This is a genomic window from Ectopseudomonas alcaliphila (genome assembly GCF_900101755.1).
In the GTDB taxonomy this organism is placed as follows: domain Bacteria; phylum Pseudomonadota; class Gammaproteobacteria; order Pseudomonadales; family Pseudomonadaceae; genus Aquipseudomonas; species Aquipseudomonas alcaliphila.
This window is the reverse complement of record NZ_FNAE01000005.1, coordinates 283,610-334,663: the sequence shown is the minus strand read 5'-3', so window position 1 is coordinate 334,663 and position 51,054 is coordinate 283,610. Positions and strand designations below refer to the sequence as shown.

General features: G+C 63.6%; 51 protein-coding genes, 2 tRNA genes and 1 pseudogene (1 of these 54 running past the window's edge). 25 read left to right on the top strand and 29 right to left on the bottom strand.

Annotated elements, in window-relative coordinates:
* The 19 genes and pseudogenes from dctM to BLR77_RS17650 all read right to left on the bottom strand — a co-directional run.
* Positions 1–474, bottom strand: a pseudogene (gene dctM, locus BLR77_RS17740) (C4-dicarboxylate TRAP transporter large permease protein DctM); the annotation flags it as partial.
* A complete protein-coding gene (locus BLR77_RS17735) occupies positions 471–1,100 on the bottom strand; it encodes a TRAP transporter small permease (RefSeq protein ID WP_074680256.1) in 630 nt (209 codons plus the stop codon). The gene BLR77_RS17735 and the pseudogene dctM, both read right to left, overlap by 4 nt.
* A 139-nt stretch (positions 1,101–1,239) precedes the next feature.
* The gene (gene dctP, locus BLR77_RS17730) at positions 1,240–2,232 is read right to left on the bottom strand and encodes a C4-dicarboxylate TRAP substrate-binding protein DctP (protein WP_074680253.1); all 993 of its coding nucleotides are present in this window, start codon (positions 2,230–2,232) and stop codon (positions 1,240–1,242) included.
* A gap of 305 nt (positions 2,233–2,537) precedes the next feature.
* On the bottom strand, positions 2,538–3,923 hold the full coding sequence (locus BLR77_RS17725) for a sigma-54-dependent transcriptional regulator (RefSeq protein WP_074680250.1): 1,386 nt from the start codon (positions 3,921–3,923) through the stop codon (positions 2,538–2,540).
* Positions 3,920–5,734 carry a sensor histidine kinase gene (locus tag BLR77_RS17720; protein ID WP_074680247.1) on the bottom strand — a complete coding sequence of 605 codons (1,815 nt, stop codon included), beginning with the start codon at positions 5,732–5,734 and terminating at the stop codon, positions 3,920–3,922. Before BLR77_RS17720 ends, BLR77_RS17725 begins: the two co-directional genes overlap by 4 nt.
* A gap of 90 nt (positions 5,735–5,824) precedes the next feature.
* The gene (gene rfbD, locus BLR77_RS17715; RefSeq protein WP_074680245.1) at positions 5,825–6,688 is read right to left on the bottom strand and encodes a dTDP-4-dehydrorhamnose reductase; all 864 of its coding nucleotides are present in this window, start codon (positions 6,686–6,688) and stop codon (positions 5,825–5,827) included.
* Complete coding sequence (gene rfbC / locus BLR77_RS17710; protein ID WP_074680242.1) at positions 6,685–7,233, bottom strand: dTDP-4-dehydrorhamnose 3,5-epimerase; 549 nt, start codon at positions 7,231–7,233, stop codon at positions 6,685–6,687. Before rfbC ends, rfbD begins: the two co-directional genes overlap by 4 nt.
* Complete coding sequence (gene rfbA / locus BLR77_RS17705) at positions 7,230–8,102, bottom strand: glucose-1-phosphate thymidylyltransferase RfbA (protein WP_074680239.1); 873 nt, start codon at positions 8,100–8,102, stop codon at positions 7,230–7,232. Before rfbA ends, rfbC begins: the two co-directional genes overlap by 4 nt.
* Positions 8,103–8,114: 12 nt before the next feature.
* Positions 8,115–9,176 (bottom strand): dTDP-glucose 4,6-dehydratase, encoded by a 1,062-nt coding sequence (gene rfbB, locus BLR77_RS17700; RefSeq protein ID WP_074680237.1) that lies wholly within the window; start codon positions 9,174–9,176, stop codon positions 8,115–8,117.
* A gap of 133 nt (positions 9,177–9,309) precedes the next feature.
* Positions 9,310–9,385, bottom strand: a tRNA-Thr gene (locus BLR77_RS17695).
* 294 nt (positions 9,386–9,679) lie between these two features.
* On the bottom strand, positions 9,680–10,894 hold the full coding sequence (locus BLR77_RS17690) for a methyltransferase (protein WP_074680234.1): 1,215 nt from the start codon (positions 10,892–10,894) through the stop codon (positions 9,680–9,682).
* A 51-nt stretch (positions 10,895–10,945) separates the two neighbouring features.
* Positions 10,946–11,635, bottom strand: coding sequence for an ABC transporter permease (locus BLR77_RS17685; protein ID WP_074680231.1), 690 nt, complete (start codon positions 11,633–11,635; stop codon positions 10,946–10,948).
* Positions 11,632–12,327 (bottom strand): ABC transporter permease, encoded by a 696-nt coding sequence (locus tag BLR77_RS17680; protein ID WP_074680228.1) that lies wholly within the window; start codon positions 12,325–12,327, stop codon positions 11,632–11,634. Before BLR77_RS17680 ends, BLR77_RS17685 begins: the two co-directional genes overlap by 4 nt.
* Positions 12,328–12,381: 54 nt before the next feature.
* Complete coding sequence (locus tag BLR77_RS17675; protein WP_074680225.1) at positions 12,382–13,134, bottom strand: ABC transporter substrate-binding protein; 753 nt, start codon at positions 13,132–13,134, stop codon at positions 12,382–12,384.
* 15 nt (positions 13,135–13,149) lie between these two features.
* Positions 13,150–13,923, bottom strand: coding sequence for an ABC transporter ATP-binding protein (locus tag BLR77_RS17670; protein ID WP_072424824.1), 774 nt, complete (start codon positions 13,921–13,923; stop codon positions 13,150–13,152).
* A 246-nt stretch (positions 13,924–14,169) separates the two neighbouring features.
* Positions 14,170–14,245 (bottom strand) — tRNA-Phe (locus BLR77_RS17665).
* Between the two features lie 172 nt (positions 14,246–14,417).
* Positions 14,418–14,690: an oxidative damage protection protein gene (locus BLR77_RS17660; RefSeq protein WP_021490485.1), complete on the bottom strand. Its 273-nt coding sequence runs from the start codon at positions 14,688–14,690 to the stop codon at positions 14,418–14,420.
* Entirely contained in the window at positions 14,687–15,754 is a 1,068-nt protein-coding gene (mutY, locus tag BLR77_RS17655; RefSeq protein ID WP_074680223.1) for an A/G-specific adenine glycosylase, read from the bottom strand. Before mutY ends, BLR77_RS17660 begins: the two co-directional genes overlap by 4 nt.
* A complete protein-coding gene (locus BLR77_RS17650; protein ID WP_074680220.1) occupies positions 15,751–17,976 on the bottom strand; it encodes an AsmA family protein in 2,226 nt (741 codons plus the stop codon). Before BLR77_RS17650 ends, mutY begins: the two co-directional genes overlap by 4 nt.
* A 376-nt stretch (positions 17,977–18,352) precedes the next feature.
* Between BLR77_RS17650 and BLR77_RS17645 the strand changes: the two genes are divergently transcribed.
* The 9 genes from BLR77_RS17645 (at position 18,353) to BLR77_RS17605 (ending at position 25,917) form a co-directional block, all read left to right on the top strand.
* Positions 18,353–20,011, top strand: a complete 1,659-nt coding sequence (locus BLR77_RS17645) for an OFA family MFS transporter (RefSeq protein WP_074680218.1) — start codon at positions 18,353–18,355, stop codon at positions 20,009–20,011.
* Positions 20,012–20,157: 146 nt separating this feature from the next.
* The gene (gene hisB, locus BLR77_RS17640; RefSeq protein WP_074680216.1) at positions 20,158–20,751 is read left to right on the top strand and encodes an imidazoleglycerol-phosphate dehydratase HisB; all 594 of its coding nucleotides are present in this window, start codon (positions 20,158–20,160) and stop codon (positions 20,749–20,751) included.
* The gene (hisH, locus tag BLR77_RS17635) at positions 20,752–21,390 is read left to right on the top strand and encodes an imidazole glycerol phosphate synthase subunit HisH (RefSeq protein WP_074680213.1); all 639 of its coding nucleotides are present in this window, start codon (positions 20,752–20,754) and stop codon (positions 21,388–21,390) included. It begins immediately after the preceding gene.
* On the top strand, positions 21,390–21,644 hold the full coding sequence (locus tag BLR77_RS17630; RefSeq protein WP_072424828.1) for a DUF2164 domain-containing protein: 255 nt from the start codon (positions 21,390–21,392) through the stop codon (positions 21,642–21,644). Before hisH ends, BLR77_RS17630 begins: the two co-directional genes overlap by 1 nt.
* 40 nt (positions 21,645–21,684) lie before the next feature.
* Positions 21,685–22,422 carry a 1-(5-phosphoribosyl)-5-[(5-phosphoribosylamino)methylideneamino]imidazole-4-carboxamide isomerase gene (gene hisA / locus BLR77_RS17625; RefSeq protein ID WP_074680210.1) on the top strand — a complete coding sequence of 246 codons (738 nt, stop codon included), beginning with the start codon at positions 21,685–21,687 and terminating at the stop codon, positions 22,420–22,422.
* 72 nt (positions 22,423–22,494) lie between these two features.
* On the top strand, positions 22,495–23,265 hold the full coding sequence (gene hisF / locus BLR77_RS17620; RefSeq protein WP_017675945.1) for an imidazole glycerol phosphate synthase subunit HisF: 771 nt from the start codon (positions 22,495–22,497) through the stop codon (positions 23,263–23,265).
* A gap of 188 nt (positions 23,266–23,453) precedes the next feature.
* Positions 23,454–24,188, top strand: coding sequence for a substrate-binding periplasmic protein (locus BLR77_RS17615; RefSeq protein ID WP_074680207.1), 735 nt, complete (start codon positions 23,454–23,456; stop codon positions 24,186–24,188).
* An 84-nt stretch (positions 24,189–24,272) separates the two neighbouring features.
* A complete protein-coding gene (locus BLR77_RS17610) occupies positions 24,273–25,028 on the top strand; it encodes a substrate-binding periplasmic protein (protein ID WP_074680205.1) in 756 nt (251 codons plus the stop codon).
* 133 nt (positions 25,029–25,161) lie between these two features.
* Positions 25,162–25,917: a substrate-binding periplasmic protein gene (locus tag BLR77_RS17605; protein ID WP_074680203.1), complete on the top strand. Its 756-nt coding sequence runs from the start codon at positions 25,162–25,164 to the stop codon at positions 25,915–25,917.
* Positions 25,918–26,075: 158 nt separating this feature from the next.
* Here the strand turns inward: BLR77_RS17605 and BLR77_RS17600 are convergent, their stop codons facing one another.
* The 3 genes from BLR77_RS17600 to gpmI form a co-directional block, all read right to left on the bottom strand.
* Positions 26,076–27,392, bottom strand: a complete 1,317-nt coding sequence (locus tag BLR77_RS17600) for a S41 family peptidase (RefSeq protein WP_074680200.1) — start codon at positions 27,390–27,392, stop codon at positions 26,076–26,078.
* Positions 27,393–27,438: 46 nt separating this feature from the next.
* Positions 27,439–28,689 (bottom strand): murein hydrolase activator EnvC family protein, encoded by a 1,251-nt coding sequence (locus BLR77_RS17595; RefSeq protein WP_074680197.1) that lies wholly within the window; start codon positions 28,687–28,689, stop codon positions 27,439–27,441.
* 167 nt (positions 28,690–28,856) lie between these two features.
* Complete coding sequence (gene gpmI, locus BLR77_RS17590) at positions 28,857–30,389, bottom strand: 2,3-bisphosphoglycerate-independent phosphoglycerate mutase (RefSeq protein ID WP_074680195.1); 1,533 nt, start codon at positions 30,387–30,389, stop codon at positions 28,857–28,859.
* A 147-nt stretch (positions 30,390–30,536) separates the two neighbouring features.
* Between gpmI and BLR77_RS17585 the strand changes: the two genes are divergently transcribed.
* The 3 genes from BLR77_RS17585 to secB are packed head-to-tail and all read left to right on the top strand — an operon-like array spanning position 30,537 to position 31,726.
* Positions 30,537–30,950, top strand: coding sequence for a rhodanese-like domain-containing protein (locus BLR77_RS17585; RefSeq protein ID WP_074680192.1), 414 nt, complete (start codon positions 30,537–30,539; stop codon positions 30,948–30,950).
* A 1-nt stretch (position 30,951) separates the two neighbouring features.
* Positions 30,952–31,212, top strand: a complete 261-nt coding sequence (gene grxC / locus BLR77_RS17580; protein ID WP_074680189.1) for a glutaredoxin 3 — start codon at positions 30,952–30,954, stop codon at positions 31,210–31,212.
* A 28-nt stretch (positions 31,213–31,240) separates the two neighbouring features.
* The gene (gene secB, locus BLR77_RS17575; RefSeq protein ID WP_074680186.1) at positions 31,241–31,726 is read left to right on the top strand and encodes a protein-export chaperone SecB; all 486 of its coding nucleotides are present in this window, start codon (positions 31,241–31,243) and stop codon (positions 31,724–31,726) included.
* Positions 31,727–31,788: 62 nt separating this feature from the next.
* Here secB and trmL read toward each other — a convergent pair whose 3' ends face one another.
* Positions 31,789–32,253 (bottom strand): tRNA (uridine(34)/cytosine(34)/5-carboxymethylaminomethyluridine(34)-2'-O)-methyltransferase TrmL, encoded by a 465-nt coding sequence (gene trmL / locus BLR77_RS17570; RefSeq protein WP_074680183.1) that lies wholly within the window; start codon positions 32,251–32,253, stop codon positions 31,789–31,791.
* Here trmL and BLR77_RS17565 point away from each other — a divergent pair.
* Positions 32,252–32,695 carry a hypothetical protein gene (locus BLR77_RS17565; protein WP_074680181.1) on the top strand — a complete coding sequence of 148 codons (444 nt, stop codon included), beginning with the start codon at positions 32,252–32,254 and terminating at the stop codon, positions 32,693–32,695. The genes trmL and BLR77_RS17565 overlap by 2 nt on opposite strands.
* A gap of 332 nt (positions 32,696–33,027) precedes the next feature.
* Here BLR77_RS17565 and BLR77_RS17560 read toward each other — a convergent pair whose 3' ends face one another.
* Positions 33,028–35,406, bottom strand: a complete 2,379-nt coding sequence (locus BLR77_RS17560; protein ID WP_074680178.1) for a penicillin acylase family protein — start codon at positions 35,404–35,406, stop codon at positions 33,028–33,030.
* Between the two features lie 120 nt (positions 35,407–35,526).
* Here BLR77_RS17560 and BLR77_RS17555 point away from each other — a divergent pair, with 120 nt between their 5' ends.
* Positions 35,527–36,558: an AraC family transcriptional regulator gene (locus BLR77_RS17555; protein WP_074680275.1), complete on the top strand. Its 1,032-nt coding sequence runs from the start codon at positions 35,527–35,529 to the stop codon at positions 36,556–36,558.
* A gap of 187 nt (positions 36,559–36,745) precedes the next feature.
* On the opposite strand, the gene BLR77_RS17550 is transcribed toward BLR77_RS17555, so the two are convergent.
* Positions 36,746–37,327 (bottom strand): DUF6436 domain-containing protein, encoded by a 582-nt coding sequence (locus tag BLR77_RS17550; protein WP_074680175.1) that lies wholly within the window; start codon positions 37,325–37,327, stop codon positions 36,746–36,748.
* Between the two features lie 125 nt (positions 37,328–37,452).
* Between BLR77_RS17550 and BLR77_RS17545 the strand changes: the two genes are divergently transcribed.
* On the top strand, positions 37,453–38,394 hold the full coding sequence (locus BLR77_RS17545) for a phospholipase BipL (protein ID WP_074680172.1): 942 nt from the start codon (positions 37,453–37,455) through the stop codon (positions 38,392–38,394).
* Between the two features lie 2 nt (positions 38,395–38,396).
* On the opposite strand, the gene BLR77_RS17540 is transcribed toward BLR77_RS17545, so the two are convergent.
* Positions 38,397–39,164 (bottom strand): hypothetical protein, encoded by a 768-nt coding sequence (locus BLR77_RS17540; protein WP_074680169.1) that lies wholly within the window; start codon positions 39,162–39,164, stop codon positions 38,397–38,399.
* Between the two features lie 113 nt (positions 39,165–39,277).
* Here BLR77_RS17540 and BLR77_RS17535 point away from each other — a divergent pair, with 113 nt between their 5' ends.
* Together BLR77_RS17535 and BLR77_RS17530 are read left to right on the top strand one after the other, a co-directional pair.
* Complete coding sequence (locus BLR77_RS17535; RefSeq protein ID WP_074680167.1) at positions 39,278–39,901, top strand: 2OG-Fe(II) oxygenase; 624 nt, start codon at positions 39,278–39,280, stop codon at positions 39,899–39,901.
* Between the two features lie 39 nt (positions 39,902–39,940).
* Positions 39,941–40,432 carry a 2-thiouracil desulfurase family protein gene (locus tag BLR77_RS17530; protein ID WP_074680164.1) on the top strand — a complete coding sequence of 164 codons (492 nt, stop codon included), beginning with the start codon at positions 39,941–39,943 and terminating at the stop codon, positions 40,430–40,432.
* Between the two features lie 224 nt (positions 40,433–40,656).
* Here BLR77_RS17530 and serA read toward each other — a convergent pair whose 3' ends face one another.
* Positions 40,657–41,886, bottom strand: a complete 1,230-nt coding sequence (gene serA, locus BLR77_RS17525) for a phosphoglycerate dehydrogenase (protein WP_074680162.1) — start codon at positions 41,884–41,886, stop codon at positions 40,657–40,659.
* 181 nt (positions 41,887–42,067) lie between these two features.
* Here serA and BLR77_RS17520 point away from each other — a divergent pair, with 181 nt between their 5' ends.
* The 5 genes from BLR77_RS17520 (at position 42,068) to BLR77_RS17500 (ending at position 46,821) form a co-directional block, all read left to right on the top strand.
* Positions 42,068–43,459, top strand: a complete 1,392-nt coding sequence (locus BLR77_RS17520; protein WP_074680160.1) for an FAD-binding oxidoreductase — start codon at positions 42,068–42,070, stop codon at positions 43,457–43,459.
* 125 nt (positions 43,460–43,584) lie between these two features.
* Positions 43,585–44,250: a fumarylacetoacetate hydrolase family protein gene (locus BLR77_RS17515; RefSeq protein ID WP_074680156.1), complete on the top strand. Its 666-nt coding sequence runs from the start codon at positions 43,585–43,587 to the stop codon at positions 44,248–44,250.
* 221 nt (positions 44,251–44,471) lie between these two features.
* Positions 44,472–45,389, top strand: a complete 918-nt coding sequence (locus BLR77_RS17510) for an SdiA-regulated domain-containing protein (RefSeq protein ID WP_074680154.1) — start codon at positions 44,472–44,474, stop codon at positions 45,387–45,389.
* Between the two features lie 101 nt (positions 45,390–45,490).
* Positions 45,491–45,838, top strand: a complete 348-nt coding sequence (locus tag BLR77_RS17505; protein ID WP_074680151.1) for a NirD/YgiW/YdeI family stress tolerance protein — start codon at positions 45,491–45,493, stop codon at positions 45,836–45,838.
* A gap of 71 nt (positions 45,839–45,909) precedes the next feature.
* Positions 45,910–46,821, top strand: a complete 912-nt coding sequence (locus BLR77_RS17500; protein ID WP_074680148.1) for an SdiA-regulated domain-containing protein — start codon at positions 45,910–45,912, stop codon at positions 46,819–46,821.
* Positions 46,822–46,830: 9 nt separating this feature from the next.
* On the opposite strand, the gene cadR is transcribed toward BLR77_RS17500, so the two are convergent.
* Entirely contained in the window at positions 46,831–47,283 is a 453-nt protein-coding gene (gene cadR, locus BLR77_RS17495) for a Cd(II)/Pb(II)-responsive transcriptional regulator (RefSeq protein ID WP_074680145.1), read from the bottom strand.
* Positions 47,284–47,362: 79 nt separating this feature from the next.
* On the opposite strand from cadR, the gene BLR77_RS17490 reads away from it, so the two are divergent.
* Positions 47,363–49,582, top strand: coding sequence for a heavy metal translocating P-type ATPase (locus BLR77_RS17490; protein ID WP_074680142.1), 2,220 nt, complete (start codon positions 47,363–47,365; stop codon positions 49,580–49,582).
* A gap of 11 nt (positions 49,583–49,593) precedes the next feature.
* On the top strand, positions 49,594–49,929 hold the full coding sequence (locus tag BLR77_RS17485; protein ID WP_074680139.1) for a DUF3703 domain-containing protein: 336 nt from the start codon (positions 49,594–49,596) through the stop codon (positions 49,927–49,929).
* Positions 49,930–50,031: 102 nt separating this feature from the next.
* Here the strand turns inward: BLR77_RS17485 and rpiA are convergent, their stop codons facing one another.
* Positions 50,032–50,703 carry a ribose-5-phosphate isomerase RpiA gene (gene rpiA / locus BLR77_RS17480; RefSeq protein ID WP_074680136.1) on the bottom strand — a complete coding sequence of 224 codons (672 nt, stop codon included), beginning with the start codon at positions 50,701–50,703 and terminating at the stop codon, positions 50,032–50,034.
* 191 nt (positions 50,704–50,894) lie between these two features.
* Between rpiA and ilvA the strand changes: the two genes are divergently transcribed.
* On the top strand, positions 50,895–51,054 hold the beginning of the coding sequence (ilvA, locus tag BLR77_RS17475) for a threonine ammonia-lyase, biosynthetic (RefSeq protein ID WP_139203020.1). Its footprint extends 1,355 nt past the window's final position; only the first 160 of its 1,515 coding nucleotides appear in the window; the start codon lies at positions 50,895–50,897; its stop codon lies beyond the right edge, outside the window.

Genomic DNA, 51,054 nt, shown 5'->3' with positions numbered 1-51,054 from the left:
CACCACCATCACGATCGACGGCGGAATCAGGATGCCCAGGGTACCGGCGTTACAGACGATGCCGGCGCCGAACGCCTGCGGATAACCGGAGCGCACCATGCCGGCGATGGCGATGGAGCCGACTGCCGCTACGGTGGCTGGCGAGGAGCCAGACAGCGCGGCGAACAGCATGCACGCCAGCACCGCGCCGATGGCCAGGCCGCCACGGATGTGGCCGACGCAGGCGTTGGCGAAGTCGATCAGACGCTTGGCCACGCCGCCGGTGGTCATGAAGGCACCGGACAAGAGGAAGAACGGAATCGCCAGCAGGGTGTAATGCTCGCTGGTCTCGAACAGCTTGATCGCCAGCGAGCGCACCGAGTCGGGGCTGAACAGCATGATTGTGATCGAACCGGCCAGGCCGAGCGACGCGGCGATTGGCACGCCGATGAACATCAGCAAGAACAGCAGCAGGAAGAGGAACAGGACGGTCATTGCTTGGGCTCCTCGTGCTCATTGACCTTCAGGGCATCGGCCGCTTCGTCGGCCAGACCGAGGCCGGTCTGCTCGTTGCGCAGGATACGGACGAGGATTTCCAGGAAGCGGACGAACACCATGGCGTAGCCGAAGGGCACGATCATGCCGATATGCCATTGCTGGATGCCGTAGTGACCGAGGTCTTCGGCGCCGATACCGGCGGTGAACAGGGTGTGCACCCAGTCGAAGCTGCCAACGGCGATCAGGCCGGCATAGCCCAGGCAGGCCGAGCAGGCGATCACACCGATGATGCGCTGGATGCCGCGCGGGGCGAGTTTGACCAGGGCGTCGACGCCGATGTGGCCGGCGGTGCGCACACCGTAGGCCAGGCCGAAGAAGATCAGCCAGCCGAACAGGGCCTTGGTCAGGGCATTGCTCCAGGTCATCGCCTGGGCCATGTCGAGAATGGAGTCGCCGATAGCGAGCAGGGTCTCGTTACCGCCGAAATAGTCACCCAGCCAGTAGAACAGGGTGTAGAAGTTGTTGAGGATCACGTAGACGAAAGTGATCAGCGTCATGGTCGCCAGGAGGAAAGCGATAAAGCCTTCCTCGAAGTGCTCCCAGCCGCGCCGCAAGGCGTTCATGGTCGGTTCTCCCGAATGGAAAGGGCGTAGGGTGGGGCGGTACGAATGCGGCCGACCCACCAGTTGCAGCATGTCGGCGTCGTTGACGCCGCGGTGGGTCAGTATCTGGCGATACTGCCCACCCTACGGCTCTCCGGCCTTACTGCTGGTTGGCGGCTTGGGCTGCCTTGATCAGGTCGGCACCGATTTCGCCTTCGAACTTGCTCCACACCGGCTGCATGGCTTCGCGCCACTGGTTACGCTGCTCCGGAGTCAGAGTCAGGATCTCGGTGCTGCCTGCCTCGACGATGCGCTGCTTGTCGCCTTCGTTGAGGGCGTCAGCCTGCTTGTTCACCTCGACGGTGACCTCGGCGATGATCTTGTTCAGCTCGTCGCGTACGTCAGCCGGCAGACCGTCCCAGAACTTGGTGTTGGTGATCAGCATGTAGTCCAGCAGGCCATGGTTGGACTCGGTGATGTACTTCTGCACTTCGTGCATCTTCTGGCTGTAGATGTTCGAGTAGGGGTTCTCGGCACCGTTGACCACGCCAGTCTGCAGGCCCTGGTAAACCTCGGCGAAGCTCATCTTGCGCGGGTTGGCGCGCACGGCCTTGAACTGCTCTTCCAGTACGGCGGAAGCCTGTACGCGGAATTTCAGGCCACGGGCGTCTTTGGGCTCCAGCAGCGCCTTGTTGGCCGACAGCTGCTTCAGGCCGTTGTGCCAGTAGGCCAGGCCGGTGATGCCCTTGTCGGTCATGGAGGTCAGCAGTTTCTGGCCTTCAGCGCTCTTCTGGAAGCGATCGACTGCAGCCATGTCGTCGAACAGGAACGGCAGATCGAATACCTGCAGTTGCTTGGTGTAATGCTCGAACTTGGCCAGGGACGGGGCGATCATCTGGACGTCGCCGAGCAGCAGCGCTTCCATTTCCTTGCCATCGCCGAACAGCGAGGAGTTCGGATAGACCTCGACCTTGACCTTGTCGCCCAGGCGCTCTTCTGCCAGTTGCTTGAACAGCACGGCACCCTGACCTTTCGGGGTGTGCTCGGCAACCACGTGGGAGAACTTGATGACGATCGGGTCGGCAGCGTGAACCACGCCAGCGATGGACAGGGACAGGGCGCAAGCCAGCGCCTTGGCAGTCAGTTTGAACATGCGGATGCTTCCTCTTGTTGTGTTTATCGCATTTGCGCCGGGGCGCTGCTGGCGAACGGACAAGAGCAAGTCTAGGCGGCTTGGGGAAAAACGCCGGTGGCATCAGCGAGGCCTGGACTTGTACTTGTGGGTTCGCTTGAGGTTAGCCTAGAGCAACCCTTGTGCCAGTCTGCTATGCGCCAACCTTGCGTGCCGTGCAAAGGCCCATGGCTGTGGGCTTTGATGGCTCTTTGCCGAAAGTCGGGCGGGCGTATGAGGCCGCCCGCGACAGAACGGCAGGGAGGGAACTGGCGGTTTGTCGCCAGTCAGTCGAAGTCCTCTGGCGAGCTTCCGCCAGCGCCGGAGAAATTCAGCCCATGTTTGCGCAGTTTGTCGTGCAGGGTCTTGCGCGGCACGCCCAGAGCTTCGGCCAGGCTGCGCAGCGAGCCGTGCGGGCGGCTCAGTTCGGCGGCAATCAGGGCGCGTTCGAAAGCTTCGACCTGCTCGCTGAGCCCGCCGTTGACCGGTGGCAGGTTCGGCGCGTTGCTGTCGAGTGCCAGTTCCAGGCCCAGGGCGAAGCGCTCGGCGGCGTTCTGCAATTCGCGCACGTTGCCCGGCCATGGGTGACGCAGCAGCAGCGCGCGCTGCCCCGGCTGCAGCTCGCGCGGCGCCAGGGCGTGGCGGGCGGCCGCCCCATCGGCGAAGTGCTGGAACAGCAGCAGGGCATCCTCGCCGCGTTCGCGCAGCGGTGGAATGGACAGCGGCGCGACGTTAAGACGGTAGTAGAGGTCGGCGCGGAAGCGCCCGGCATCGGCGGCCTGGCGCAGATCCTCCTTGGTCGCGGCGATGACGCGGATATCCAGCGGGATCAGCTGATTACCACCAAGGCGCTCGACCACGCGCTCCTGCAGCAGGCGCAGCAGTTTGACCTGCACATCCATGCTCATGCTCTCGATCTCGTCGAGGAACAGGGTGCCGCCGTTGGCGAATTCGAACTTGCCGATGCGTCGTTTCTGCGCGCCGGTGAAGGCGCCGGCCTCATGGCCGAACAGCTCGCTTTCCACCACCGACTCGGCCAGGGCCCCGGCGTTGATGGCGACGAAAGGCCCTTCGCGGCGATTGGACAGGTCGTGCAGGGCGCGCGCCACCACCTCTTTGCCGGCGCCAGTCTCGCCGAGAATCAGCACGTCGGTGGCGATGCCGGCCAGGGCGCCGATCTGTTCGCGCAGGCGCTGCATGGCGGGTGACTGGCCAACCAGACGGCTGGACAGTTGCTGGCGGTCATTGAGCGCCATGCGCAGGCTGCGGTTGTCCAGCACCAGGCGGCGTAGCTCCAGAGCGCGGCGTACGCTGTCGAGCAGGTCGTCATTGGCGAAAGGCTTTTCCAGGAAGTCGTAGGCGCCAGCGCGCATCGCCTGGACGGCCAGCGGCACGTCACCGTGACCGGTGATCAGCAGCACCGGCAGCTCGGCATCGCGCTCGCGCAATTGCTGCAGCAGTTGCAGGCCATCGATGCCCGGCATGCGAATGTCGCTGACCACCACGCCCGGCCAGCCGACGGGAATACGTGCGGGCAGGCCCTGCGCGTCGCCCAGGCTGAGGACCTTGAGCCCGGCCAGGTCGAGCGTCTGGCTGAGCGCCTGGCGCAGGTGGGCGTCGTCGTCGATCAGCAGTACCTGAATGCGGCTGTCGATGGCGCTGTCGCTGGTCATGGCGAAGGGTCCTCTGAAGGTTGCAGGTTGACGCCTGGGCTGGCCAGGCGCAGGCGCAGGGTGATCAGCGCGCCGCCGGCCGGATGATTGGCCAGCAGCAGTTCGCCGTCCAGCGCGCGGACCAGACTATCGCAGATGGCCAGCCCCAGCCCCAGGCCCTGGGCGCTGGTCTTGGTGGTGAAGAAGGGCTCGCGCGCGCGCGCCAGGGACTCGGTCGAGAATCCTGGGCCATTGTCGCGCAGCAACAGATGAAGGTGCTCGGCCTGATGCTCGATGCTGATCCAGATACGGCGTGGCGGTGCCTTGTCGACCAAGGCATCGAGCGCATTGCCGAGCAGATTGCCCAGCACCTGGCGCAGCCGCGTCTCGCCGGCCTGGACCCAGAGGGTGGCGTCCGGCAGGTCGCGGATCAGTTCCACGTCCATCGCTCTGCGGCGTTTGGCAAGCAGGGAGAGGGCGTCGTCCAGCGCTGGCTGCAGTGCGACCCGCTCCGGTGCGTGGCGGTCGCGGCGGGCGAAGGCGCGCAAGTGGGCGATGATCGAGGCCATGCGCTCGGTCAGTTCGCTGATCAGCTTGAGGTTGGCGCGGGCATCGTCGCTGCGCTGGTGATCGAGCAGGGTGCTGGCGTTCTCCGCGTAGCTGCGGATGGCCCCCAGCGGCTGGTTGAGTTCATGGCTGATGCTCGCGCTCATGGTGCCGAGCGCCGAGAGTTTGCCGGCCTGGACCAGCTCGTCCTGAGCGCGCACCAGTTCCTGTTGGGCCTGTTCACGCTCGAGCACTTCCTGCTTGAGGCGGCTGTTGAGCAGTTCCAGATCCTGCGTGCGCTCGGCCACGCGCTGTTCCAGCTCGGCCTTGGCGCGGGCGTCGAGGGCAATGCGTTCCAGGTAATGACGGCGGCGCAGTATCAACAGGCCCAGCAGCAACAGCAGCGCCAGCAGGGCGGCTGCACCGACGGCCACGGCGCTGCGTACGGGGCGGTCGAGGAGTATGCGCGGGGCGAGGATGCTCACCGTCCAGCCGGTTTCTTCCAGGGCGCGGCTCTGTGTCAGCCAGGCGTTCGGGTCGATATCGAGCAGGGGCGGTGCCTGGGTCGGGTAGGGCTGGTTGGCGGCGATCGCCGATTGCTCGACACGGTCCAGCGGGCGGCTGGCGTGAAAGCGCCAGTCCGGCCGCGAAGTGAGGATGACCACGCCATTGGTGTCGGTGACCAGCAGTTGTTCCGGGGTGTTGCCCCACAGCGTTTCGGTGTGGTCGAGGTCGACTTTGACCACCAGTGCGCCGATATTGTGGTCGTCCTCGCGCACCGGATAGGCGAAGTAGTAACCGCGCTTGCCCGAGGTCGTGCCGAGGCCGAAGAAGCGGCCCAGACGACCGGCCAGCGCTTCGCGAAAGTAGGGGCGGAAGGCGAAGTTGCCGGCGACGAAGCTGTCGGGTTTATCCCAGTTAGAGGCGGCCAGGGTGACGCCGCGCGGGTTCATCAGGTAGATCACGTCGGCGCCGGTCTGGCTCTTGATGCGGGCCAGCAGGCGGTTGGCGTTGTCCAGCGCGGCGGGGTCTTCGGGTGCATGCAGCGCGGCGCGCAGGCCGGGCAGGTCACCGAGAATCTGCGGCAGGACCTCGTAACGACGCAGCGTGCCGAGCAGGTTGGCGACGTACAGATCCAGCGTTTGCCGGTTCTGCTCGATCAGCACCTCACGGTAATAACGCTCGGCCAGGTAATGCACCGGCCACAGCAGCGGAGCGAGCAGCAGCGCCAGCAGCACAAGGCTGCGCCAGCGCAGGCGGCGGGGAGTGGCGGTGTTCGTGCTCATGGCAAACCGAGTCGAAATGATCGGCGCATTATGCACGTTAAGCGTGCGGCCGGTGACGTGCGCCGGGCGCCGCTGATGAAACGCAGGGCGTCAGCTCATGCGCTGCAGGCAGGCATCCAGTGCCGTGCGCCAGTCCGGCAGGCGAACCTGCCAGTCCTGCTCCAGGCGCTCGCCATCCAGGCGCGAATTGAGTGGGCGCTGCGCCGGTGTCGGGTACTCGCTGCTGGGGATGGGGCGCAGCCTGGCGCAGGGCTTGCCGGCAGCACGCAGACGCTCGGCGATGGCGCTGGCGAAGCCGAACCAGCTGGTCTCGCCCTGGCAGGTCAGGTGGTAGGTGCCCCAGTGATGGCGCCCCTGCTGCCACTTGTCGATCAGCTCGGCGGTGGCGCTGGCGATACTGCCGGCCCAGGTCGGCGCGCCGATCTGGTCGTCGACCACGCTGAGCTCCTCGCGCTCCTGCAGCAGGCGCTGCATGGTCAGCAGGAAATTGCGCCCGTGCTGCGAGTAGACCCAGCTGGTGCGCAGGATCAGGTGGTCGCAGCCGCTGATGCGCAGCGCCTGTTCGCCTGCCACCTTGCTGGCACCGTAGACGCCCAGCGGGCGTGGCGTATCGGCCTCACGGTAGGCGGTGGCCTTGCTGCCGTCGAAGACGTAGTCGGTGGAGTAGTGGATCAGCGGGATGTCCAGCTCGAAGCAGGCATCGGCCATGGCGCCCGGCGCTTCGGCATTGATGGTGAAGACGAGTTCACGCTCCTGTTCGGCCTGATCGACGGCGGTGTACGCGGCGGCATTGATCACTAGCGCGGGACGCTCGCGCAGCATGGTTTCGCGCAGGCTGTCCGGGCGCGACAGGTCGAATGCCTGCCGGCCGAGGCTGATCAGTTCGTGCTCGCGCAAGGCCAGTTGCAGTTCACGGGCGACCTGGCCGGTGTGGCCGCTGATAAGAATCTTCATGCGAAGGTCTCGGCTTCGGTCAGGCTCATACCCTGCTGGTCCTTGGCCGAGAGTTGCAGCGTCAGACCGTCGAGCGGCCAGTCGATGGCCAGTTGTGGATCATCCCAGCGGATGCAGCGCTCGTGGGCCGGGGCATAGTAGTCGGTGGTCTTGTAGAGGAACTCGGCGTATTCGCTGAGCACTAGGAAGCCATGCGCGAAGCCTTCCGGCACCCACAGCTGGCGCTTGTTCTCGGCGGACAGATGTACGCCGACCCACTTGCCGAAATTCGCCGAGCTGCGGCGTACGTCGACCGCGACGTCATAGACCTCGCCGGCACTGACACGCACCAGCTTGCCCTGGGCCTGCTGCAGTTGATAGTGCAGGCCGCGCAGCACGCCGCGGGCGGAGCGCGAATGGTTGTCCTGGACGAATTCGCGGGTTACCCCGGTGGCTTCGGCAAAGCGCCGTGCGTTGAAGCTCTCGTAGAAGAAGCCACGCTCGTCACCGAATACCTGGGGTTCGAGAATCAGCACTTCCGGCAGTGCGGTTGCGATCACTTTCACAGCGACTCCTCCGCCAGTTTGTACAGGTACTGGCCGTAGCCGGTCTTGCCCAGCGCCTTGGCGCACGCGAGCAGTTGGTCGCGGTCGATCCAGCCCTGCTGATAGGCGATCTCTTCGAGGCAGGCGACCTTCAGACCCTGGCGCTTTTCCACGGTCTGCACGTATTGCGAGGCGTCGATCAGGCTGTCGTGGGTGCCGGTGTCGAGCCAGGCGAAGCCGCGGCCGAAACGCTCCACGCGCAGGTCGCCGCGGGCCAGATAGGCGTTGTTGACGTCAGTGATTTCCAGCTCGCCGCGTGGCGAGGGTTTCACCGCCTTGGCGATCTGCACCACGTCGTTGTCGTAGAAATACAGACCGGTCACGGCAAAGCTGGACTTGGGTTTTGCCGGCTTTTCCTCGATCGACAGCGCGTTGCCGGCGGCGTCGAATTCGACCACCCCAAACCGCTCGGGATCGCTGACCCAGTAGCCGAAGACGGTGGCACCGCTGTCATGACTGGCTGCGCGCAGCAGTTTCTCGGTGAAATGCTGGCCGTGGAAAATGTTGTCGCCGAGGATCAGGCACACCGAGTCGTTGCCAATGAACGGCTCGCCGATCAGGAAGGCCTGGGCCAGACCATCAGGAGAGGGTTGCTCGGCATACTGCAGTTCGATACCGAACTGGCTGCCGTCACCGAGCATCTTCTGGAAGTTGGGCAAATCCTCGGGGGTTGAGATGATCAGGATCTCGCGAATGCCGGCCAGCATCAGCACCGACAACGGGTAGTAGATCATCGGCTTGTCATAGATCGGCAGCAGCTGCTTGGACACGCCGAGGGTAATGGGGTGCAGTCGGGTGCCAGAACCTCCGGCGAGGATGATGCCTTTCATTATTCCTGCTCCTTAGAGTGCGCCGAGTCGCTGACCCTGATAGCTACCATCCTGCACGCGGCGGTACCAGTCGAGATTGTCCAGATACCACTGTACGGTCTTGCGCAGACCGGTTTCGAACGTTTCCTGCGGTACCCAGCCCAGCTGGCGTTCGATCTTGCCCGCGTCGATGGCGTAGCGCAGATCGTGACCCGGGCGATCCTGCACGTAGGTGATCAGGTCTTCATAGCGCGCGATACCGGTGGGCTTCTGTGGTGCCAGCTCCTCCAGCAGCGCGCAGATGGCGCGTACCACGTCGAGGTTCTTCTGCTCGTTGTGTCCGCCGATGTTGTAGGTCTCGCCGACCTGCCCTTCGCTGACCACCTTGAGCAAGGCGCGCGCGTGGTCCTCCACGTACAGCCAGTCGCGTACCTGCTGACCGTTGCCGTACACCGGCAGCGGTTTGCCCACCAGGGCGTTGAGGATCATCAGCGGAATCAGTTTCTCGGGGAAATGGTAGGGGCCGTAGTTGTTCGAGCAGTTGGTGATCAGCACCGGCAGGCCATAGGTGCGTTGCCAGGCGCGCACCAGATGGTCGGACGCCGCCTTGCTCGCCGAATAAGGCGAGCTGGGCGCGTAGGGGGTGGTTTCGGTGAAGAGATCGTCGACGCCATGCAGGTCGCCATACACCTCGTCGGTGGAAATGTGATGAAAGCGAAAGGCTGCCTTGCGCTCAGCACTCAGGCCAAGCCAATAGGCGCGGGTGTTTTCCAGCAGGCTGTAGGTGCCGACGATATTGGTCTGGATGAACGCAGCCGGGCCATCGATGGAGCGGTCGACATGAGACTCGGCCGCCAGGTGCATGATGGCGTCGGGCTGGAACTCGGCCAGCGTTGCCGCGACGCATTCGCTGTCGCCAATGTCGCCCTGGACGAAGCGGTAGCGCGGGTTGTCATCGATGGGTGTGAGCGACTCCAGGTTGCCGGCATAGGTCAACTTGTCGAGGTTGAGTACTTCATGCTCGGTACTTTGGATCAGATGGCGAATCAGGGCCGAACCGATGAAGCCGGCGCCGCCGGTAACAAGAATGCGCATCTGCTCATAACCTCGCTATGTAACTTTTCGCCATACCCACGGGCCGAGTGCGGTAAGTGCAATGAACAAGCGACGGATGTGGGCAGGAGCAAAAACAAAAAAGGCCTGCATGAAAGCAGGCCCTGATATTAGATGGTGCCGGCACCAGGAGTCGAACCCGGGACCTACTGATTACAAGTCAGTTGCTCTACCAGCTGAGCTATACCGGCACTGAAGGGCCGCCATTATATCCATTCATCGGCCTGAGTAAAGCCACCTTCGAGTCAGGTTTTTCCGGACTCGGCTATCAGCAGCTTCTGGCTTATGCACAAAGAGAAGGCGCGAGCGACGGTGGCGCACCGGCTCTGTGCATTCGATCACGACTTTTCGCAAGTTATTGTTTTTGCTAGGGCTTCGAAGACTGTTCGAAAAGTGATCAGATGTCTACGAGGCAATTCCCAAGTGGCTTTGCAGCATGTGCCCAGAAAGGATCAACAGAGTTATCCACAGCTTCTGTGCGCAACTCAGACGCGCTCTGCCAGCAGTAGCAGGTTGCGTGGGCTCAGGCGGTATTCGCAGAAGGTGCCCAGCTTCACGCTGTATCCCTGTTCCTGCAGATACAGGGCGCGGTCGAGCAGCAACCAGAGTTCCAGTGGCCGGCGGAACAGGTTGCGCAGCAGTTCCAGATTGCGCACTTCGGCCAGACGTTGCCAGCCGCGAGCTTCCAATGCTGGCCAGTCCTGCTCACCAGGCGCTGGCACGTCACGCAGCGCGGCGAGGTCGTGGCAGAAGTGGGCGAAGGGTTTGCTGAGCCAGTCGCTGGGCAGCGAGGGGGTTGGCAGGTATGCATCGATGCCACGTAGCTGGCGCTGTAGCAGGTCGAAGGCCAGGCGCCAGGCCATCGATTGGTCGCGTTGCCGGCGTACGCGCGCGCCGGCGGTGACGGTTTCGCTCAGCGGCAGGCCGAGGTCGTCGCGTGATAGCAGCAGGTCCGAGCCCTGCGCGGCCGTCGACAGCGGCTGGTAGTGCATGGCGGCGATGCGGTTGTAGCAGCAGGGCGCGACCGCCAGTTGTGAGCATCCCTTGCGGCTGGCCAGTTGCAGCAGGCGTACATGCAGGTCGCCGCAGGCGTGCAAGGCCACCGGGGTATGTTCTTTCGTCAGCCGCTGGTTGCAATCATCGGCCAGCACATCCTGCTGTATGTGTGCGGCGTCCAGTCCCAGGCGTTTGCTCAGTGCGCTACCAGATTCGATCAGCGCCGGATCGTACTCCAGGCAGGTCAGGCGCTGGTCATCCTGGGTCAGCCAGCGGCCCAGGTGGCCCTTGCCGGAGCACCAGTCGAGCCAGTGCGTGGGGTGCTGGCGAAACGGTAGGTGACTGGCGAAGGCCCGTATCTGCGCCAGCTTTCTACCGGGCACATCGACGCTGAGGGTGTGTGCACGCGGCGAACTGTCCAGGCTCGGAATCTCGCCCAACTGGCTAAGCGTTTGCGCTTGGCGGGCCAGGTCGGGAAAGGGGGCAGGTGCAGGGAGTGCGAAGGGGCTGTTGTCGCTGGCTTCAGCCTGTTCCAGGGAGCGGCTGCGCAGCCAGGTAGCCAGTTCCGCCAGCTCTGCTTCCCAGGGCAGTTGCAGGTAATGAAACGGCCGTGGGCGCCACAGAGCCTGGTGCTGCAGAAGAAAGCTGTCCAGGGCCTGGAAACGGGCGAGCAGATCGCCTGAGGTAAGAATGGGCTCGGACATGGCGCTCATGCGTCTGGTTGAGCCGGGCCGCCAAGTGGCTGCCCGGTTGGCTTAGCGACCCTGGCAGGCGTCGACGCGCAGCCAGCGCTCCAGCAGGCGGAAGGCGCGCACCAGAACGAAGGCGATGACCAGGTAGAACAGGCCGGCAGCGAAGAAAATCTCCACCGGCAGATAGGTGCGCGCGATGATGGTGCGCGCCATGCCGGTCAGTTCCAGCAGCGTCACGGTGCTGGCCAGGGCGCTTGCCTTTAGCATCAGGATCACTTCGTTGCTGTAGGCCGGCAAGCCGATACGCGCAGCGCGCGGCAGGACGATGTAGAACATGGTCTTGGCCCGCGACATGCCCAGTGCGCGCGCCGCCTCCACTTCACCGGGCGGCACGGCCTGGATAGCGCCGCGCAGGATCTCGGCGATATAGGCGGCGGTGTGCAGGGTCATGGTGATGATTGCGCACCAGTAAGGCGAGCGCAGGTAGGGCCAGAGTGGGCCCTGGCGCACGGCGTCGAATTGCGCCAGGCCGTAGTAGACCAGGAACAGCTGCACCAGCAGCGGCGTGCCGCGGAAAAAGAAGATGTAGCCATAGGGCAGGGCGCGCACATACCAGTGTTTGGACGCGCGGGCGATACCCAAGGGCAGTGCGAGGATCAGGCCGGCGATGACGGCGATGGCCACCAGTTCCAGGGTCAGCAGCGCGCCTTCGGACAGGCGCGGCAGCCACTTGATGATGACTTCCCAGTTCATGAGGCGCTCCGGACGAAGCCGCGGCTAGCGCGCTTCTCGAGGAAATGCAGGCCGATCATGGCGAGAACGGTCAGGCCCAGGTAAATGAAGGCCGCAACCATATAGAAGGTGAAGGGCTCCTTGCTGGAGGTCACCGCGATTTGCGAGCGGCGCATGATCTCCTCCAGACCGATCACCGACACCAGCGCGGTATCCTTCATCAGAATCATGAACAGATTGCCCAGGCCGGGCAGGGCGATACGCCACATCTGCGGCAGGATCAACTTCCAGAGAATGCGCGCCTTGGACATGCCGAGCGCCTGACCGGCTTCGCGGTGGCCCTTGGGTATGGCCAGGATGGCGCCACGGAACACCTCGGTGGCGTAGGCGCCGAAACACAGGCCGAGGGCGATGGTGCCCGCAGCGAAGGCGGAGAGCTCGAGGCTCTCGACGCCGAGCAGGTCAGCCAAACTGCGCATCAGGCCAACCGTGCCGAAATAGATCAGCAGCACCCAGAGCAGTTCGGGTACGCCGCGCACGATGGTGGAATAGCTGCCGCCGAGCCACTGCAGTGGCTTGTACGGCGAAGTCTTGGCCAGTGCGCCGAGCAGGCCGAGCACCAGACCTACAGCCAGCGCGCAAAGCGCCAGTTTGATGGTCATCAGGGTGCCGGCGGCCAGGGCGGGGCCGAATCCGTGGAGTTCGAAAATCATCGGAGGGCTCGGGCAATTGCGCCGCCCAATGGGCGGCGCAGTGCCTTCAGGTCATCAATAGATGCTGAACGGGAAGTACTTGTCGTTGATCTGCTTGTAGGTACCGTCTTCGATGATGGCCTGCAGAGCGGTGTTCAGCTTCTCGCGCAGCGGGTCGCCCTTGCGCACGGCGATGCCGATCTTGTCGTTGTCGAATACCGGGTCGCCCTTGAATTCGAACTCTTTGCCGGCATCACTCTTGAGCCATTCCCAGTTGACGAAGGTGTCGGCCAGCACGCCATCGAGACGGCCCGAGGACAGGTCGAGGTAGGCGTTTTCCTGGGTGTCATACAGCTTGATGTCGACCACCTTGTCCAGGTTGTCTTCCAGCCAGGTACCGGCGATGGTGGCGCGCTGCGCACCGATCACCTTGCCCTTGAGGCTGCCGGCATCGGTCTTGAAGTCGGCCGACTTCGGTGCGATGAACTGCAGCTTGTTGGTGTAGTACGGCTCGGTGAAATCGACCGCGGCCTTACGCTCTTCGGTGATCGACATCGAAGCGATCAGGAAGTCGAATTTCTTGGCGTTCAGCGCCGGGATGATGCCATCCCAGTCGGAGGTGACCACTTCACATTCGGCCTGCATCTTGGCGCACAGCGCCTGGCCGATTTCCACGTCGAAGCCGGTGACCTTGCCGCTGGCGTCGATCAGGTTGAAGGGCGGGTAGGCGCCTTCGGTGCCGAGTTTCAGTTTGTCAGCTGCGACAGCGCTGGTGCCGAAAGCCAGGGTAGCGGCTGCGGCCAGCAGGATCTTCTTATAGTTCTGCATGCATGTTGCTCCGTGTTAGCGATTGCTGGACATGAATTGTTTACAGCGTGCCGAGTTGGGGTTGTCGAACACCTGAGCGGGCGGCCCCTGTTCCTCGACCAGGCCCTGGTGGAGAAACACCACCTCGCTGGAAACCTGGCGAGCGAAACTCATTTCATGGGTCACCAGCAGCATGGTGCGACCCTCATCGGCAAGCGCGCGAATCACATTAAGCACTTCTTGTACCATCTCCGGGTCGAGTGCCGAGGTCGGCTCGTCGAACAGGATTACCTTCGGCTGCATGGCGAGGGTGCGGGCGATGGCCGCGCGTTGCTGCTGACCGCCGGAAAGCTGATTGGGGTAGACGTGACGTTTGTCGGCGATGCCGACCTTGGCCAGCAGCGCTTCGGCCACCTCGATGGCCTCGGCCTTGCTCTGACCCAGCACGCGGCGCGGCGCCTCGATGATGTTGTCGAGCACGCTCATGTGCGGCCACAGATTGAAATTCTGGAAGACGAAACCGATTTCGCTGCGCAGGCGATTGATCTGCCTGTTGTCGGCAGCAACCAGATCGCCGTTCTTCGCGGCCTTGAGCTTGAGCTCTTCACCGGCGACGAAAATCTGACCCTGATGCGGGTTTTCCAGCAGATTGATGCAGCGCAGGAAGGTGGACTTGCCGGAGCCGGAGGAGCCGAGAATGGAGATGACGTCGCCGTCTTTGGCCGTCAGGGAAATGCCCTTGAGCACTTCGAGATCGCCGTAGCGTTTGTGCAGGTTGCGGATTTCCAGCGCGGGCGTCGCCTCGGCCATGGGGTGGTGTCCTCTTCTTCTTCGAATGCACTCCGGCGTACGGCGGGCCGTCCTGGCTGGCGGCCAAGCTAGCATAGCGTTTCCGTGACCGCCAAGCCGTTTGCTGGGCGATGTAGGGATGCTGAGTCGCAGGTGTCGCCTGGCTGCAGTTGCTTGTCGCGCAGGCGAAACAATGGCACGAGAAATAGCCGGAGGCAGAAAGCAAAAAGCCCCAGCGCATGGCTGAGGCTCTTTGTTTGCTATTCATGGTGCCCAGGGACGGAATCGAACCGCCGACACGGGGATTTTCAATCCCCTGCTCTACCAACTGAGCTACCTGGGCCAACGGGGCGCTATTAGACGGATTTGAAGGATCAGTGTCAAGCGCGGGTTTGAAAAATATTTAATTATTTCGGGCGCTTAGGATCGTGATCGAGAAATGCGGGGAGGGCGGGCCGGGGGGCGTGCGCAACATGCAGCGGCTGTCGCGGCTAAAGCCCCTCCCACAGGTGTCGTCACTCGCTCGGCGGTACGTAGCCTTCGGCCTGGGCGTATTCCTCGCCGGAGAGGAACTTGTCCATCTCGGCTTGCAGGAACTTGCGATCCTCGGCGTTCATCATGTTCAGGCGACGCTCGTTGATCAGCATGGTCTGGTGCTTCTGCCACTCGTCCCAGGCCTGCTTGGACACGTTGGTGAAGATGTCTTCGCCTTTGGGGCCGGGGTAGGGCGCGCGATCCAGGCCGGGCAGTTCCTGTTTGTATTTGCGGCACTGTACGGTGCGGGTCATGTCGGTTCTCCAGCGGTAATGACTTGCGCCGCGCGCTTGAGCAGCTTCTTCACCGGGGCGGCGAGGCCCAGGCGCGGCGGGGTGGCGAGGTTATACCAGAGCCAGTCGGCCTCGGCCACGCGACCTGGCTGTTCGGTTGCCTCGATCAGCCAGGGTTCGATGGCCAGCTGGAAGTGGCTGAAGGTGTGGGTCAGACCTTCCAGTTCGCGGCGTTCGCCGAGTTCGAGCTGTTGCTGCTGGCCGAGCTCTGCGAGTTGTGCGAGATCGTCCAGTTCCGGCAGGCTCCACAGTCCGCCCCACAGCCCGGTGGAGGGGCGGCGATAGAGCAGGATGTCGCCGGCGTCATTGACCAGCAGCGGCATCAGCGTGCGTTTCTGCGGCAGTGCCTTGCGTGGCTTGGGCACCGGATAGCGGATTTCCAGGCCGAGCAGGTGCGCCTGGCAGCCGCTGCGCACCGGGCACAGCAGGCAGGTGGGTTTGCTGCGGGTGCAGAGGGTGGCGCCGAGGTCCATCATCGCCTGGGTGTAGTGGTTGACCCGCTCGTGTGGGGTGAAGCGCTCGGCCACGTCCCACAGCTGTTTGGCCACCTTCGGTTCGCCGGGATAGCCCTCCTGTGCCACGTAGCGCGCCAGCACGCGCTTGACGTTGCCGTCGAGGATCGGTGCGCGTACGCCCATGCTCAGGCTGGCGATGGCGCCGGCGGTGGAGCGGCCGATGCCCGGCAGTTCGCTAAGGGCATCGACGCTGCGGGGGAACTCGCCGCCGTGCTTGCGCATGATGATCTGCGCGGTCTTCTGCAGGTTGCGCGCGCGGGTGTAGTAACCCAGGCCGGTCCACAGGTGCAGCACTTCGTCTTCCGGCGCTTCGGCGAGGTCGCGCACCGTGGGCAGCGCGGCCATAAAGCGGTCGAAGTAGCCGAGCACGGTGCTGACCTGGGTCTGCTGCAGCATGATTTCCGAAACCCAGACGCGATACGGGGTGATGTTCTGCTGCCAGGGCAGATCCTTGCGTCCGTGCTGGTCGTACCAGGCCAGCACGGCGCCGTTGAACTGCTCGGGGCTCATCGGTTGAACAGGCCCTTGAGTGCGTCTTTCAGATCCGGGCTGACCTTGTCGCCGAGTTTCTCTTCCAGCTTCTCGGTCAGCTTGTTGCCGGCCAGGCGCGCGGCGATCTTGCCCAGGCCGTCCTGATCCAGGCGGCAAGCCTTGGCACCGAGTTCCAGCGGGCCGCGGCAGCGCAGCGGCCATTCGATGCCGACGTAGCGCTCGTTGACCTGGCAAGCCGGGTCCGGCATTTCGCGCTGGTCGCCTTCCAGGGTGATGCCGACCTTGTAGTCGAGGCCGAGCACGCGTAGGTCGAGGTCACCGTTGCCGCTGACTGCCAGGCCCGGCACCTGGGCCTTGAGATCCGGGTTGTGGGCGACGCCGTCGCGCACGCTGAGGCTGCCCTTGAGTTCGCGGAAGGGGGTGTCCTTGCCGGTTGGCGGGTTACTCAGCGCCTTGCGGTTGAGGGTGGCGATGCCGCGGCACAGTTGTTGTTCGAGGTTGGCGTCGACCAGCACGCCGTCGTTGAGGACGAAACTGGCGTTGCCATTGAGCGCTTCGATCCAGGCCTTCTGGCTGTTGCCGCGGGTGTTGAACTTGGCGTCCAGATCGAGCTGGCCCTTGATCGGCGAAGGTTGATCGTCCTTCTTCAGCAGCGGTTCCAGCGGCATGCGGCTGAGGCGCTGTTCTAGGCTGAGCATCGGCTCGGCCTGACGCACATCGATGCGACCGCTGCTGACGAAGCTGCCGCCTTGCAGTTTGCCGCGCGCCTCTTCCACCGTGATCAGGCCGCCACGGCCATTGGCCTTGAGATTGACGTCGCTGAACTGATGCTTGTCGTAGGTGAGCTGGGCGAGGCTGAGCGCCAGTTGCAGGTCGAGTTTGCGCAACTGATCCACCGGCAGCACTTTGTCGTCGCTCCAGGCCTGCTGGGTGGGTTTGTTGGGCAGTGGGGTGGAGCCGTCCTTGCCGGCGCCGGCGATGCTGTCCTTGACCTCGGCCTTGCGCGCTGCAGCGGCGCTGTCTTGGCTTTTGGGCGGCAGGTAGCGGTTCAGGTCGAGCTTGTCGCCCTTGAGATCGGCGCGTAGGGCCTGCTTGGCGAAGTCGCTCACGCCGAGCTTGCCGGTGAAGGTGCTGCCGTCGAGCTTGAGGTTGAGCTCTTCGAGCATCATGCCCTTGCTCGAGCCATTCAGGCGGCTGACCAGTTCGAACTGGTTGAGGCTATCGCTGGCCTGCATGGCCGGCAGCTCGACGCCCACGCCTTCGAGGAACTCGCGCAAGTTGAGCGAGGCGATGGACAGGCCGCCGGAAATCTTGGCGTCCTTGTCCAGTTCGCGTGCCTTGATCTCGCCGAGGGCGCGCAGCTGGTTGGCGGAGAGCTTCAGACCGTTCCATTCGGCGACGTTGGCGGCCAGGTCGACCAGCAGTTGGCCCTGGGCGGAGAAGTTGAGGGTCTTGCCCTTGAGCGGCTCGCCCGAGGCTTCGCCAGCCAGTTTGAGGTCTTCGAACTGGTAGCGTTTGAGCACGCGGTCGAAACGCAGCTGGCCTTCAACCTCGCTGCGTGCGCGCAGCACCGGCTGGTTGGTGCCGAAGAAGGCACTGAGTTTGACCGGGATGCTGGCGCCTTCGCGGATGGCGCCGGTTTTCAGCTCGATGTTCTCGACGGTGAATTGCTGGCCCTTCTGCGCGTCGCTGTAGTCGATGCGCGAGTTGCTCAGGGTCAGGCTGTCGATATCCAGCTTGACCGGCTGACCGGCTGGTTTGTCACTCGGCTGGCTCGGCGGTGTTTCTTCGCTCGGCGCCGGCTCGCTGGGTGTTTGCTGCGGCGCGCTGGCCTGGGTGGGGCGTCCGACGCCTTCCCAGTTACCACGGCCTTTGTCGTCGCGCTGCAGGTTGAGATTGAGACCGTCGACGCGGATATCGCTCATCTGCACTTCCTTGCGCAGCAACGGCATCACGCGGACGGAAAGGCCGATCATGCGCAGGTCGGCGAACGGCTTGTCCGGCGTGTCGGCGCTGGCCAGGGTGGCGTCGGTCAGCTCCAGGCCCAGCCAGGGGAACAGGCTCCAGCCGATGTCGCCCCTGAGCTGCAGCTCGAGGTTGGCCTTGTCGCGGGCGATCTGGCGGATCTCGTCCTTGTAGTCGTTGGGGTCGAACAGATGAGTCAGGGCGAACAGCAGCGCCACTACGATCAGCAGCAAGCCGAGAAAGAAAAGGCCCAGGATCTTGCCTAACGCTTTCATGAACGGGTCCTTGGTTTCGAGAGCTGGAATGGCGGTGTGCAGAAGACTGCCGATTATAGCGTCATGCCGCCATGTCCAGGCGCCTGCTTGAGGCGGTGAACAGGGATCGGCTCGAGCTTGGATCGGAATAGGTTCGAGCGGTTCCCCGCAGCTGCGCCGTGCAGCGGATTGGCGGCCGGATCGACGCTGTCTATCACGCAATAGACGAGGTCTTTTAGGTTTTTGCGTAAAAAGCAAAAAATCTGCATAAATTGATAAAAATTGACTTCTTGCGCGGCGATTTGTCGCGCCCTGGTGCTACTCTCCGCAAGCTTTTACCTCGGCGAGTCTATGCGATTGCCCTTGCTTGCTCGTAACCATAAAAAGAGACCTATCTATGACTGACGCCTTTGTATTGGACGGCGATGCGGCGAAGCCTGCATTTCTGTCCAAGGAGCGCATCATCGCGCGCCCCGGTTTCAACCGTTGGTTGGTTCCGCCAGCCGCTCTCGCCATTCACCTTTGTATCGGCATGGCCTACGGCTTCTCGGTGTTCTGGTTGCCGCTGTCGAAGGCGGTCGGTATCACCGCTGCCACGGCCTGTGCCCCGGAAATGGGCTTCTTCGAGCAGATTTTCGCCAGCAACTGCGACTGGCAGATCTCCATGCTCGGCTGGATCTACACCCTGTTCTTCGTTTTCCTCGGCTGCTCGGCTGCCATCTGGGGTGGCTGGCTGGAACATGCTGGCCCGCGCAAGGCGGGCGTTGTCTCCGCGCTGTGCTGGTGCGGTGGTCTGCTGATTTCCGCGCTGGGTATCTATACCCACCAGATCTGGCTGCTATGGCTGGGGTCGGGGGTAATCGGTGGTATCGGTCTCGGCCTGGGCTACATCTCGCCGGTTTCGACCCTGATCAAGTGGTTCCCGGACAAGCGCGGCATGGCTACCGGTATGGCGATCATGGGCTTCGGTGGTGGTGCGATGGTCGGTGCGCCGCTGGCGGCGATTCTGATGAATCACTTCGCGTCGGCTGAAGGCGTTGGCGTCTGGCAGAGCTTCGTGGTCATGGCGGTGATCTACTTCATCTTCATGATGGGTGGCGCGCTGTCCTACCGCGTTCCGCCGACCGGCTGGAAACCGGCGGGCTGGACCGCGCCGACAGCCAAGGCCAACAACGCGATGATCACCAAGGGCCACGTACACGTGAATACCGCGTGGAAGACCCCGCAGTTCTGGCTGGTCTGGGCTGTGCTGTGCCTGAACGTGTCGGCCGGTATCGGCATCATCGGCATGGCTTCGCCGCTGCTGCAGGAAGTCTTCGCCGGCAAGCTGATCGGTGTCGACCTGGCATTCAACGAGCTCAGTTCCGCGCAACTGGTCGAGATCGCCGCCATCGCTGCGGGCTTCACCGGCCTGCTCAGTCTGTTCAACATCGGTGGCCGCTTCTTCTGGGCCTCCTGCTCGGACTTCATCGGTCGCAAGGGCACCTACTTCGTGTTCTTCGGTCTGGGTTTCGCGCTCTACGCTTCGGTGCCTATGCTCGGTCACCTGGGCAGCCTGGCGCTGTTCGTGCTGGCGTTCTGCATCATCCTGTCGATGTACGGCGGCGGCTTCGCCACCGTGCCGGCCTACCTGGCCGATTTGTTCGGCACGCAGATGGTCGGCGCGATCCACGGTCGCCTGCTGACTGCCTGGGCGGTAGCTGGTGTGCTCGGCCCGGTGCTGGTCAACTACCTGCGCGAGTACCAGTTGAGCATCGGTGTGGAGAAGGCTGCGGCCTACGACATCACCCTGTACATCCTTGCCGGCCTGCTGGTGCTGGGCTTCATCTGCAACGCTCTGGTGCGTCCGGTGGCGCCGAAGTACTTCATGACCGAGGCCGAGCTGGCCGCCGAGCGCGCCCATGGCGAGAAGTCGGCGCCGGCGGCGAGCGAGCTGGAGTGGTCGGCTGATCCGTCGAGCAAGCCGGTGGCAGTCGCTGCCTGGCTGGTGGTGGGTATACCGCTGGCCTGGGGTGTGTGGATCACCCTGCAGAAGACCGTCGTGCTGTTCCAGTAACGCCGTGCTTGTGGAAAAGCCCGCTCAGGCCTCGCGCCTGCGCGGGCTTTTTCGTTTCTGCCCGTCCGACCATCGCCGGTAGCCGTTGCCGCCCCGGCACGCCTATAATGCTGGCCTTTTTCCGTTAGTAATTCGTGGAGCTGGTGATGGCCGAACGTACGGCATTCGTCGAGCGCAACACCCTGGAGACCCAGGTCAAGGTCTCGATCAACCTGGATGGCACCGGTAAGGCGCGCTTCGATATCGGTGTGCCCTTTCTCGAGCACATGCTCGACCAGATCGCCCGTCATGGTCTGATCGACCTCGATATCGAGTGCAAGGGCGATCTGCATATCGACGACCACCACACCGTCGAGGACGTCGGCATTACCCTCGGCCAGGCCTTCACCAAGGCCATTGGCGACAAGAAGGGTATGACCCGTTACGGTCATTCCTACGTGCCGCTGGACGAAGCGCTGTCGCGCGTGGCGATCGACTTCTCCGGTCGTCCGGGCTTGCAGATGCATGTGCCCTTTACCCGCGCGGTGGTCGGCAACTTCGACGTCGATCTGTTCCAGGAGTTTTTCCAGGGCTTCGTCAACCACGCGCTGGTGTCGCTGCACATCGACAACCTGCGTGGGCACAACACCCACCACCAGATCGAAACCGTGTTCAAGGCCTTCGGCCGCGCCCTGCGCATGGCCGTGGAGCTGGACCCGCGCATGGCCGGGCAGATGCCGTCCACTAAAGGCTGCCTGTAAATGCAGACGGTAGCCGTAATCGACTATGGCATGGGCAACCTGCACTCGGTGGCCAAGGCGCTGGAGCATGTCGGCGCTGGTCGGGTGCTGGTGACCTCGGACGCCAAGGTGATCCGCGAGGCCGACCGCGTGGTGTTTCCCGGCGTCGGCGCGATCCGCGACTGCATGGCCGAGATCAGGCGCCTGGGCTTCGACGAGCTGGTGCGTGAAGTCAGCGCCGACCGCCCGTTCCTCGGCATCTGCGTCGGCATGCAGGCGCTGCTCGAGCGCAGCGAAGAGAACGACGGCGTCGATTGCATCGGCCTGTTCCCCGGTCAGGTGCGCTTCTTCGGCAAGGATCTGAACGAAGACGGCGAGCGCCTGAAGGTGCCGCACATGGGCTGGAACCAGGTCAGCCAGGCGGTGAAGCACCCGCTGTGGCACGACATTCCGGACAATGCGCGTTTCTACTTCGTGCACAGCTATTACATCGAGGCTGGCAAGCCGCAACAGGTGGTCGGTCGCGGCCACTACGGCAAGGATTTCGCCGCGGCGCTGGCCGAGGGCTCGCGTTTCGCCGTGCAGTTCCACCCGGAGAAGAGCCATACCCACGGCCTGCAGCTGCTGCAGAACTTCGCCGCTTGGGATGGTCGCTGGTAATGGCCCGCAACAAGGTTCCCAGTCTCGCGCTCGAGCCTGCCCAGGAGCAGGCCGCGCTGCTGATGCTGCAACGCTTTCTCGACGAGCGTTTCGAGCTGCAACTGGGCACCTTCGAAGTGCAGGAAGTCCTCGACCAGATCACTCGCGAGCTGGCGCCGCACTATTACAACAAGGCGATTCTCGATGTGCAGGCGCACCTGAAAGACAGGTTCGAAAGCATCGAAAGCGACCTCTGGGCGCTCGAGAAAAGCTGAGCGCCTTTTACGAATTCCAAGACTTGAGCAGGTTCAACCGATGCTGATTATCCCCGCTATCGATCTGAAGGACGGCGCCTGCGTGCGTCTGCGCCAGGGCCGCATGGAAGACTCCACGGTATTCTCCGATGACCCGGTGAGCATGGCCGCCAAGTGGGTCGAGGGCGGTTGCCGTCGTCTGCATCTGGTCGACTTGAACGGCGCCTTCGAAGGGCAGCCGGTCAATGGTGAAGTGGTCACCGCCATTGCCAAGCGCTACCCGACCCTGCCAATCCAGATCGGCGGCGGCATCCGCACCCTGGAAACCATCGAGCACTACGTGCGTGCCGGCGTCAGCTACGTGATCATCGGCACCAAGGCGGTGAAGGAGCCTGAATTCGTCACCGAGGCGTGCAAGGCCTTCCCGGGCAAGGTGATCGTCGGCCTGGATGCCAAGGACGGCTTCGTCGCCACCGATGGCTGGGCGGAAGTGTCCAGCGTGCAGGCTACCGACCTGGCCAAGCGCTTCGAGGCTGACGGCGTGTCCGCCATCGTTTATACCGACATCGCCAAAGACGGCATGATGCAGGGCTGCAACGTCGAAGCCACAGCTGTGCTGGCCGCTGCCAGCCGCATTCCGGTGATCGCCTCCGGCGGCATCCATAACCTCGGCGACATCGAGAAGCTGCTGCTGGCGCGTTCGCCCGGCATCATCGGCGCCATCACCGGCCGCGCCATCTACGAAGGCACCCTGGATGTGGCTGAGGCCCAGGCCTTCTGCGACAGCTTCAAGGGTTAATGGGTAGGGTGCGCGGTGCGCACCGCTGACGGTTTATCGGTGCGCGCGGCGCACCCTACGAGAGAAGTCGACATGGCACTGGCCAAACGCATCATTCCTTGCCTCGACGTGGACAACGGCCGCGTGGTCAAGGGCGTCAAGTTCGAGAACATCCGCGATGCCGGTGATCCGGTGGAAATCGCTCGTCGTTACGATGAGCAGGGTGCCGACGAGATCACCTTCCTCGACATCACCGCCAGCGTCGATGGTCGCGACACCACCCTGCATACCGTCGAGCGCATGGCCAGCCAGGTGTTCATCCCGCTCACCGTCGGTGGCGGCGTGCGTACCGTGCAGGACATCCGCAATCTGCTCAATGCCGGCGCCGACAAGGTGTCGATCAACACCGCTGCGGTGTTCAACCCCGAGTTCGTCGGCGAAGCCGCGGCGCGTTTCGGCTCGCAGTGCATCGTCGTTGCCATCGATGCCAAGCGTGTGTCTGCACCAGGCGAGCCGGGCCGCTGGGAAATCTTCACCCATGGCGGGCGCAAGCCGACCGGTCTGGATGCCGTGGCGTGGGCGCGCAAGATGGAAGACCTGGGTGCTGGCGAAATCCTGCTGACCAGCATGGATCAGGACGGCGTCAAGAGCGGCTACGACCTGGGCGTGACTCGTGCCATCAGCGAGGCCGTGCGCGTGCCGGTGATTGCCTCTGGCGGCGTCGGCAACCTGCAGCACCTGGCCGATGGCATCCTCGAAGGCAAGGCCGATGCCGTGCTGGCCGCGAGTATCTTCCACTTCGGCGAATACACTGTGCCGGAAGCCAAGGCTTACCTGGCCAGTCGCGGTATCGTGGTGCGCTAGAGCTCCAGCCTGTTCGGGCCACGGTCGTGGCCCGTTGGCCGCTCGACAAGGCTGGTAACGAAAGCTGCGGGCGAGTCGACGGCAAAGTGCCAGCGATGCGACTAAAATCACTCTTCATCCCTAAATCCCATGCCCTCTGCTTCTGGCGGATGGCGTTCCCTTGCCGAACTTTCCGACACGGAGTCCCCATGTTCCTTCTTCGATTCGTGACCATACTGGCCCTATCGTGTGGCCTCAGCCTCGCGCGCGCCGAACCGCTGGTGCTGCTCACGGAAAACATGCCACCTTTCAACATGTCTGTATCCGGCACCAACTATGCCCGTGACGAGGGTGTGACGGGTATCAGCTCCGACATCCTGCGTGCGGTATGCGAGCGTGCCGAGGTCGAGTGCCAGCAGATCCTGCGTTTTCCATGGCAGCGCGTGTACCAGCAGACACTGGACGATGCTGGTTACGGGTTGTTCTCCACCGCACGCACAGCCGAGCGTGAGGGGCTGTTTAAATGGGTCGGGCCTATTTCCAGGTACGACTGGGTGTTATTCGCCAAGGGCGACAGCCCGATCCAACTGGCTAGTATCGAAGACGCGCGCCGTTACCGGATAGGTGGCTATAAGGGGGATGCCAAAACCCAGTTCCTGCTGGACAGAGGTCTGGAGGTACAGACTGCGCTGCGTGATGCCGAGAATGTCAGGAAGCTCGATAAAGGTCAGATCGATCTGTGGATTGCTTCCAGCCAGGCCGGACTGCTTACAGCCCGTCAGGAGGGCGTAGAGGACCTCAAGGTGGTTCAGCACTTAAACTCGGTCGATCTCTATCTTGCGCTCAACCTGCAAACCCCTGATGAGCTGGTGCAGAAGTTGCAGGGTGCGTTGGATGCACTGCGGGCCGAGGGTGCATTGAAGGGCATCGAGGCGCGCTACTGAGGCACATTGCCAGTAACCGCTGGGCCGGGGAGGGTACGGCGGTTATCCTGAGGCAGTCTGCCTTTTCACACAAAGAGAAATGTCATGTTCAAACGTCTGCTATTCGCGCTTGCCGGCACCCTTATGGTGCTCGCTGGTGCGGTGCGCGCCGAAGTGGACCCGAACTACAGCGTGGTCCTGCTTACCGAGAACTTCCCGCCTTACAACATGGCGATCAACGGCAAGAACTTCGCTCAGGAAGACAACATCGATGGCATTGCCGTGGATGTGGTCAGAGAGATGTTCAAGCGTGCCGGAGTCAAGTACAGCCTGACCCTGCGTTTCCCCTGGGATCGTATCTACAAGCTGGCGCTGGAAAAGCCGAGCTACGGCGTCTTCGTCACCGCGCGCCTGCCGGAGCGTGAGCAACTGTTCAAGTGGGTTGGCCCGATCGGTCCTGACGACTGGGTGCTGCTGGCCAAGGGTGACAGTTCGATCAATCTGGCCAGCCTGGATGAGGCCAAGCAATACCGCATCGGCGCCTATAAGGGCGACGCCATCTCCGAATACCTGGCCGACAAGGGTGTGGAGCACAGCACCTCGTTGCGTGACCAGGAAAATGCACGCAAGCTGGTGGCCGGGCAGATCGATCTCTGGGCCACGGGGGACCCTGCCGGCCGCTACCTGGCCAAGCAGGAGGGGATTTCCGGTCTGCGCACCGTGTTGCGCTTCGACAGCGCCGAGCTGTACCTGGCGCTGAACAAGGAAATGCCCGACGAGATCGTCGCCAAGTTACAGGCAGCGCTGGATCAGATGCGCGCTGAAGGTTTCGTCGACGATATTCTCAATAGCTACCTGTAAGCACCGAACACGCGACCGGCCATGAGTCGGTCGCTTGCCATGGATGGCAGAGCCACTGAGTGCCAATGACCGGGCTCGGGCCCATGCAAGGATGTCGCTAGCCATAACCAAAATCATGCGAGCGGTACGTCTTATGCTGAATACTCTGAAGAAAAGCCTGTTTGTCGCCTTGTTCATGCTTTGCGGTTCCGCGCACGCGGAGTTGCCGCAGGATTACAAGGTGGTGCTGCTGACCGAGAATTTCCCGCCCTTCAACATGGCGGTGGACGACAAGAACTTCGCCCGTGACGACGGCATTGACGGTATCAGTGCCGACATCGTGCGCGAGATGTTCAAGCGTGCCGGCATCGACTACACCCTGACCCTGCGTTTCCCCTGGGACCGCCTGTATCGCCTGACGCTGGACAAACCCAACTACGGGCTGTTCTCCACCACCTATACCGAGGAGCGCAAGCCGCTGTTCAAATGGGTCGGCCCGATCGCCAAGACCGGCTGGGTGTTGCTCGCCGCGCCGGGTAACGACATCAAGGTGTCGAGTCTGCAGGACGCTGCCAAGTACCGTATCGGTGCCTACAAGAACGATGCCGTCAGCCAGAACCTGGAGAGCCAGGGCCTGGAACCGATCAACGCCCTGCGTGACCAGGAGAACGTGAAGAAGCTGGTGCGTGGGCAAATCGACCTGTGGGCCACCACCGACCCGGTGGGCCGTTATCTGGCCAAGCAGGAAGACGTCACCGGCCTCAATACCGTGCTGCGTTTCAGGGATGCCGAGCTGTACCTGGCGCTGAACAAGGATACCCCGGACGAGGTGGTGCAGCGTCTGCAGAAAGCGCTGGATGAGCTGCGCAGCGAAGGCTTCATCGACGACATTACCGAGAACTATCTGTAACGCCTGAGGTTCTCTGAGCCTTGCGCGCCGACCCTGACGCGAGTGTCGGGCTCGGTGCGCATGGCGCACACCTACGAGGTGTGCAGGCCGCCACAAAGCACTTGGCCAAGAAAAAGCCCGGACAGTTGTCCGGGCTTTTTCGTATTGCCTGTCCCGCCTCAGTTACCGCGCGTGACGCTCAGGCCCTTGAGCAGGTTGAGGGCCTGGCTCAGCTGGTAGTCGTCGTCCTGCGGGCGTTCGGCGCGTGCTGCCTGTGCGGCCTTGCTCGGACGGTCGGCACCGCCGTTGCCATTGCCCAGGTGGCCCTGCAGGTCGGCTTCCTTGATGCCTTCACTGTCCTGCTCGCGGGTCAGCTTGGCACGCGCCACCTCGATGTCAGGGACGATGCCCTGAGCCTGGATCGAGCGGCCGTTGGGCGTGAAGTACAGCGCCGTGGTCAGCTTCAGCGCGCGGTCGTTGTTCAGCGGCAGCACGGTCTGTACCGAGCCCTTGCCGAAGCTGTCGGTGCCCATCAGCACCGCGCGTTTGTGATCCTGCAGCGCGCCGGCAACGATCTCCGAAGCCGAGGCGCTGCCGCCGTTGATCAGCACCACCAGCGGTACACCCTCGCTGGCGTCGGCCGGGTCGGCGTTGAAGCGCAGTTCGGAATTGGCCAGGCGGCCTTCGGTGTAGACGATCAGGCCACTCTTGAGGAAGTGGTCGGTCACTTCCACCGCCGCCTGCAGCACGCCGCCCGGGTTGTTGCGCAGGTCCATGACCAGGCCGCGCAGTTTCTTGTTGCCGTTGTCCTGGCGCAGCTTGGTCAGCGCCTTGCCGACCTCATCGCCGGTGTTGACCTGAAATTGCGAGATGCGCAGATAGCCGTAGCCGTCTTCGAGCATCTGGCTCTTCACGCTGCGCACCTTGATCACGGCGCGGGTCAGGGTCAGGTCGAAGGGGCGACCGCCATCGCGTACCAGGGTCAGCTCGATCTTGCTGCCGGCCTTGCCGCGCATCTTGTCCACGGCTTCCATCATCGACAGGCCCTTGGTCGGCTGGCCATCGATCTTGACGATCAGGTCGCCGGGCTGAATGCCGGCCTTCGATGCAGGGGTATCGTCGATGGGCGAGACCACCTTGACGAAGCCATCCTCCATGCCGACCTCGATGCCCAGGCCGCCGAATTCGCCGCTGGTGCTTTCCTGCAGCTCGGCGAAGGCTTCCGGTTCGAGGTAGGCCGAGTGCGGGTCGAGGTTGCTGAGCATGCCCTTGATGGCATTTTCCAGCAGGGTCTTGTCGCTTACCGGCTCGACGTAGGCTGCCTTGATGCGATCCATCACCTCGGCGAAGGTGCGCAGATCATCCAGCGGCAGCGGGGCCTTGCCGCTCGCCGCCGCTGCCGGCGCGGGGGCAGGCTCGGCCGCTTGCAGGGCGGGGGCGCCGAGCAGCAGCCCAAGGGCCAGAGCCAGGCAAGTGGGGCGAAAGCGATGGGACATGAAGACAACTCCTAGGTAAATGAGGCGCCACCAGGCTGCAACCTGATTATCCCTGCGCGCGGCACCATTGTGCCGGATCACTCGGACGACCGTTCTGGCGAATGGCGAAGTACAGTGCCGATGTTTCCTGGCCACCGCTGCTACCAACGGTGGCGATGGGATCGCCGGCCTTGACCACGTCTCCGGCACTCTTGAGCAGGTTCTGGTTATGGCCATACAGGCTCAGATAACCGTTGCCATGGTCGAGAATGACCAACAGACCGGCGCCGCGCAACCAGTCGGCGAAGACCACGCGACCACCATGCACGGCACGTACCTGGCTGCCGGCCGGGGCGCCGATCAGCACGCCGTCCCATTTAGTACGAGCGTCGCCGCCGCGTGGGGTTCCATAGCGTGCTACCAATCGGCCATCGACCGGCCATGGCAACTTGCCTCGTGCGCTGGCGAAAGGCCCGCCGTAGACGGCACCGGAAGTCACCAACGGGCCGCTTGGCTGGCTCGGTTGCTGGCTGCCCGGCCGCGCCTGCTCTGCCTGCTGTGCGGCCAGCGCACGCTTGCGCGCTTCCTCGGCCTCGCGCGCCTGGCGGGCCAGGGTTTCTTCGATGGTCTTCAGCACGCGGCCGAGTTCGGCCTGTTCCTGCTGGCGCGCCTTGAGGCGCTGGTCGCGGGTGGCGAAGTCACGATTGAGCTTGGCCAGGGCTTGCTGGCGTTCCTTGCGCGCCTCGGCGAGCTTGGCGTGGCGCTCATCCAGGCCTGCCTTCTGCGCCTGCAGCTGGGCCTGGTGGCTGTTTATTTCCTGCTCGACATTGGCCAGCTGACGCAGGGTCTCGTTGAACGCGGCGAGCTGTTCGAGGCGGGCCTGGCTGAGATAGTCGTAGTAGGTGAGGGTGCGCGAGAATTTTTCCGGGTTCTGCTGGTTGAGCAGCAGCTTGACGTACTCCTGGCGGCCGCTCTGGTAGGCGGCGCGGGCCTGGATGGCGATCAGTCGTTGCTGTTCAGTGCGCGCGCTCTGGAGTTTTTTTTTCTCCTGATCCAGGCGCTGGATTTCCTGCTCGCTGCCCTTGAGCTCGCGCTGCAGCTCCTTGACCTGGCTTTCCAGGTCGCCCATCTCGGTCTCGGTCTTCTTCAACTGCTGCTGCACGCCGGATTTCTCCTGCTGCAGTTTCTCCAGCAGCTTCTTCAGCTCGGCGACGTCCTGGCGCGCCGCTTCCAGCTGGCGCTGGGTATCGGTGCGCTGATCGGCGATGGCTGGAGCGATCAGGCTGCTGAGCAGAATCAGGGCAAGGATGCGAAGCATGGGCGAGGCGGTACCTGAACGGGGTAGCGGATGGCGCCTAGTATGCCTAAAAAAGCAGCGGCAAGCTGCATGCCACAAGCGGCAAGAGGAGCGAAAGTGGCGCGTCGCGCGGATGCAATCCGGGGGTGCGATTCCCCGGATTGCATCCACGCGACGATTCTTGCGTCTTATTGCAGTTCGACGATGGTCTTGCCGGTCATCTCGGCCGGCTGTTCAAGACCCATCAGCTTGAGCAGGGTCGGCGCCACGTCTGCCAGGACGCCGCCTTCGCGGATGCGCGCCGGGCGCTTGCCGACGTAGATGAACGGCACCGGTTCGCAGGTGTGCGCGGTGTGCGCCTGGCCTGTGCATTCGTCTTCCATCTGTTCGACGTTGCCATGGTCGGCGGTGATCAGCGCTTCGCCGCCGACCTTCTCCAGCGCAGCGGTGATGCGGCCGACGCAGGTGTCGAGGGTTTCCACGGCCTTGACTGCGGCTTCGAACACGCCGGTATGGCCGACCATGTCGCCGTTGGCGTAGTTGACGATGATCACGTCATAACGCTGGTTTTCGATGGCATCGACGATCTTGTCGGTGACTTCCGGCGCGCTCATTTCCGGCTGCAGGTCGTAGGTGGCGACGTTCGGTGAGGGAATCAGGATGCGCTCTTCACCCTCGAACGGCTCTTCGCGGCCGCCGGAGAAGAAGAAGGTGACGTGAGCGTATTTCTCGGTCTCGGCGATGCGCAGCTGGGTCTTGCCGTTCTTCGCCAGGTACTCGCCGAGCACGTTGGTCAGCGCCTCGGGGGCGAAGGCGCTCGGTGCCGGGATGCTCGCCGCGTACTGGGTGAGCATGACGAAGCCGACCTGCGGCGCGCGCTTGCGCTCGAACTCTTTGAAGCCGGGCTCGACGAAGGCGCGGGTCAGCTCGCGGGCACGGTCGGCGCGGAAGTTCATGAACACCACGGCGTCGCCGTCCTCGACCTGCACCGGTGTACCGATGGTGGTGGCCTTGACGAACTCGTCGCTCTCGCCACGTTCGTAGGCGGCCTGCAGGCCTTCCACGGCGCTGGCGGCGTTGAACTGGCCGGCGCCATCGACGATCAGGTGATAGGCCTGCTCGACGCGGTCCCAGCGGTTGTCGCGGTCCATGGCGAAATAGCGGCCGGTGAGGCTGGCGATGCGGCCCTTGCCAAGGCGGGCGAAGGCGGCGTCGAGCAGTTCGATGGACGGCTGCGCGCTTTTCGGCGGCGTGTCGCGGCCATCGAGGAAGGCGTGCAGGTAGATCTTCTCGGCGCCGCGCTTGGCGGCCAGTTCGGCCATGGCGACGATGTGATCCTGGTGGCTGTGTACGCCGCCGTCGGAGAGCAGGCCGAGGATGTGCACGGCCTTGCCGGCAGCCACGGCCTTGTCGACGGCCTGGTTGATCGTGGCGTTATCGAAGAATTCGCCGTCGCGAATCGCCTTGGTCACGCGGGTGAAGTCCTGGTACACCACGCGACCGGCACCGAGGTTCATATGGCCGACTTCGGAGTTGCCCATCTGCCCGTCCGGCAGGCCGACGTCCATGCCGCTGCCGGAGATCAGGCCGTGCGGGTAGGTGGCGCGCAGGCGGTCGTAGACCGGTGTGCTGGCGGCGTGGATGGCGTTGTACTCGGGTTTGTCGCTGTGACCGAAGCCGTCGAGGATGATCAGAACCAAGGGTTTTGGCGTGGCACTCATTGAACTGGCTCGCTCTGCGTCTGAGGGGGCAATGAAACAGCCCGGCATTTTAGGGCCAAGCGCCTGGCGCGTCACTGCCAGACGGGGTTTGGCCGACCTGTGGGGCTGTGTATACTGGCCGGCATTTTACCGTCCTGGGTCATATAGATGTTCGCCAACCTGATTGAATTCATCATTAATCACTATGTGCTGAGTGGAATGTTCGCCGTTCTGCTGGTGTTGCTGATCGTCACCGAAATGCGCAAGGGCGGGCAGAGCCTGTCGAGCCGCGAGCTCACCGCGCTGGTCAACAGCGACAAGGGCGTAGTACTCGACGTGCGTGCGCAGAAGGACTTCTCCGCCGGTCATATCGTCGATTCGTTGCACATCCCTTACGACAAGGTGGTGGCGCGTGTCGCCGAACTGGAAAAGCACAAGGCCAAGACCATCGTCGTCGTCGACGCCATGGGTCAGCACGCCGGCAGCATCGCCCGCGAGCTGAAGAAGGCCGGTTTCACCGCCGCCAAGCTGTCCGGTGGCATCGCTACCTGGCGTGGCGACAACCTGCCGTTGGTGAAGTGATATGGCCAGCGTGGTCATCTACTCCAGCGACTGGTGCCCCTACTGCATGCGCGCCAAGCAACTGCTGGCCGGCAAAGGGGTGGACTTCGAGGAAATTCGCGTCGACGGTCAGCCGGCCATCCGCGCGGAGATGACCCGCAAGGCTGGCCGCACCTCGGTGCCGCAAATCTGGATCGGCAGCACCCATGTGGGTGGCTGTGACGACCTCTATGCCCTGGAGCGCGCCGGCAAGCTCGACGCCCTGCTGCAGAGCCCCGCTTGAAACCTCAACGTTAAGGAAGGCAAACGCCATGACCGAGCAAGCCAACAGCGGCGCAGCCGCTGCCGATTCGCAGAATCCGCAATTCTCCCTGCAGCGCATCTACGTCAAGGACCTGTCCTTCGAAGCGCCGAAGAGCCCGGAAATCTTCCGCCAGGAGTGGACGCCGAGCGTCGGTATGGATCTGAACACCCGCCAGAAGGCCCTGGAAGGTGACTTCCACGAGGTGGTGCTGACTCTGTCGGTGACCGTCAAGAACGGCGAAGAAGTCGCCTTCATCGCTGAAGTGCAGCAGGCTGGCATCTTCCTGATCAAGGGCCTGGACGCTGCCTCCATGAGCCACACCCTTGGCGCCTTCTGCCCGAACATCCTGTTCCCGTACGCCCGCGAAGCGCTGGACAGCCTGGTGATTCGCGGTTCGTTCCCGGCCCTGATGCTGTCGCCGGTGAACTTCGACGCCCTGTACGCCCAGGAGCTGCAGCGCATGCAGCAAGCCGGCGAAACCACTGCTCACTAAGAGCGGCTCGGTTGCATGAAAAAGCGCCCCAAGGGGCGCTTTTTTTGTATCCACTCGCGGCCTTACTCGGCTTCGGCGAAGCCGTTCTGTCGCCATGCCTCGTAAACGGTCACGGCCACGGTATTGGACAGGTTGAGGCTGCGGCAACCGGCACGCATCGGCAGGCGCACGCGCTGCTGCGGCGGTAGCGCGTTGCGCACTTCCTCGGGCAGGCCACGGCTTTCCGGGCCGAACAGGAAGGCGTCGCCGGGCTGGTAGGCGATCTCGTGGAACGGCTGCGAACCCTTGGTGGTGAAGGCGAACAGGCGCGGCTGGCCGAGGCTGTCGAGGCAGCTCTGCAGGTCAGCATGGCGCTTGAGCGTGGCGTATTCGTGATAGTCCAGGCCGGCGCGGCGCAGGCGCTTGTCGTCCAGTTCGAAGCCCAGTGGCTCGATCAGGTGCAGCTGGCAGCCGCTGTTGGCGCACAGCCTGATAATGTTGCCGGTATTGGGCGGAATTTCCGGTTGAAAGAGGATGACGTGGAACATGCAGCACTCCGAGCACTGGGACGAGCGCCATTCTACGCCGCCAGAGGACCCGCGGCCGCGTTTGCGCTGGCGTTTTATGGCGGCGGTGATGCTGATCGCCTTTCTCGTCGGCATGATGATCGGTCGTGTGTTCGACCCGCCACCTCTGCGCATCGAGGATGCCGAGGCCTGGGAGCAGGGGCTGCAGCTCTGGTTCAATCGTGAGCCGCAGGCGCAGGCCGAGCATGTCGACGGCGCACTGGTGTACCGCTACGAGGATGCCTACGGGCGGGTGCGTGACGGTCAGTTGAAACTGCCGCTGGGTCTGGTGAACTGGCGGGTGGAGCGTGACGGGCGGGATCTGCTGCTGGTGCTGGTATCACCCCGCCCGCTTGACGGGGAGTGGCGCGGTGCGCAAGAGGATGGGCGTTGGCGTGCGCGACTGGCACTGCGTCCCAAATAAAGAAGGGGATTCCCCGGCCTGCCTGTACCAAGGTCCCCGAAACGGGTGGCGCCGTGCTTGTGGCCAAGCTGCGGCGCGCTATGTGACGCGCTGTTGCGTCGAATAAAGAAGGGGATTCCCCGGCCTGCCTGTACCAAGGTCCCCGAAACTGGGATTGCCTTAGCATATGCAGGGCGTGTGCCAATTTTATTACCGGAGCGGGAAGGCGCTATTTCGCTGGGTTTGAGGCCCTCGGGCGAGGGCGGCGGCGCCATTTGCTGCGCAGCGGTGCACCAGCGTGCAGCGCGATGCACCGATGGCGCACCACGCTGTTCTTGGGGGTGGACGGGGGTTCAGTGCGGCAGCAGCCTCAGCGTGCCCTGGCTGTTGGCTTTGACGTCGGTCTCGCTCAGGTGCTGCGGCTGATACTCGCCGGCTACGTGCGCGGCCGCCTGATCGGCGTAATGCGCGTCGAACGGCACGCCGCTCTGGCCGACGGGAATGCCGCCCAGGGCCTTGTCGGCATCCGCCAGGTCGACCAGGCGCCGGGTCGAGGGGCCGTAGACCACCGGCCAGGGCGCCGGGCCAACCTTGTGCGAGAGATTGTTCGGCGTTTCATGGCCGCCTGGTGCGGCAAACGGGCCGGCATTCAGCAGCCAGGCAAGCGGCTGCTGCTGACCAAGTGGGTGCTCATGGGTGAGGGTATGACCGCGGCCCCAGTTCCAGGCCTCGACATCATCGCCGAGCACGCTGCGTAGATGCGTCAGGCTGGCGTGCCAGGCCTCCGCGACGATCTGCGCGCGGCTTTCGCGCTGCTCGCTGCCCTGGCGATTCCACCAGGGCGAGTCGGCGTTGGCGGTCAGGCGTGGCAGAGCGGTGTCGAGTACGCGGGTCTGCAGCAGGCTGTCGAAGAACACCTCGCCCAGCTCGTCGGCCATGGCTTCGTGGGCAAGCTGATAGGTCAGCTGGTTGAACAGGGTCGCCGCCACGGAATCGAGTGCGTGGTCGCCGCTCCACTGGGCCAGTTGTTCCACCAGCGCGCGCTCCTGATCGTTCGCTGCTGCGCCGCGCAGTTCGTCGAGGATCGGTGCCAGCAGGCGCGGACCGTAGCCGGTGCCGGGATCGAGTTGCAGCGCCTGGCTGTTGTGGATATCCCACTTCACCGAGGCGTCGCTCAGGCGCTGGTTCAGGCGCTGACCGCGATCAGGCAAGTTGTAGTAACCAGGAATCTGAATGCCGCTGGCCGGCACGGGCTGGTAGTTGGCCGAGAGGATATAGCCGCGTTCGGGGTTCTCTTCCTGCGGGTTGGCGCTGAAGGGGTGATAGCCGAGCTTGTCCGCTTCACCGCTGGCGCCATCGAGAATGAAGGTCGGGTTGACGCCCTCCGGGCGCAGCGGCAGCTTGGCCGCGGCCCACCAGCCAATATCGCCGCTGGCACTGGCCCAGACCACGTTGAGGCCGGGGGCTTCGATTTTCTCGACGGCGGCGCGGGCCTTGTCCAGGGCGTCGGCACGGTTGAGCTTGTAGAAAGCGTCGAGCATCGGGTTGTCGGTTTCGAGGAAGGCCCACCACATGGCGATCGGCGTGCTGCCGTTGGTCTGGCCGAGGGCATCGTTGATGATTGGCCCGTGCGGCGAGCGGCGCAGGGTGATCTGCACCGGCTCGGCGTCTTTGACCCGGATGGTTTCGGTGCGCTGTTCGAGGTCGACCCAGTTGCCCTGGTACCAGACCTGGTTGGCGTTGTCCGGGTTGACCCGCTCGGCGATCAGGTCGAGGTCGTCGTTCTGGAACATGGTCAGGCTCCAGGCGAAGTCGCGATTGTGGCCGAGCATGGCGCTGGGAATCAGCGCGTGGTGATAGCCGTACATCTCGTAGCCGGGCGCCTGCAGGTGCGCCTCGTACCATACGGCCGGCAGCGAGAAGCGGATATGCGGGTCGCCCGCCAGCAGCGGCTTGCCGCTGGCGGTGCGGCTGCCGGAAACAGCCCAGGCGTTGCTGCCCTCGAACTGCGGCAGGCCAGTGCCCTCCAGGGCGCTGTTGCTGAGCTGGGCGAGGGCGGAAAGATCCTGCCAGTCGCTGGCGGCGAGGGAGGTGCCGAGCACGCCCTGCGGATGCCAGTCGAGGTCGAACAGCTCGAGGTAGTCGGCGCCCAGTTCGTCGCGGATGTGGGTCATCACCGGTTCGGTGCGCAGTGCGGCGGCGAAGCTGTAGGCCATGTAGCCGGCGACGCTGAGCGTATCGGCCATGCTGAAAGGGCGTGGCTCGATGCCCAGCAGGTCGAACTCCAACGGGCGTGGGCGGCTGGCCTGGTACTGGTTGACCCCTTCGAGATAGTGCTGCAGCGCCTGGGTGGATGGGCTGCCTGCGTCCAGGCGGGCGGCGTATGCGTCGGCATGGCGAGCGATTTCCAGGGTGCGGAACAGGCGGTCGGTGGGTACCAGTTTCTCGCCGAGCACCTCGGCCAGTTCGCCGCGCGCCAGGCGCCGCAGCAGCTCCATCTGGAACAGACGATCCTGGGCATGCACGAACCCCAGGGCGCGATACATGTCCGCTTCATTCTCGGCGCGAATGTGCGGCACGCCGCGTTCGTCGTAGTCGACCGTGACCGGCGCCTGCAGGGCCGCGAGCACCAACTCGCCGTCGCGTTGCGGTTGCTTGTCGAGCAGGTACCAGGTCAGGCCGCCAGCGGCGGCTGCAACCACCAGGGCAAGGGCGGTCAGGGAACGTTTCATCCAGCGATCCTTATTGTTGTGGGGCAAGCGTGCGTGCATTTTGCTCAGGCGCTTGGGTGTCGGCATTGACCATATGCCTCAATGCTGAAAGTCTATGGTCAATGCCTGACCGGAACCACCATGGCTGATAACGCCTTCGTCGCCCTCACTCATTCCTCGACCCTGCGCCGGCTGCTTTACGAGGCCCTGGCGGCGCTGGGGCTCGACCCGACCGACACCTACCGCCGTGCCTACGCCGGTGTGGCGCTGGCGGCGCCGCTGCTGGAGGCGCGCGAGGAGCACGACAACGCACCGCGCTTCTGGCAGGCGCTGGAGGGCATCAGCGGTGACGCCGATATCGGCCTTCACCTGGGCGAGGTCATGCAGCCACGGCCGATGGATGTGGTCAGTTACCTGCTGCTGGCGGCGCGCGATCTGCGTCAGGGCTTGCAAGCCTTCGTGCGCTTCCAGCACATCCTGTCCGGCGGTTTTGCCGCGCGACTGCAGGAGCAGGGGGAGCAGGCGCGTCTGGTGATCGATCTTAACTACCGCGAGGTCGGCTCGTTGCGTCAGCAGATGGAGTGCCTGGCCGTGTTGCTGAGCAAGATGCTGGCGTCGGCCGCTGGCGGCGAGCTGCCGTTACTCGGCGTCGAGTTTCGCCATCGTGCACCGCGCAAGCTTACCGAGCATCGCCGCCTGCTCGGCGTCGAGCCGCGTTTCTCGCAGGCGCATGACGTGCTGATCCTGCCGCGTGCGCTGCTTTCCCGACCTTCACGCAGCGTCAGCCCGCGACTGTTCGAGGTACTCAGCGAGGAAGCCGAGAAGCAATTGGCAGGGTTGGTTGAGAACCAGCTGTTGGTGCGGGTGCGCTACTGGTTGGAGGTCAACCTGGGCAGTGCGACCTGCAGCCTGGAAGCCTGTGCCCAGGCCCTGGGCAGCAACCGCAGTGCCTTGCAGCGGGCGCTGAGTGAGCAGGGCAGCAGCTTTCGTGCGCTTCACGATGAAGTGCGCCGTTTGCGCGCGTTGCGCCTGCTCGATCAGGGGCTGGGTGTGCGCGACGTGGCGCGGGCCTGCGGTTTCGCCGAGCTGTCGCCGTTCTACCGCGCGTTTCGTCGCTGGCAGGGCGGCACGCCGCGCGGTCCGGTATCGCGCCACGGAGCAACTGGCGAGTGAAGAGCGTTCGTAGGGTGGGTTAGCGACGCCGGAAATGGATCGACAAACGCCGAGAAGGTGGTGCGTCGCGTAACCCACCAGGCGGTAGCTCGTATTGCGCCGATGGTGGGTTACGCCGCGTCAAACAGGGCTAATCGACCGGTAAGCGCGACAGGCGGCTAACCCACCCTACGTTGCTCGGGCCTCGTCAGTTGCTGGTCGGCGCGGCCCAGTCGCAGAAGCAGCCCACCGCCAGGGTGTTGCTGGCGTCGACCCGGCGCCCAGCGGCCAGGGCTTCGAGTATGGGTTCGATGAAGCTGTTGCTCGAGTTGCACACCAGGCCTTCGCTGTAGGGGCCGAAGTAGGCCAGCTGGCCCTGTCTGTCCCAGATCGCCACGGCGGGGCTGGCCGGCAGATTGGCGCTGCCGGGCAGTTCGTCGATGGGCTGCAACGCGGCCAGTTCGGCGGGTAGGCGGCCCTGGCTGCCGGGCTTTTGTACGACATGGAACTGTACGCCTTGTGGCGCATAGTGTTCGATCAGCTCGCTCAGGTGCTGCTGGTTGCCGACATTGCACGGGCAGGCCGGGTCCCAGAAGTGCACCAGGCGGATCTCGCCGGGACCGCTCAGCTCTGCGGGCAGCTGCAGTTCGGCGCCGGAGAACACCGCCGCGCGTTCGTCGAAGGTGCGCAGGTAACGCGTTTCGAACCAGCGGTAGGCCAGCGCCATGCCGGCCAGCCAGGCCAGGGCTAGCAGAGCGATGAGCAGGTTCTTGCGGGACGGGCGGGGCATGGATCGGGCCGGGCGTAAAAAGGGCGTGTAGCTTGCCACGATGCGTCAGGCAGCTGAATATCGCAGCATTCGAGGAGTTGTCGTCGGGATCGCCCACGAGCATCCTGCAACCTATGGAAAGTCCTATGTCAGAGCCGTTTCAGCCCGATCAATTGCGCCCCCTGCTGCGACCCTTGGCCGCAGCGCACCTGGATTTGCCGGCGCTGCAGGCTTATCGCAGCTTCTACGGCTTCGACCTGTCTGGGCGCTTTGCCGGGCTGGACAACCGCCTCGGCAGTTTCAATGCCGCCGGCTATCAAATTGCCGTGCAGCTGTGGGCACCGGCCGAGCCGCAGGGCACCCTGCTGTTGCTGCATGGCTATTACGACCATATGGGCCTGTACCGGCATGTGGTCGACTGGGCGCTGAGCATGAATTTCGCCGTGCTCGCCTGTGACCTGCCGGGGCACGGGTTGTCCAGCGGCGCGCGCGCCAGCATCGGTGATTTTGCCGAGTATCAGCAGGTGTTGGGCGGGTTGTTCGAGCAGGCCAGCGAGCTCGGGCTGCCACAGCCCTGGCATCTCTGTGGGCAGAGCACGGGCGGGGCGATTGCGCTGGATTATCTGCTTGCTGACGGCCAGCGTCCGGAGCTCGGGCAGAGCATTCTCCTGGCGCCGCTGGTGCGGCCGCGCGCATGGGGCTGGTCGAAGCTCAGTTATCGCCTGCTCAGCCCGTTCGTTCGCGAGATTCCGCGGCGCTTCAGCGAGAACTCCAGCGACGCGACCTTCATCGACTTCGTGCACAACCTCGACCCCCTGCAGCCGCGCAGCCTGCCGACCTCCTGGGTGGGTGCGCTGAGCCAGTGGGTGCCGCGGATCGAGGCGGCCGGGCGCAGCGCACACAGCCCGCTGATCATTCAGGGCGAGGCGGACATGACGGTGGACTGGCGCTATAACCTCGAGGTGCTGCAGGACAAGTTCCATCAGCCGCAGATTCTGCGGCTACCGGAGGCACGCCACCATCTGGCCAATGAGAACGAGGCGCTGCGTCTGCGTTACTTCGATTTCCTGCGCGAGCGCTTGGTGTAGGGTCAGATGCCCTGCGGCGTTGGTGCAAGCTCGTTGGTGCTCATGCCTACTGCAAGGCCTGCGCGCAGCGCCTGCAGGGCAGCCTGGTAATAGGCTTTACCCGCCTCCGACTGGGCGAATTCGACGAACTGCTCCAGCTCCGGATCGCTCAACTCGCGATAGACGTGCAGCAGGGTGTTGTCGAGGTCCTGTTCGATCTGCGTCATCAGGCGTTCACGCTGGCCATTGAGCAGCCCTTGAGCCTGACCACCGCCGAGCAGGCCGGGAATCATCTGGCTGAGGCTGTCAGCCGCTACACCGGCCAGCGCCAGGCTGACTTCAGCGCCGGCTTCCTTGGCCGGCAGGGCCTGGGCCAGGTGCCGAATCAGCAGGCGCCGGGTGGCATCGGCGTCGGTGCGCGGCAGGCCATTGGCATACTTGGCCAACTGATCGCTGCGGGTGGCCAGCGTCTCGGCGGCGACGATCTTGCGGCCCAGGGCTGACTCGAAGAAGGTCAGCGCCGGCTGCGGGTCGGCCAGCTCCATGCCCAGGCTGTGCTGTGCGCGCTGGTCGATGGCGGCAGCGGCGAAGCGGCGATTGCTGTTATCCACCAGCGCCTGAAACACCGCCGGTGGCAGGGTGCTGCGGTAGCGCTGCTGAGCAGCGTCGAGCGCCTGGTTGAAATGTTCGCGCTGTTGCGGCCAGCCGGCAGCCTGATACAGGCGCAGGTGGTCGTCTGCCAGGGCCGGCAAGGTCAGGCCAATCAGCAACAGGGCAAACAGAACGCGCATCGAGAACTCCTTGGCAAACTTTCCTGGCCGGCCGCAGGGTGCTGCGGCCGGTTATTTTCGGTGGCTGGCGGAGGCTTGTCGAGTCACGACATGCCACTGATACAATCGCCGCCATGACCGAATCCAACCTGCAAGACCTCTTTTCCGGCCTTATCGACGACCTCGCCAGCCAGGGCTGGTCGCAACGGGCGTTGTTCGCCCCAGAAGTTCTGACCCGCGAACTGGCTGCTGAGTGCCGCACGCGTGCGCAGAACGGCCAACTCAATGCTGCCAGCGTTGGTCGCGGTGGCGCGCAGCAGGTACAGGAAGGGATTCGCGGCGATCATATTCAATGGCTGGAGCCTGGCCAGAGCCAAGCCAGTGACCAGTATCTGCAGTTGATGGACGGTTTGCGTCAGGCGCTCAATCAGGCGCTCTATCTGGGGCTCGAAGACTACGAATGCCACTTCGCCTGCTATGCGCCGGGGGCCTTCTATCAGCGTCATCTCGATCGCTTTCGCGATGACGACCGCCGCACGGTGTCGGCGGTGTTCTATCTGAACGAGGACTGGCAGGCCGAGCAGGGCGGGGCGTTGCGCCTGTATCTGGCCGATGGCCGTGAGCATGACGTATTGCCCCAGGCGGGCACGCTGGCGCTGTTCCTGTCATCCGATATGCCTCACGAAGTGCTGCCGGCCACCCGCGAGCGACTGTCGTTGACCGGCTGGTTCAGGCGTCGGGGTGACGCGGTACTCTGAGGCCTGCGGGCTGTCTGGTGACAGTCATGGAGAGAGTCGATGCAGAAGATATTGGTCAGCCGCTGCCTGCTCGGGCATCGGGTGCGTTATGACGGTGGTGCTCACGGCCCTTTCGATCAGCTTCAGCACTGGCTGGACGAGGGGCGGGTGGTGGCGCTGTGCCCGGAGGTGGCGGGTGGACTGCCGACGCCGCGTCCGCCTGCGGAAATTCGCCATGGCCAGGGAGGCGCGGTGTTGGATGGTCGGCTGCCAGTACTGACGATCGAAGGCGAGGATGTCACGGCTGCGTTCGTCGACGGCGCCGAACAGGCACTGGCGCTGGTGCGCGAGCACGACATCCGCCTGGCACTGCTGAAAGCGCGCAGCCCTTCGTGTGGCAATCTGGAAAACTACGACGGCAGCTTCAGCGGCGTGCGGGTGTCGGGTGAGGGCGTGACCGCTGCCCTGCTGAAACGAGCCGGGGTGAAGGTGTTCAACGAGGCGCAGTTGGACGAAGCAGCAGCCGAATTGGCGCGGTTGGAGCGGGATTGAGGTAGCCCGGATGCAATCCGGGGCACGGTGGTGCGCGCGGCGCACCCTACGGAATGAGAAAGGGAGGCCGAAGCCTCCCTTTGTTCATTTCTGCATACCTCCGGGGCTCGCGAGCTAGAGCGAGACAAGGCGGGAGCGACCGAGGAGAGCGGAGTTTACGTCAGTAAATGAGCATCTCCGAGGTCGTTCCCAACGCCGTATCGCCGACGCGCAGCAGCTCCGGTTTAGAACAGGACGCGGCTGCGGATGGTGCCATTGACGTGCTGCAGCTTCTCCAGGGCCAGGTCGGAGTACTCGGCGTCGACGTCGATCACCACGTAGCCGACCTTGTCGTTGGTCTGCAGGAACTGGCCGGAGATGTTGATGCCGTTGTCGGCGAACACCTTGTTGATTTCGCTCATCACGCCCGGAATGTTCTCGTGGATGTGCAGCAGGCGGTGCTTGCCCGGGTGCGCCGGCAGGGCCACTTCAGGGAAGTTGACCGAGGACACCGAGGTACCGTTGTCGCTGTACTTGACCAGCTTCTCGGCCACTTCCAGGCCGATGTTGGCCTGCGCTTCGGCGGTGGAGCCACCGATGTGCGGGGTCAGGATCACGCGATCCAGGCCGCGCAGCGGGCTCTCGAACTCTTCGTCGTTGGACTTGGGCTCGACCGGGAATACGTCGATGGCGGCGCCGATCAGGTGCTCGTCCTTGATCGCATTGGCCAGGTGATCCAGCTCGACCACGGTGCCGCGTGCGGCGTTGATCAGGATGCCGCCCTTCTTCATGGCGCGGATTTCCTTCTCGCCGATCATCCACTGGGTGGACGGCAGTTCCGGCACGTGCAGGGAGACGATGTCACACAGACCCAGCAGCTCGTACAGGTCGCCGATCTGCGTGGCGTTGCCCAGCGGCAGCTTGGTCACGGTGTCGTAGAAGAACACCTGCATGCCCAGGGCTTCGGCCAGTACCGAGAGCTGGGTGCCGATGGAGCCGTAGCCGACGATACCCAGCTTCTTGCCGCGGATCTCGAACGAGTTGGCCGCCGACTTGATCCAGCCGCCACGGTGGCAGGAGGCGTTCTTCTCGGGGATGCCGCGCAGCAGCAGGATGGCCTGGGCCAGTACCAGCTCGGCCACCGAGCGGGTGTTGGAGTAGGGCGCGTTGAACACGGCGATACCGCGCTCGCGGGCGGCGTCCAGGTCGACCTGGTTGGTACCGATGCAGAAGCAACCGACGGCGACCAGCTTCTTCGCGCAGTCGAAGACTTCGGCGGTCAGCTGGGTGCGCGAGCGAATACCGATGAAGTGGGCATCGGCGATCTTTTCTTTCAGCTCTTCGCCTGACAGCGCGCCCTTGAGGTACTCGATGTTGCTGTAGCCGGCGGCCTTCAGAGTGTCCACGGCATTCTGGTGGACGCCTTCGAGAAGAAGGAACTTGATCTTGCTCTTGTCGAGAGAGGTCTTGCTCATCGGAGTACCTGTTGTCCCAGGGATGTTTGCAGGGAAGGGCCGAGAAACTCAGCCAGCGCCCGTAGATCGCTGCATGGCTCGATTCACGGGGTGCGTATGCTAGCATGTTCGCCTTTTTCAATGCTCGGTTGCGACCTGAATGGTTCTCAGGGCGACCATGAATCCTTTGAGAGTTCTGTAGATGACCACCCCTGCCCAGATCGAAGAGCTGAAGACCCTGGTTGAACCCGGCAAGGTACTGACCGACGCCGATTCCCTCGAGGCCTATGGCAAGGACTGGACCAAGCATTTCGCCCCGGCGCCTTCGGCCATCGTCTTCCCCAAGAGCATCGAGCAGGTGCAGGCCATCGTGCGTTGGGCCAACGCGCACAAGATCGCCCTGGTGCCGTCTGGCGGCCGTACCGGCCTCTCGGCTGCTGCCGTGGCGGCCAATGGCGAAGTGGTGGTGGCGTTCGACTATATGAACCAGATTCTCTCGTTCAACGAGTACGACCGTGCCGCGGTGTGCCAGCCGGGCGTGGTGACCAAGCAACTGCAGCTGTTCGCCGAAGAGAAGGGCCTCTATTACCCAGTGGACTTCGCCTCCTCGGGTTCCAGCCAGATTGGCGGCAATATCGGCACCAACGCCGGCGGGATCAAAGTGATTCGCTACGGCATGACCCGCAATTGGGTAGCCGGTCTGAAAGTCGTGACCGGTACCGGCGAATTGCTGGAGCTGAACAAGGACCTGATCAAGAACGCCACCGGTTACGACCTGCGCCAGCTGTTCATCGGTGCCGAAGGTACGCTGGGCTTCGTGGTCGAGGCGACCATGCGTCTGGACCGTGCGCCGAAGAACCTCACCGCGATGGTGCTCGGCACCGCTGATTTCGACTCGATCATGCCGGTGCTGCACGCCTTCCAGAGCAAACTCGACCTGACTGCCTTCGAGTTCTTCTCCGACAAGGCTCTGGCCAAGGTACTTGCCCGTGGCGACGTGCCGGCGCCGTTCGAAAGCGAATGTCCGTTCTATGCCCTGCTGGAGTTCGAAGCCAGCACCGAGGAAGTGGCCAACCAGGCGCTGGAAACCTTCGAGTACTGCGTCGAGCAGGGTTGGGTGGTCGACGGCGTGATGAGCCAGAGCGAGCAACAGCTGCAGAACCTGTGGAAGCTGCGCGAATACATCTCCGAGACCATCAGCCACTGGACGCCGTACAAGAACGACATCTCCGTCACGGTCAGCCAGGTGCCGGCCTTCCTCAAGGACATCGACGCCATCGTCGAAGCCAACTACCCGGATTTCGAGGTGGTGTGGTTCGGCCATATCGGTGACGGCAACCTGCACCTGAATATCTTGAAGCCCGAGAACCTGAGCAAGGACGAGTTCTTCGCCAAGTGCGCGGTGGTCAACCAGTGGGTGTTCGAGACCGTGCAGAAGTACAACGGCTCGATCAGCGCCGAGCACGGCGTCGGTATGACCAAGCGTGATTACCTGCACTACAGCCGCAGCGAGGCGGAGATCGCCTGCATGAAAGCGGTCAAGGCGGTGTTCGATCCAAACGGCATCATGAACCCCGGCAAGATCTTCGCCTGACGAAAAACGCCCATCCGACCGATGGGCGTTTTCGTATGCGGTGCACGATGGCGCCGCCTCGTTTAAGGTACGACGTCCGGCCACAAGCCGAGCTATCTACAATACGAACAACACAGGAGTCGGTGATGAGCTATCAGCACCAGTATGTCGACGGAACCACCGTCCACTTCCCCCTCGGCAAGGTCGTTTGCATCGGCCGCAACTACGCCGAGCATGCCAAGGAACTGAATAACCCGGTGCCCAGCGAACCCTTGCTGTTCATCAAACCGGGTTCCTGTGTGGTGCCGCTCGATAGTGGCTTTGCCATTCCCGAAGACCGTGGCTCGGTGCATTACGAGGCGGAGATCGCCGTGCTGATCGGCAAGCCGCTGTCGAAGAAACCGGACGCTGAGGAAGTGCGTGATGCCATCAGCGGCTTCGCCCCGGCCCTGGATCTGACCCTGCGCGACGTGCAGGCCAGGCTCAAGGAGAAGGGCTATCCCTGGGAAATCGCCAAGAGCTTCGACGGTGCCTGTGTGCTGGCGCCTTTCGTGCCTGGCGATGCCATCGAGGATCTGGCCGATATCGGCATTCGCCTGGTGATCAATGGCGAAATCCGTCAGGACGGCAACAGCCGCGACATGCTCAACCCCATCGTCGCGATGATCCAGCACATGGCCGGGCACTTCGCCTTGCAGCCTGGCGACGTGATCCTCACGGGTACGCCGGTCGGAGTTGGCGCGCTGAACAAGGGCGACGAGCTGGTGCTGGAGTTGGTCGGTCATAGTAGTTTCACCAGCCGCGTGTTATAGAACTGCCCACGATCCAGCTGCGCGTCGGCCCTGCGGCGTTAAAAACAGGCTCGGAATGCTCATGTACAAAAGTACACTCCGCGTCCTCGCCTGTTTTTGCCTTGCATGGCTCTAGCTCGCAAGATCGTGCGCAGGTTCTATACCAATCGCCGCCTTCCAGGCGGCGGAACTCTTCCAGACATCGGATGTCGGATTGCCATCAAGCAGCCGAGCCGTCGCCGATGCCCTCCCTTCGTTCCCGCCTTTCTCGCCCCCGTTACTGGTTGTTCGGCATAGCCGTGCTGGTCGTGGCAACGGTAGTAAAAACTCAGCATTGGGATGATCGCGCCCTGCTCTGGTGGCAGGAGGGGCATACGCCGTTGGTGGAGCGGTTGTCCAGCGTCTGGCTGCCTGGCTACCGTGCGGTGATTCAGGCCAAGGCGTTGTCTGGTCTGGAACAAGATGAAACCTCGGGGCTTACCTACAACCCGGTAACCGGCACCCTCTTTACGGTGACCGGCAAGAACCCTCTGCTGGTGGAACTCTCGCGTGAGGGTGAGGTGTTGCGGCGTATCCAGTTGAAGGGCTTTGCTGACCCGGAAGCGGTGGAGATGATGGACAACGGGCGCATGGCCATTGTCGATGAGCGTCGGCGTCAGCTCACCACCTTTACCCTGCGTGACGACGACCTGGAGTTGGATGCGGCCGATTTCCCCGGCTTCGACCTGGGCTTTGCCGAAGCGGGTAACAAGGGCTTCGAAGCCGTTGCCTGGGATGCGCGCAGCAGCAGCCTGATGTTGGGCAAGGAGCGCAGCCCGATGGGCCTGTTCAGCCTGCCTTTTCCTGGCGAAGACGGTGCTGCTGGCGTGATGCAGCCCTTCCACTACGGCAATCTGGGCATGCGCGATATTTCTTCGCTGAGTATCGATGCGCGCACCGGTCACGCGCTGGTGCTGTCCGACGAGTCGCGCATGCTGCTGGAGATCGACCGCGACGGCCAGCCGGTCAGCTTTCTCAGCCTTACCGGTGGTTTGAATGGTCTGGATCAGGGCATCAAGCAGGCTGAGGGTGTGGCCATGGACGAGGACGGCAACATCTATATCGTCGCCGAGCCCAATCTTTTTTACGTCTTCAGCAAGCCGCAACCGGATGCCAGTTGAGTGGGGTGACGGATTCAGTTTGGCTTAAGCCGCGATTCAGTCTGGCTTCAGCTAGCGGCACTAATCTGAACCCGTCACTTACGAACAACGAGGTTCTCACCATGAAACGTACCGCTCTCGCTCTGATGGTTCTGCCGCTGCTCAGCACTGCCGCTTTCGCTACTGGCTACACCGGCCCGGGCGCTACCCCGCAGGTCACCACCGTGGCTGCTGCACTGGAAGCTGCCGATGACACCCATGTCGTTCTGGAAGGTCAGATCGTCAAGCGCCTGCAGGACGAACTCTACGAGTTCAAGGACGCTACCGGCACCATCCAGGTGGAAATCGATGACGAAGACTGGCCGGGCCAGACCGTCTCGGAAACCGCCAAGGTGCGCCTGACCGGTGAAGTCGACAAGGACTTCAACAGCCGCGAGATCGATGTCGATCGTGTCGAACTGATCAACTGATCGCGATATTCCGCCCGCCCGCCACGTCAAGCCCGTGGCGGGCTTTTTCGTGGTAGTCAGAGAAAATCATCATGCGTCGTCTGCTCTCCATCAACCCCTGGCTCTATCTGCTGTTGTTCGTGTTGTTGAGTGGAGCCGTGCTGGGTCAGCAGTATCGGCTGTTCGAACGTGCCTGGTTCTCCGTGCAGGAGTGGCAGCATGGTGCGCAGTGGCGCCAACAGTCGCTGTGGCTGGGCGACTATCGCGTGGTGATCGAGGCCAAGCCGATTGCCGATATCAGCGATGTATCGGCGCTGACCTACGATCCCGATCGGCGCAGCCTGTTCAGTGTCACCAACAAGCCGGCCAAGGTGATCGAGCTGAGCCTGGATGGCGAGCTGCTGCGCACCATCGATCTTGAAGGTTTCGGTGATCCCGAGGCCATCGAATACGTAGCGCCTGGTACCTATGTGATCGCCGATGAACGCGAACAACGCCTGGTCAAGGTGCGCATCGACGATGGCAGTCGCGTGCTCGACGCGGCCGACTTCCAGCAGCTTTCCCTGGGCATCGGCCGCAATGGCAACAAGGGTTTCGAAGGCCTGGCCTACGATGCCAAGAACCAGCGCCTGCTGGTGGCCAAGGAGCGCGACCCGGTGCGCATCTTCGAGGTGCTCGGCTTCCCCCATGTCGATGAAAGCAAGCCACTGGCGTTGCAGGTCAATACGGACCCCAAGCGTGACGCGCGACTGTTCGTGCGCGACCTTTCCAGCCTGGACTTCGACGCCGCGACCGGCCACCTGTTGGCGCTGTCGGACGAGTCGCGCCTGGTGATCGAGCTGAATGCCGAAGGCAGGCCGATCAGCACCCTGTCGCTGCTACGTGGTCAGCATGGTCTGCAGCGCAGCGTGCCGCAGGCCGAGGGTGTGGCGACGGATGATGACGGCAACCTGTACCTGATCAGCGAGCCGAACTTGTTTTACGTCTTCCGCAAGGCGCCGTAACTGCCGACTTCAGTGCGAGTGGCTCTTGCCGACATGGGTGTGGCCATCGTCCGGTAGCGGTTGCACCCCGCCGCTGACGTTGAGCTGGCGCAGGATGCCGCAGTCTTCAGCCTCCTGTGGACCATTGCAGCGGTCGCGCAACTCGGTGAGTTGGTCGCGCAGCGCCTGCAGGCTGTCGATGCGTGCCTGAACGTGCTCGATATGTTCGTCCACCAGGCTGTTGATACCGGCGCAGCTCTCGTGGGGCAGGTCGCGCAGAGCCAGCAGTCGCTGGATCTCTTCCAGGGTCATGTCCAGCGTGCGGCAATTGCGGATGAACACCAGGCGTTCCAGGTGCGGTGCGCCGTACAGGCGGTAGTTGCCTTCGCTGCGCGCGGGTGCCGGCAGCAGGCCTTCGCGTTCGTAGTAGCGGACGGTCTCTACCTGACAGCCGGCCTTTTTCGCCAATTCTCCGATTTTCATGGGATCGCTCCGTGGGTGCTTGACCCTATAGTGACTACAGGGTGTGTACTCGGCAACAGATACCCGACGGAGATTTGCCATGAGCCGCTGCTGCGATCACTCGCACCAACAGCCACCTGCTCACCCTGAGCATGCCCACGATCACGCTGGACACAATCGCGAGGCCGCGCCGCAGCCAGCGGACGCCGTGCTGGCGGGGGTGTGCAGTACCCGCATCCGCATCGAGCAGATGGATTGCCCCACCGAAGAGCGCCTGCTTCGCGACGCGCTGGGGCGCCTGCCTGGCGTGGCCGGCCTGCATTTCAATCTGCTGCAGCGCGTGCTGACCGTGAGCCATGACGAAGGCGTGCTGGCGCAGGTGCTGCCGGCCATACGCGCATTGGGCTTTACCCCGCAGGTCGAAGATGATCGTTCTGCGCAGAAGCCAGTTGCTGCACCCGCGACAAAGCCCTGGTGGCCGCTGGTGCTGGCAGGTGTCCTGGCTACAGCTTCGGAAGTCGTGCATTTCGCCGGGCTCGGCCCGGACTTGTTGGTGGCGCTGCTGGCTATCGCCGCCATCGGCCTGTGTGGACTGAGCACCTACAAGAAGGGCTGGATCGCCCTGAAGAACCGCAACCTCAATATCAATGCCCTGATGAGCATCGCCGTGACCGGCGCAGTGCTGATCGGCCAGTGGCCGGAAGCGGCGATGGTGATGGTGCTGTTCACCCTGGCCGAGCTGATCGAGGCGCGCTCGCTGGATCGGGCTCGCAACGCCATACGCGGGCTGATGGATCTGGCGCCGCCACGCGCCACCGTGCAGCAGGCTGATGGCAGTTGGCAGGAGGTCGACGTGCAGGCTATCAGTCTGGGCGCGGTGGTGCGCGTGCGTCCTGGTGAACGCATCAGCCTCGATGGTGAGGTGGTCGGCGGCGCGTCGACGGTCAACCAGGCGCCGATCACCGGCGAAAGCCTGCCGGTGGAAAAGCGGACGGGTGATGCGGTTTTCGCCGGTACCATCAATGAGGCGGGCTCGCTGGAGTTTCGCGTGACGGCGGCCGCGCGTGATACCACGCTGGCGCGCATCATCCATGCGGTGGAGGAGGCGCAGGGCTCGCGCGCGCCGACTCAGCGCTTCGTCGACCGGTTCTCGCGCATCTACACCCCGGCAGTATTCGCCTTCGCTCTGGCGGTCGCCGTATTTCCACCACTGCTGATGGGCGGCGCTTGGCTCGACTGGGTCTACCGCGCCCTGGTACTGCTGGTGGTGGCCTGTCCCTGTGCGCTGGTGATCTCTACGCCGGTGACCATCGTCAGCGGTCTGGCGGCCGCTGCACGCAAGGGCATTCTGATCAAGGGCGGCGTCTATCTGGAGAACGGCCGGCACCTGGCCCTGCTGGCGCTGGACAAGACCGGCACCCTGACCCATGGCAAGCCGGTACAGACCGACAGCCTCCAACTGCTGGACGTGGATGAGCCGATGCACGCCGCCTGGGCTGCGAGCCTGGCTGCGCGTTCGGATCATCCGGTTTCCAGGGCATTGGCCCTGCATGCCGAGGAACAAGGTCTGGCGTTGCTCGATGTGGCGGACTTCGAAGCGTTGCCTGGGCGCGGCACCAGGGGGACGGTTGACGGCAAGCTGCTTTATATAGGCAACCACCGCATGGTCGAGGAGCTTGGGCTGTGCTCCACGCCGTTGGAAGAGCGCCTGCAGGCGCTGGAGCGCCAGGGCAAGAGCGTGGTGGTGCTGTGCGACGAGCAGCGTGCGCTGATGCTCTTCGCCGTGGCCGACACGGTGCGCCAGAGCAGCCGCGAGGCGGTCGCCGAACTGCACGGACTGGGTGTGCGCACCTGCATGCTGACGGGCGACAACGCCCACACCGCAGCGGCCATCGCCGAACAGGTCGGTGTCGATGAGGCGCATGGCGATCTGTTGCCGGCGGACAAGCTGGCCTGGGTCGAGGCGCGTCAGTTGCAGGGTAAGGTGGTCGGGATGGTCGGCGATGGCATCAACGATGCGCCGGCACTGGCCAAGGCCGAGATCGGCTTCGCCATGGGCGCCGCCGGCACCGACACGGCCATCGAGACGGCGGATGTCGCGCTGATGGATGACGATCTGCGCAAGATCCCGACATTCGTTCGTCTGTCCCGCCAGACCCACGCCATTCTCGTGCAGAACATCGTGCTGGCGCTGGGCATCAAGGCGGTATTTCTGGGCATGACCCTGGCGGGCGAGGCGACCATGTGGATGGCCGTGTTCGCCGACATGGGCGTGAGCCTGATGGTGGTGTTCAACGGTCTGCGCTTGTTGCGCAAATGAGGGGCGCTGGCATGCAGGTGGAACTACGCAAGGCTATCGACGAGGCTTTCGTTCAGGCGCAAGAAGAACTGCGCGCACACCGTAGCGACAAAGCGCTGGTCTGGCTGGAGCGCGCGCACGTCCTTACTCAGCGTCGCCCGTGGCTGCATGCGCGTTCGCACTGGTTGATGCTGCGGGCCGGCTGGCAACAAGGGGATGCGCGTGAGGTGCTGGGACAAGTGCCACGTATCCTGGCGGCGCTGCTGTTCTCGCGTATCTGGGTGCCCGTCGGCAATACCGGGCGGGCGCGGGTTAGTGCTTTTCAACCCATGTCGATAAGCGAGGAGCTGCGCCGTTTGCTTGAGTAGACGGCGCATTGACATGTTTCGTAGCCCGGATGCAATCCGGGAAAGTCCAGTGCGTCTGCCCCGGATTTCATCCGGGCTACGATTGAAGCGACTGCTGGCTTCTCAGCGCTTGAGCGTTTTCACGCCTTCGGCGGTGCCGAGCAGCAGCAGATCGGCCGGGCGGGCGGCGAACAGGCCATTGGTGACTACGCCGACGATAGCGTTGATATCCGCCTCCAGCTTTACCGGATCGGTGATCGACAGGTTGTGCACGTCGAGGATGACGTTGCCGTTGTCGGTCAGCACGCCTTCGCGATAGACCGGGTCGCCGCCCAGTCTCACCAGCTCGCGGGCGACGTGGCTGCGGGCCATGGGGATGACTTCCACCGGCAGCGGGAAGGCGCCCAGCACCGGTACCAGCTTGCTGGCATCGGCGATGCAGATGAAGGTCTTGGCCACGGCCGCGACGATCTTCTCGCGGGTCAGCGCCGCGCCGCCGCCCTTGATCAGGTGCAGACGCTCGTCGCTCTCGTCGGCGCCGTCGACGTAGAACTCCAGTTCGGCGGTGCTGTTGAGGTCGTAGACCGGGATGCCATGACCCTTCAGGCGCGCGGCGGTGGCTTCGGAGCTGGCGACGGCGCCATCGAAGTCCATCTTGTGCTTGGCCAGCGCGTCGATGAAGAAGTTGGCGGTGGAGCCGGTGCCGACGCCGACGATGCTCTTGCTGTCGAGGCGCGGGAGAATGTGGTCGACGGCGGCCTGGGCCACGGCCTGTTTCAGCTGATCCTGGTTCATCGCGGGGGAATGCCTGGGAAGGTGGGAGGACAAGGCGCGAATTATAGCCGCAAGTGACTTGCTATAGCCGTAAATGGCTTGCTGACGGGGCGTATATGCCCCTAAAAGCCGTGCGTTTCGTATGGTCGCCCGGCGCAGCGCTGGGGTAGACTCGGCAGTCCTCTCAAAGCCTGAACGCCTGCGAAATCGCCATGCTCGAACAGTACGTGAAGAAGATCCTCACCTCGCGCGTCTACGACGTCGCGGTGGAAACCCCGCTGCAACCCGCCCGTCAGCTCAGTGAGCGGCTGGGCAGCCAGATTCTGCTCAAGCGCGAGGATCTGCAGCCGGTGTACTCGTTCAAGATTCGCG

Bases quoted from the DNA above. Each gene is read 5' to 3' on its own strand.
- BLR77_RS17565 (WP_074680181.1), top strand. From the start codon at position 32,252: ATGCAGCACTCCGAGCACTGGGACGAGCGCCATTCTACGCCGCCAGAG.
- BLR77_RS17690 (WP_074680234.1), bottom strand. From the start codon at position 10,894: ATGTCCGAGCCCATTCTTACCTCAGGCGATCTGCTCGCCCGTTTCCAG.
- BLR77_RS17735 (WP_074680256.1), bottom strand. From the start codon at position 1,100: ATGAACGCCTTGCGGCGCGGCTGGGAGCACTTCGAGGAAGGCTTTATC.
- serA (WP_074680162.1), bottom strand. From the start codon at position 41,886: ATGAGCAAGACCTCTCTCGACAAGAGCAAGATCAAGTTCCTTCTTCTC.
- BLR77_RS17540 (WP_074680169.1), bottom strand. From the start codon at position 39,164: ATGCGCGTTCTGTTTGCCCTGTTGCTGATTGGCCTGACCTTGCCGGCC.
- BLR77_RS17550 (WP_074680175.1), bottom strand. From the start codon at position 37,327: ATGCCCCGCCCGTCCCGCAAGAACCTGCTCATCGCTCTGCTAGCCCTG.
- BLR77_RS17510 (WP_074680154.1), top strand. From the start codon at position 44,472: ATGCCCTCCCTTCGTTCCCGCCTTTCTCGCCCCCGTTACTGGTTGTTC.
- BLR77_RS17545 (WP_074680172.1), top strand. From the start codon at position 37,453: ATGTCAGAGCCGTTTCAGCCCGATCAATTGCGCCCCCTGCTGCGACCC.
- hisB (WP_074680216.1), top strand. From the start codon at position 20,158: ATGGCCGAACGTACGGCATTCGTCGAGCGCAACACCCTGGAGACCCAG.
- BLR77_RS17520 (WP_074680160.1), top strand. From the start codon at position 42,068: ATGACCACCCCTGCCCAGATCGAAGAGCTGAAGACCCTGGTTGAACCC.
- BLR77_RS17675 (WP_074680225.1), bottom strand. From the start codon at position 13,134: ATGCAGAACTATAAGAAGATCCTGCTGGCCGCAGCCGCTACCCTGGCT.
- BLR77_RS17660 (WP_021490485.1), bottom strand. From the start codon at position 14,690: ATGACCCGCACCGTACAGTGCCGCAAATACAAACAGGAACTGCCCGGC.
- grxC (WP_074680189.1), top strand. From the start codon at position 30,952: ATGGCCAGCGTGGTCATCTACTCCAGCGACTGGTGCCCCTACTGCATG.
- dctP (WP_074680253.1), bottom strand. From the start codon at position 2,232: ATGTTCAAACTGACTGCCAAGGCGCTGGCTTGCGCCCTGTCCCTGTCC.
- BLR77_RS17505 (WP_074680151.1), top strand. From the start codon at position 45,491: ATGAAACGTACCGCTCTCGCTCTGATGGTTCTGCCGCTGCTCAGCACT.
- BLR77_RS17500 (WP_074680148.1), top strand. From the start codon at position 45,910: ATGCGTCGTCTGCTCTCCATCAACCCCTGGCTCTATCTGCTGTTGTTC.
- hisF (WP_017675945.1), top strand. From the start codon at position 22,495: ATGGCACTGGCCAAACGCATCATTCCTTGCCTCGACGTGGACAACGGC.
- rfbA (WP_074680239.1), bottom strand. From the start codon at position 8,102: ATGAAAGGCATCATCCTCGCCGGAGGTTCTGGCACCCGACTGCACCCC.
- BLR77_RS17630 (WP_072424828.1), top strand. From the start codon at position 21,390: ATGGCCCGCAACAAGGTTCCCAGTCTCGCGCTCGAGCCTGCCCAGGAG.
- BLR77_RS17720 (WP_074680247.1), bottom strand. From the start codon at position 5,734: ATGAGCACGAACACCGCCACTCCCCGCCGCCTGCGCTGGCGCAGCCTT.
- BLR77_RS17650 (WP_074680220.1), bottom strand. From the start codon at position 17,976: ATGAAAGCGTTAGGCAAGATCCTGGGCCTTTTCTTTCTCGGCTTGCTG.
- BLR77_RS17560 (WP_074680178.1), bottom strand. From the start codon at position 35,406: ATGAAACGTTCCCTGACCGCCCTTGCCCTGGTGGTTGCAGCCGCCGCT.
- hisA (WP_074680210.1), top strand. From the start codon at position 21,685: ATGCTGATTATCCCCGCTATCGATCTGAAGGACGGCGCCTGCGTGCGT.
- hisH (WP_074680213.1), top strand. From the start codon at position 20,752: ATGCAGACGGTAGCCGTAATCGACTATGGCATGGGCAACCTGCACTCG.
- BLR77_RS17595 (WP_074680197.1), bottom strand. From the start codon at position 28,689: ATGCTTCGCATCCTTGCCCTGATTCTGCTCAGCAGCCTGATCGCTCCA.
- BLR77_RS17535 (WP_074680167.1), top strand. From the start codon at position 39,278: ATGACCGAATCCAACCTGCAAGACCTCTTTTCCGGCCTTATCGACGAC.
- trmL (WP_074680183.1), bottom strand. From the start codon at position 32,253: ATGTTCCACGTCATCCTCTTTCAACCGGAAATTCCGCCCAATACCGGC.
- BLR77_RS17610 (WP_074680205.1), top strand. From the start codon at position 24,273: ATGTTCAAACGTCTGCTATTCGCGCTTGCCGGCACCCTTATGGTGCTC.
- BLR77_RS17530 (WP_074680164.1), top strand. From the start codon at position 39,941: ATGCAGAAGATATTGGTCAGCCGCTGCCTGCTCGGGCATCGGGTGCGT.
- cadR (WP_074680145.1), bottom strand. From the start codon at position 47,283: ATGAAAATCGGAGAATTGGCGAAAAAGGCCGGCTGTCAGGTAGAGACC.
- rfbB (WP_074680237.1), bottom strand. From the start codon at position 9,176: ATGCGCATTCTTGTTACCGGCGGCGCCGGCTTCATCGGTTCGGCCCTG.
- BLR77_RS17645 (WP_074680218.1), top strand. From the start codon at position 18,353: ATGACTGACGCCTTTGTATTGGACGGCGATGCGGCGAAGCCTGCATTT.
- BLR77_RS17725 (WP_074680250.1), bottom strand. From the start codon at position 3,923: ATGACCAGCGACAGCGCCATCGACAGCCGCATTCAGGTACTGCTGATC.
- BLR77_RS17605 (WP_074680203.1), top strand. From the start codon at position 25,162: ATGCTGAATACTCTGAAGAAAAGCCTGTTTGTCGCCTTGTTCATGCTT.
- BLR77_RS17555 (WP_074680275.1), top strand. From the start codon at position 35,527: ATGGCTGATAACGCCTTCGTCGCCCTCACTCATTCCTCGACCCTGCGC.
- BLR77_RS17585 (WP_074680192.1), top strand. From the start codon at position 30,537: ATGTTCGCCAACCTGATTGAATTCATCATTAATCACTATGTGCTGAGT.
- BLR77_RS17685 (WP_074680231.1), bottom strand. From the start codon at position 11,635: ATGAACTGGGAAGTCATCATCAAGTGGCTGCCGCGCCTGTCCGAAGGC.
- BLR77_RS17680 (WP_074680228.1), bottom strand. From the start codon at position 12,327: ATGATTTTCGAACTCCACGGATTCGGCCCCGCCCTGGCCGCCGGCACC.
- BLR77_RS17490 (WP_074680142.1), top strand. From the start codon at position 47,363: ATGAGCCGCTGCTGCGATCACTCGCACCAACAGCCACCTGCTCACCCT.
- BLR77_RS17670 (WP_072424824.1), bottom strand. From the start codon at position 13,923: ATGGCCGAGGCGACGCCCGCGCTGGAAATCCGCAACCTGCACAAACGC.
- rfbD (WP_074680245.1), bottom strand. From the start codon at position 6,688: ATGAAGATTCTTATCAGCGGCCACACCGGCCAGGTCGCCCGTGAACTG.
- secB (WP_074680186.1), top strand. From the start codon at position 31,241: ATGACCGAGCAAGCCAACAGCGGCGCAGCCGCTGCCGATTCGCAGAAT.
- BLR77_RS17515 (WP_074680156.1), top strand. From the start codon at position 43,585: ATGAGCTATCAGCACCAGTATGTCGACGGAACCACCGTCCACTTCCCC.
- mutY (WP_074680223.1), bottom strand. From the start codon at position 15,754: ATGAGCCCCGAGCAGTTCAACGGCGCCGTGCTGGCCTGGTACGACCAG.
- BLR77_RS17615 (WP_074680207.1), top strand. From the start codon at position 23,454: ATGTTCCTTCTTCGATTCGTGACCATACTGGCCCTATCGTGTGGCCTC.
- gpmI (WP_074680195.1), bottom strand. From the start codon at position 30,389: ATGAGTGCCACGCCAAAACCCTTGGTTCTGATCATCCTCGACGGCTTC.
- rpiA (WP_074680136.1), bottom strand. From the start codon at position 50,703: ATGAACCAGGATCAGCTGAAACAGGCCGTGGCCCAGGCCGCCGTCGAC.
- BLR77_RS17600 (WP_074680200.1), bottom strand. From the start codon at position 27,392: ATGTCCCATCGCTTTCGCCCCACTTGCCTGGCTCTGGCCCTTGGGCTG.
- BLR77_RS17485 (WP_074680139.1), top strand. From the start codon at position 49,594: ATGCAGGTGGAACTACGCAAGGCTATCGACGAGGCTTTCGTTCAGGCG.